This is a genomic window from Microbulbifer epialgicus (assembly GCF_041447265.1).
In the GTDB taxonomy this organism is placed as follows: domain Bacteria; phylum Pseudomonadota; class Gammaproteobacteria; order Pseudomonadales; family Cellvibrionaceae; genus Microbulbifer; species Microbulbifer epialgicus.
Genome location: NZ_JBGMEK010000038.1, coordinates 1 through 47,411, shown reverse-complemented (window position 1 = coordinate 47,411; position 47,411 = coordinate 1). Strand labels below are relative to the sequence as shown.

General features: G+C 45.2%; 33 protein-coding genes. 16 read left to right on the top strand and 17 right to left on the bottom strand.

All coding sequences use genetic code 11. The annotated features are described in order from the left end of the window. Positions 1-211 precede the first annotated feature (211 nt). Complete coding sequence (locus ACCI49_RS15660; protein WP_371840016.1) at positions 212-1,849, top strand: S8 family peptidase; 1,638 nt, start codon at positions 212-214, stop codon at positions 1,847-1,849. Between the two features lie 222 nt (positions 1,850-2,071). On the opposite strand, the gene ACCI49_RS15655 is transcribed toward ACCI49_RS15660, so the two are convergent. Both ACCI49_RS15655 and ACCI49_RS15650 read right to left on the bottom strand, forming a co-directional pair. After that, a complete protein-coding gene (locus tag ACCI49_RS15655; protein ID WP_371840015.1) occupies positions 2,072-2,485 on the bottom strand; it encodes a hypothetical protein in 414 nt (137 codons plus the stop codon). Further along, on the bottom strand, positions 2,478-2,825 hold the full coding sequence (locus ACCI49_RS15650) for a hypothetical protein (protein WP_371840014.1): 348 nt from the start codon (positions 2,823-2,825) through the stop codon (positions 2,478-2,480). The genes ACCI49_RS15655 and ACCI49_RS15650 overlap by 8 nt, the downstream gene beginning before the upstream one ends. A 562-nt stretch (positions 2,826-3,387) precedes the next feature. Between ACCI49_RS15650 and ACCI49_RS15645 the strand changes: the two genes are divergently transcribed. The 3 genes from ACCI49_RS15645 (at position 3,388) to ACCI49_RS15635 (ending at position 5,477) form a co-directional block, all read left to right on the top strand. After that, on the top strand, positions 3,388-4,614 hold the full coding sequence (locus tag ACCI49_RS15645) for a T6SS phospholipase effector Tle1-like catalytic domain-containing protein (RefSeq protein WP_371840013.1): 1,227 nt from the start codon (positions 3,388-3,390) through the stop codon (positions 4,612-4,614). 132 nt (positions 4,615-4,746) lie between these two features. Continuing rightward, positions 4,747-4,884 carry a hypothetical protein gene (locus ACCI49_RS15640; RefSeq protein ID WP_371840012.1) on the top strand — a complete coding sequence of 46 codons (138 nt, stop codon included), beginning with the start codon at positions 4,747-4,749 and terminating at the stop codon, positions 4,882-4,884. A 278-nt stretch (positions 4,885-5,162) separates the two neighbouring features. After that, complete coding sequence (locus ACCI49_RS15635; protein ID WP_371840011.1) at positions 5,163-5,477, top strand: hypothetical protein; 315 nt, start codon at positions 5,163-5,165, stop codon at positions 5,475-5,477. A 418-nt stretch (positions 5,478-5,895) separates the two neighbouring features. On the opposite strand, the gene ACCI49_RS15630 is transcribed toward ACCI49_RS15635, so the two are convergent. Both ACCI49_RS15630 and ACCI49_RS15625 read right to left on the bottom strand, forming a co-directional pair. Further along, positions 5,896-7,404, bottom strand: a complete 1,509-nt coding sequence (locus ACCI49_RS15630; RefSeq protein WP_371840010.1) for a tyrosinase family protein — start codon at positions 7,402-7,404, stop codon at positions 5,896-5,898. Positions 7,405-8,494: 1,090 nt separating this feature from the next. Continuing rightward, positions 8,495-8,953: a tyrosine-type recombinase/integrase gene (locus ACCI49_RS15625; RefSeq protein WP_371840009.1), complete on the bottom strand. Its 459-nt coding sequence runs from the start codon at positions 8,951-8,953 to the stop codon at positions 8,495-8,497. A gap of 1,668 nt (positions 8,954-10,621) precedes the next feature. On the opposite strand from ACCI49_RS15625, the gene tnpA reads away from it, so the two are divergent. After that, complete coding sequence (gene tnpA / locus ACCI49_RS15620) at positions 10,622-11,038, top strand: IS200/IS605 family transposase (protein ID WP_371840008.1); 417 nt, start codon at positions 10,622-10,624, stop codon at positions 11,036-11,038. Positions 11,039-11,328: 290 nt separating this feature from the next. Here tnpA and ACCI49_RS15615 read toward each other — a convergent pair whose 3' ends face one another. The 4 genes from ACCI49_RS15615 to ACCI49_RS15600 all read right to left on the bottom strand — a co-directional run bounded on the left by ACCI49_RS15615 (position 11,329) and on the right by ACCI49_RS15600 (position 16,134). Beyond that, positions 11,329-11,874, bottom strand: coding sequence for a hypothetical protein (locus tag ACCI49_RS15615; protein WP_371840007.1), 546 nt, complete (start codon positions 11,872-11,874; stop codon positions 11,329-11,331). Positions 11,875-11,959: 85 nt separating this feature from the next. Beyond that, positions 11,960-13,954 carry a TonB-dependent receptor gene (locus ACCI49_RS15610; RefSeq protein WP_371840006.1) on the bottom strand — a complete coding sequence of 665 codons (1,995 nt, stop codon included), beginning with the start codon at positions 13,952-13,954 and terminating at the stop codon, positions 11,960-11,962. Between the two features lie 117 nt (positions 13,955-14,071). Then, positions 14,072-15,439, bottom strand: a complete 1,368-nt coding sequence (locus ACCI49_RS15605; RefSeq protein ID WP_371840005.1) for a histidine kinase sensor domain-containing protein — start codon at positions 15,437-15,439, stop codon at positions 14,072-14,074. Further along, positions 15,436-16,134, bottom strand: coding sequence for a response regulator transcription factor (locus tag ACCI49_RS15600; RefSeq protein ID WP_020412749.1), 699 nt, complete (start codon positions 16,132-16,134; stop codon positions 15,436-15,438). Before ACCI49_RS15600 ends, ACCI49_RS15605 begins: the two co-directional genes overlap by 4 nt. 553 nt (positions 16,135-16,687) lie before the next feature. Here ACCI49_RS15600 and ACCI49_RS15595 point away from each other — a divergent pair. The 4 genes from ACCI49_RS15595 to ACCI49_RS15580 all read left to right on the top strand — a co-directional run bounded on the left by ACCI49_RS15595 (position 16,688) and on the right by ACCI49_RS15580 (position 21,167). Further along, positions 16,688-18,928 carry a TonB-dependent receptor gene (locus ACCI49_RS15595; RefSeq protein ID WP_371840004.1) on the top strand — a complete coding sequence of 747 codons (2,241 nt, stop codon included), beginning with the start codon at positions 16,688-16,690 and terminating at the stop codon, positions 18,926-18,928. Positions 18,929-19,039: 111 nt separating this feature from the next. Continuing rightward, positions 19,040-19,285, top strand: coding sequence for a DUF3325 family protein (locus ACCI49_RS15590; RefSeq protein WP_371840003.1), 246 nt, complete (start codon positions 19,040-19,042; stop codon positions 19,283-19,285). Positions 19,286-19,289: 4 nt separating this feature from the next. After that, positions 19,290-19,562: a hypothetical protein gene (locus ACCI49_RS15585; protein ID WP_371840002.1), complete on the top strand. Its 273-nt coding sequence runs from the start codon at positions 19,290-19,292 to the stop codon at positions 19,560-19,562. Between the two features lie 21 nt (positions 19,563-19,583). Continuing rightward, on the top strand, positions 19,584-21,167 hold the full coding sequence (locus tag ACCI49_RS15580) for a PepSY-associated TM helix domain-containing protein (protein ID WP_371840001.1): 1,584 nt from the start codon (positions 19,584-19,586) through the stop codon (positions 21,165-21,167). A 698-nt stretch (positions 21,168-21,865) separates the two neighbouring features. Here ACCI49_RS15580 and ACCI49_RS15575 read toward each other — a convergent pair. From ACCI49_RS15575 to fes, 6 genes are all read right to left on the bottom strand, one after another. Beyond that, complete coding sequence (locus ACCI49_RS15575; protein ID WP_371840000.1) at positions 21,866-22,969, bottom strand: 3-deoxy-7-phosphoheptulonate synthase; 1,104 nt, start codon at positions 22,967-22,969, stop codon at positions 21,866-21,868. Positions 22,970-23,019: 50 nt separating this feature from the next. Next, positions 23,020-23,706: a 4'-phosphopantetheinyl transferase family protein gene (locus ACCI49_RS15570; protein ID WP_371839998.1), complete on the bottom strand. Its 687-nt coding sequence runs from the start codon at positions 23,704-23,706 to the stop codon at positions 23,020-23,022. A 32-nt stretch (positions 23,707-23,738) separates the two neighbouring features. Beyond that, positions 23,739-25,046, bottom strand: coding sequence for an enterobactin transporter EntS (entS, locus tag ACCI49_RS15565; RefSeq protein ID WP_371839997.1), 1,308 nt, complete (start codon positions 25,044-25,046; stop codon positions 23,739-23,741). 17 nt (positions 25,047-25,063) lie between these two features. Continuing rightward, positions 25,064-32,284 (bottom strand): non-ribosomal peptide synthetase, encoded by a 7,221-nt coding sequence (locus ACCI49_RS15560; protein ID WP_371839996.1) that lies wholly within the window; start codon positions 32,282-32,284, stop codon positions 25,064-25,066. 277 nt (positions 32,285-32,561) lie between these two features. Then, a complete protein-coding gene (locus ACCI49_RS15555; protein ID WP_371839995.1) occupies positions 32,562-32,756 on the bottom strand; it encodes an MbtH family protein in 195 nt (64 codons plus the stop codon). 7 nt (positions 32,757-32,763) lie between these two features. Further along, the gene (gene fes / locus ACCI49_RS15550) at positions 32,764-34,056 is read right to left on the bottom strand and encodes an enterochelin esterase (RefSeq protein WP_371839994.1); all 1,293 of its coding nucleotides are present in this window, start codon (positions 34,054-34,056) and stop codon (positions 32,764-32,766) included. Between the two features lie 525 nt (positions 34,057-34,581). On the opposite strand from fes, the gene ACCI49_RS15545 reads away from it, so the two are divergent. The 4 genes from ACCI49_RS15545 to dhbA are packed head-to-tail and all read left to right on the top strand — an operon-like array spanning position 34,582 to position 39,056. Further along, a complete protein-coding gene (locus ACCI49_RS15545; protein WP_371839993.1) occupies positions 34,582-35,775 on the top strand; it encodes an isochorismate synthase in 1,194 nt (397 codons plus the stop codon). Next, positions 35,775-37,382 (top strand): (2,3-dihydroxybenzoyl)adenylate synthase, encoded by a 1,608-nt coding sequence (locus ACCI49_RS15540; RefSeq protein ID WP_371839992.1) that lies wholly within the window; start codon positions 35,775-35,777, stop codon positions 37,380-37,382. The genes ACCI49_RS15545 and ACCI49_RS15540 overlap by 1 nt, the downstream gene beginning before the upstream one ends. Before the next feature lie 31 nt (positions 37,383-37,413). After that, positions 37,414-38,301 (top strand): isochorismatase family protein, encoded by an 888-nt coding sequence (locus ACCI49_RS15535; protein WP_371839991.1) that lies wholly within the window; start codon positions 37,414-37,416, stop codon positions 38,299-38,301. Positions 38,302-38,309: 8 nt separating this feature from the next. Continuing rightward, positions 38,310-39,056, top strand: a complete 747-nt coding sequence (dhbA, locus tag ACCI49_RS15530) for a 2,3-dihydro-2,3-dihydroxybenzoate dehydrogenase (RefSeq protein ID WP_371839990.1) — start codon at positions 38,310-38,312, stop codon at positions 39,054-39,056. Between the two features lie 49 nt (positions 39,057-39,105). On the opposite strand, the gene ACCI49_RS15525 is transcribed toward dhbA, so the two are convergent. Further along, positions 39,106-39,300 (bottom strand): hypothetical protein, encoded by a 195-nt coding sequence (locus ACCI49_RS15525; protein WP_371839989.1) that lies wholly within the window; start codon positions 39,298-39,300, stop codon positions 39,106-39,108. Between the two features lie 173 nt (positions 39,301-39,473). Further along, complete coding sequence (locus ACCI49_RS15520) at positions 39,474-41,522, bottom strand: TonB-dependent receptor (protein ID WP_371839988.1); 2,049 nt, start codon at positions 41,520-41,522, stop codon at positions 39,474-39,476. Positions 41,523-41,743: 221 nt separating this feature from the next. Here ACCI49_RS15520 and ACCI49_RS15515 point away from each other — a divergent pair, with 221 nt between their 5' ends. Together ACCI49_RS15515 and ACCI49_RS15510 are read left to right on the top strand one after the other, a co-directional pair. Further along, positions 41,744-42,334 carry a hypothetical protein gene (locus tag ACCI49_RS15515; RefSeq protein ID WP_371839987.1) on the top strand — a complete coding sequence of 197 codons (591 nt, stop codon included), beginning with the start codon at positions 41,744-41,746 and terminating at the stop codon, positions 42,332-42,334. Between the two features lie 4 nt (positions 42,335-42,338). Further along, entirely contained in the window at positions 42,339-43,973 is a 1,635-nt protein-coding gene (locus ACCI49_RS15510; protein ID WP_371839986.1) for a PepSY-associated TM helix domain-containing protein, read from the top strand. A 317-nt stretch (positions 43,974-44,290) separates the two neighbouring features. Here ACCI49_RS15510 and ACCI49_RS15505 read toward each other — a convergent pair whose 3' ends face one another. After that, positions 44,291-45,544, bottom strand: a complete 1,254-nt coding sequence (locus tag ACCI49_RS15505) for a tyrosine-type recombinase/integrase (RefSeq protein ID WP_371839985.1) — start codon at positions 45,542-45,544, stop codon at positions 44,291-44,293. Positions 45,545-45,949: 405 nt separating this feature from the next. Between ACCI49_RS15505 and ACCI49_RS15500 the strand changes: the two genes are divergently transcribed. Further along, positions 45,950-47,386: a cation:proton antiporter gene (locus tag ACCI49_RS15500; protein ID WP_371839984.1), complete on the top strand. Its 1,437-nt coding sequence runs from the start codon at positions 45,950-45,952 to the stop codon at positions 47,384-47,386. Positions 47,387-47,411: the final 25 nt, after the last annotated feature.

Below are 47,411 nucleotides of genomic sequence, written 5' to 3'. Positions count from 1 at the left end.
CACCAATGACAACTAGAGCGCAGAGCTTACTCTCTTCTGAACGCAGGCCGCTATAGATGCCATATCAGATTATTTTCAGATTGCAAACAAATTTTCAAGTTAAATATAAAAATTAATTCACTAAAAACATTATCAGGAATTTCTAATTTTAAATTCTGCGCAATACTGAATTGCACCCAATGCTGTCGAATTCAAAAATTTGGAGGATTCTATGCCATACACATATCAATATGGTGGCCCATCTGGGAAAGAGCATAAACTTGACGTAGCTGACGATCTGGTTGTGATAAGAACTCAGAAACATAAATCGCTAAAAGATTCAGTTCATGGCGCCCAAAGTCAGAAAATTATGAAAAAATTCACACCTGTAATAAGTTATGACGATGCAGACGTTACTGTCCTGAAGTGCCGTGACGAAAAAAAGAATCTACTTTCGCTTCGTGATGCTGCCAGAAAAGCATTAAAAAAGGAGCCAGATGTTCGGTTCGCCGGTCGTGTATTAAGAGAAGAAGGTAATGGTAGTCCAATCCTCTATACAGAAAATCTATTTATTAAGTTTAGAGATGACATAGATGAAAAAAAATGTGAATCTATTATAGCTGAGTGTCAGTTGACAGTTAAAGAACGCGTTACTTATGCTAATAATAGCTATTTTGTTCAGGCAAAAGAGGGGATTGGTCTAAAAATTTTTGAGTTATCGAAAGACTTACTTAATAAGCCAGAAGTGGAATTGTGCCATCCTGAATTAATTAAGAAAATGGGACGTAGGCAGATAGGTATTAATCAGTGGCATCTTGCGCCAACTAAAATCAATGGTGTTGTAATTGATGCCCATATAAATTTAATGGACGCCTGGAAAGATACAAAAGGTGAGGGAGTTGTAATCGCTATTATTGACGATGGTGTTGATGTAGATCATGAAGAATTTTCAAGTACTGATAAGATTGTTTCTCCATGGGATGCAACGTTGCGTACCAACGATCCTAGACCTAAAGCTGGTGACAATCATGGGACTCCCTGTGCTGGAGTCGCTTGTGCAGATGGGAATTCTGGTGCATCAGGCGTGGCCCCAAAGGCCAAGTTAATGCCGATTAGATTTGTATCAAGCCTTGGTTCTTTAGCTGAAGCAAATGCTTTCGCTTGGGCAGCTGACCATGGTGCAGACGTGATTTCATGTAGTTGGGGGCCAGAAGATGGTAATTGGTGGGATCCAAACGACCCAAAACATCAACTTCAACAAGGATTACCCGATAGCACTCGGCTTGCGCTTGATTACGCAATTAATAGCGGTCGCGAAGGTAAGGGTTGTGTGATTATTTGGGCAGCAGGTAACGGCTATGAAAATATAGAAAATGATGGTTATGCTAGTTATGAAAAAGTGATTGCAGTAGCTGCCTGCAACGATAGAGGTAAACACAGTGTTTACAGTGACTATGGAGAATCTGTATGGTGTGCATTTCCTAGCAATGACAGCGCTTGGCCTCCTTATGACCACCCTGACCCCCTGACCCCCGGAATTTGGACCACTGACAATAGTGGGGGAAGTGGCTATAATCCCGGAAAGCAAAAAACCACCGATTTACCACCAGGAGATACCCTTGGTAATTATACTGGAAGCTTTGGAGGGACTTCTAGTTCTTGTCCTGGGGTTGCAGGAATTGCAGCACTGATTTTATCAGTTAACCCAGACCTTAATTGGCAGCAAGTTAAAATGCTAATCCGGCAATCTTGCGAACGTATTGATGAAAACAATGGTGATTATAACGAGCAAGGCCATAGCCCACTTTATGGCTTTGGAAGGCCTGATAGTGGTCAGGCTGTAAAGTTAGCCATAGCCGCAGTCAAATAAACAAAAGTATTTTATACTTGACCTGATATTCATATGTTCTCTGTCAGGTCAAGATAAATTTATAAGGCCTCCCCTTATTTTATAAAATTGTTTAACTGATTTAAGTGTAAACTACTAATAATTTATAACAAGCCTAACTGCTTGTTATTAGAGTAAGTATCAAACTATATTGATTTAATTATAATTTATGAGCGGATGTATAACTTCATTTACAGAAAATTTTCAACCCTCTGGATTTGATTTTTTGTCAAGCTGTGTTTTTTTTAAATCGATATCACACGGTGTAGATTTTCCTAATATATAGCCAGCAATAGTGCCCAGCAAGCCTATAACAGGGGCTATTTGATCTTCAGAGTATCCAGCAACAATTAAGTAAATTGCAGAAATAACGATCAATATCGTTCCACATGCGCGAAGAACATCTCCGGGGTTTTTTCCCTTATTAATTAAACATGCCATAATTAATACAAAAATTACGCCAAAAGCCAAGATACTAATGCTTGAATAAAAGCTTAAAGCATGTACCGGCGTAATATTTTGAGTCATGTCTGTTACATTCATGGACTCCTCATGCCTTGCGTTAGAAAGATCATCTTCAATACTTGCTTCTAGCGCATTAATATCATCTTCACTCATTCTTTTGCTCTTTCAATTTACTCTTTAAATTCCTTGTGAGTTCTTTATATTTTTTAATAGCATCCTCATAACTCTTAATCCTTTTTTCGAGAGATTCAATTTTTCGGTTTAGTTCATTTACTTTTTGTAAAGCTTTCTCTAGGTTATCCTGTGCTATAATTGCATCTCTTCTGATTGCAATATTGGCTTCTTCATTATTTACTATTCCCGAGATTTCTTTATGAGCTTTCTCTAAATACTGTGAACTTGAATGACTATCTATTTGCACCTCAGAATGTACACAGGTTGAAATAGCAAGGATGACTATTGTAATTAAATATTTTTTGATGCTTAGTGGCATATAGTTAAACCTATCTGCTTAGAATTACCATATTTGTTATTGGCTGAATATAAATTATAGTTGAAAAATTGCTTCTAATTAGTCAATAAGAATGTTTAATACTAATGTAATCGATGTCTTGGATGTAGACGGCTTGCAATGGGCAACTTGAGTTTCAAGCGCTTTTAATCGAATTTTGAAGTTATTTAGGCAATGTCGTAATCAGGCTCTTTGAGCGTCACTAAGATACACAAATATATCAATGTAAGGGTTTTCGCTACAAAGTTCAGTAAGCCGATCCCAGTCCCCCACTTGATTTTTTTGAAAATATCCTTCTTGACCTCCATCCGTAAAACAAGGGAAGATTCCGTCAATACTCCCGAGTACTCTCCCAGATGGTAACAATTTACTGGTTAAGTATCTATCGCATTTAAGATTAACTGAATCTATGTCCTTTTTTACTCTTTACAATTAGTCAACTTTTTTATGCTAATGTAGAAGTGATGCTATAGATATCTGCTCTCAATTTGAATTGATACGAGGGGCATGTCTGAATTAGATGAAAGAGTCGGAAGGAACTACAGTGACTAGTCGCCGTCTGATTTTATTTTTCGATGGAACCTGGAACACACCTGATAATGCAGGCCAGGTTACGAATGTAGTCAAATTACTCCGTGCTATACCAAGTGTGGGCGGCGACATATCCCAGATCACTTTTTACGACAAAGGTGTCGGCACGGGTGGTTTCAGCGACAGGATTATTGGAGGTGTTTCCGGCAAGGGACTTGATGAAAACGTTATTGATGGATATCGCTTTCTCAGTAACAACTATGTAAATGGTGATGAAATCTATATCTTTGGGTTCTCACGGGGTGCGTATACCGCGAGAAGCCTTGCTGGGTTCATTGGTTTGGTAGGCTTGATACAACCAAAGCATCTTGGTCGCAAGCTTATAGAGGTCATCACTATCATGCGCCAAAATATTAAGAAGGAATACAAACAGGCTGCCATTGATAGAATCGACCTTCAATCAATTAAGAAAGTCCCTATCGAATGCGTTGGTGTTTGGGACACTGTCGGTGCCCTAGGTATTCCCGGTGATTTGGGCAGGCGTCTCTACAGGAAGCCATATTCATTCTCTGATGTCAAGATCGGATCGAATATAAAGGTTTCCCTCCACGCTGTTGCAATTGATGAGAAACGCAGCGCATTTGCGCCAACGTTATGGGCATCCCAAAATGGTGCTCCACCGCACGAAAATCAAATTGTCGAGCAGGTTTGGATGCCTGGGGTCCATTCAAATATCGGTGGGTCCTATCCAGATAGTAGACTTTCGGACATCGCGCTCAGCTGGATGGTAGCTCGTGTCACTAAGTATACAGACCTCATTCTTGATAAAAAATGCCTCCCAAACCCAGATAGCTTTGAATCCAACATCGCAGGAACTGGTTACGAGAGTCGATCTATATTGTATCTGACCTCTAGGCTTTATCCCTATCAACGCCTGATGAATCAGACAGTACCGAATAGTAGAGGTATCGGTGAGTGGTTTCGACGCAAATTCGAGAGCACTGACCGACGCAACTTACTGCCTGCGGGTCTTAAAATAATATCTGAGATGCTCCACATATCTGCACTTAAGCGCTGGAAGCTGCCAGAGGTGAGGCACGATGTAGTCTATCAAAATAGTAGTCTGCAGCCGTATAGGCCGGTGACACTGGAAGCGGTAATTCGAGAACGCAACTTACCTGTCGTAGATATGTATGGTGAATTAATCCCGCCCGAAAAAGTACCTTGGCCAGAGATATGATCTACGCCCTAGGTATCGAAAAATTGGTGAGCAAGCGGCTAGACCAATGATAAGTTGGATTAGTTCAGACCAAATCTGATCCAGGGGCCACTCTTTGCCGATTTGGAAAAGGATGACATCTCAGTAGAACGAATGAGAAAGGCTGGAGTCGGTATAGCTTCTACGAATCAAATAACGGCAGAACTCGCAATCGACTGGGCCAATGAAACCGGGCGATCTATGCAGCCAATTATGTATGAAGAGGTATTGAAGCATTTAGTTGAAGGTTAGCCTAACTTTTCGTCGGGCTGACCGGAAGTGTAATTTATAAAACTCCCCCATTCTTGCTTCTTACCAGGGAGAAAAACCTTCACACTATCCATCACCGAGTACATACTATTTTGGGAAGAGCAAGGAGCTTGGTTACAGGCATGGAGAAGATTTCTGGAGCTGTTGGATCAACAGTCTTTGCTTAACTGGGAGGAGGTCTTTTCTGATGGCAGCTTTGCACCAGCAAAAAAAGGGGCTTCGAAATCGAGAAAACCAAGCGGGGCAAGGGTTCAAAGTGGATGGTCGATGGCAAAGGTATTCCACTGGGAGGCACCATTACTTCGGCCTCACCAGCAGAAGTAAAGTTATTACACCCATTGCTTGGTGTTACGTATAAAGATACAAAGATTCATCGCTTAGTTTATGATAAAGCGGCGGACTCTGATCCTCTTCGAGACAGTCTGTTGAGCCGTGGAATCGACCTTATCTGTCCACACAGGATAAATAGAAAAAAGCCTCAAGGCAGGATGGTAGAAAGCTCAGAAGGTATACTCGCCGTTAGAAACTTGAGCGGACTTTTACGTGCCTTGGAAATTACCGCCGTTGGTTGTTAGATGGGAGCGATATTTGTCTACTTATCGTGCTTTTTTCTATATTGCATGCATGTTAATTACGTTAAAGAAGTTATGAAACAGCTTCTAGTACATGCAACACTTGGAAGTATCAAGCGTATTTGACTGCTACTAGGGTAGGGCATACTTTGAGTAACAGATTTAGATACATTGGATGTCTCTAAACGTAAGTGGTACGCAAACCACATACTTTAATGAAAATGTGGCTCATGTACCGCTTACGAAAAAGATACCCCCATACTATGCTCTCCTTGCGTTGATAGATTTTATTTACATATATAATTGGCGGCTTCGTTAAGTAGTATAATTTTTAGAGTTAAGCTGTTGTAAATGTATCGCCTGAAACACATTGCTAATTTTTATGTCCCATTTGATATTCTCACTTTCTCAGCATGAAACACTACATTCCAAGGTCTTCAATTAGTAGGCGGAAGTTCAGCGTGGGGTCTCCACATGTAGACAACGGAATCTTTCGTCTCTTTCCATCTCTAAGTAGTTCGACAGCAATACTTACCTCTCCACGAAGCTCATCCTGTGTTACAAGAAAATCAAAGCTTACGAGCCCCTTTTCCGAACACGCCCTACATTCGGCAGGAGTCGTTGGTTGAAAAAATCCTTTTTTACAAATAGTTTTACCGTCTACAAGTAGGGAAACTGAAAAGGAACCAGGAATTTTCAATCTATCCAAATTTTTTATGCGAACCGACACTCTCTTTGTTTTCTCAACGCTTAACATATGCGTTGCGAATATATTCCCTAGCAATGGGATACGTTCAATTATTTCAGGTTGCGTTGGGTGCTCATATCCAACTCCTAGCGCGTGTGAATCAATGCTTTCATCTGCCTGCCAAAAGTCATTCGTGGCCCCTTTCTTAAAAGGTGATAGGTTTGCGGTAATTGGGTTGGTGAGCCAATCACCGTCATCCGGGAGGCGAGTGCGAAAAGATTCAGATGAGGTAGCATCATGCTGTTGCTGCCACTGCCACCATAATCTATCCCAATTGCAATGGAAGAACCAAAATATAGGATCGAATGCCGCAACGTTCTGGTCCTCCATGGTAGTTCCACATGCTAGATGCCCACTATCGTGAGCTCGGATAATTCCGCTCGTAGAGCGGCTTGCTGAATCCCAGCCGTTGAACTTTTCCCACCATGCACTTCCAAGAGCTTCAAAGATGTCTTCACTAACTGTGAAATCATCCAGGCTCTTTAAAATTTCCACTCGAGAAAGTCGTTCAGTCGGCTTCCCAGCTTCCGCACGAACCTGATTTCTAAGGTCTGTGAGAGTTTCTGGATATATAAATTTATCAAATGGTGGCTCAAATAAAGCTTCTGGAATTTCTCTCTCTTGAATATCCCAGTACGGCATTGTTACATCTTCACAGCCTTCAATACTTCTAAGAGCATCTTCAAATTTCAGCAGGTATATTCGGTGCCAAGGGTTATATCCATTTTCATGGTGCCGGCAATAAGCATTCGGCTTAGGAAGCCAGTGAATTCCGGCTAATTGGTAATAACTTTGTGGGTCATTTGGGCTTTTCGAGAGAATCCCTTGGAATGCCTTTTTGAATTTAAATAGTTCTTTTTCGCTTAATTTAGATATATTGCGTCTAACGCGTAATCCTTGGGGGGGGAGAGGCATTGACGTACCAGGCTTGTCAGTTCCTCTTGGGCATTCGTTTACGATCCAATTTTCAAAAGTTTTGACGCGTTCATCAGACCATCGCGGGCGGCCCTTTGGCATGAATCCATTCTTCGTTGTGATATAAATCTTGGTGGCCGATCGACGTACTCCGACATATGTAGTGAGATCGATGAGTCCACCCATGCATTTTTTGTCTTCAGGAGTAAAAAAATGACGGATATGCTCAATATAGGTCGGCTTCTCTATTATTATATCTTCAGTCATGTTGACTTCCTGCTTATTAAATGTTGAAGATGAAGTCTAGTTTTATCTAACCGTTATTGAATCTAAATTTTATAAATACCTAACAGTTTACTAAAAAACTTCCACTCTATAGGTCTTTCGACGCTTAAACTTTGAGGCCAAACGATGACGATATTTTTTTCTATTTATGTCAGTTGAATAGATAGATTTATACACACTAATACAAGCTCGAGAATGTAGTTGTTACTGTAGTCGAAATCAAATTATCCGTACCAATTACAGCTCAATTTTGTCGACAATCAACGGGTTTATGGCTTTTTTGCTGAATTATAGGGACAACATAGAGTGAAAAATACGTAGTTGAAAGATTGCCTTCCTTTCAAGATGTTGTGTGTGAATGTAGCCAGGCAGACAGCATGGCATTATTTACTTCCAGCGAGCCGAGTAGGGCGAAATCCCCGCAATGGGACGTTTCGTCGTCACCACCCTCACACGGCCACATTAAGCAGAAATATCCGCCGCGCGGTGGCTTCTGCGGGTATTAAAAAATCTGCCAAGTAGCATAATTTTCGTCATAGTTTTGCAGCGTATATTTTGGCGCAGGGCTGTGATTTGAGGACCTCTCGGGTGCTTCTGGGGTACTATGATTTTACAACGATTGAGATACGCATATGATTAGCCGCGGCGGTATAGAGGCATGGAGCCCGGTGGATGGGTTTATTAGATATCTGATTCGTGAGTTGGGTGTTAGCGTACAATTATTGACAGAACTCCAAGGGCCGCCGTTCGCCCCGCCTGAAGAGAAGTCCAGGTGCATAAAACCAATTTCGTCCTCTATTTGAGTGGCGGACGAATTGCGTGAATTACCTTCCTTACCCTCAAGGCATGCAATCCTTCTTGGATGGGCTTCAGAGCTACCTGTCTTAGTTAAATTAAAAGAGCTTCCAGAACATAACAGGCCGCACTCCGATGATCCAGATTACTGGAACGTATGGGTCGGAGCAGTTGAACGAGACGTAAATGAATTGGGAGCCTGTTGTTAAAGACTGGCAAAAAGGTGACGAGGACGAATAAAAACCATATTGTTTGGAGGAAGCACTTACAACTGCCATTATGGCTCGATCCTGTTTAAAGCGTCAGAAATAAGCTCTTCGGGAGGCTCCTCGTAGATTAAAGTAGTCGACGGATTCACATGACCGGCTATCTTCTGCGCAATCTTGACTGATTTCTTCTGTTTATGGATGACATTAGTTATCTGCGAACGTCGGCCGCTATGTGAACTGGCTTTCTCAATACCAGCCCAATCACGAAGCATCAGAGCCATATGTTCTTGCAATGTGCTGGGAGAGTAAGGGCCACCTTTTTGAGTAATGAAAAGAGGGGAGGAGGGCTTCAACTTTTCCCCTTTATCAAGCCGAAGCTGTACATAGTCGATCAGTGCATCTCTGAGATGCTGGTCAACCATGGGTAAGTCCCGCGACTTACCTTTGTGTTGTTTAATCGGAGGGTAAAAGTTCTTTGGGTTAATTTCTGCACCTAACCTGGCTAACGCTTCAATCTGCTTAACCATTTGGTCAAACGCCTGAGAGCATCAAAGCTTATAGTTTTGCGTTGGTATTGGGTTAATGACATTTTAACGGATTATGGCAGGGTATCTAGCTAAAAAGCCAGATCTATAAGTGGCTATTCGAACGAAAGCCATAAGTGTAACTAGCTTGTAGTTGCTTTTTTGATCAGCTTCATCCACGTGAAGTTACCAGTGCATTTCATAGGTAGATTCACTTATAAACCTATTAGCACGATGCTTTTTCGGTTCACTTGTCCAAAGGTTTTTCAGAGTTGCGTGAGTAATTTGGTCTTAGGAAAAGGCTATGATGTGCTCCAATGTTTGTATGCGAAAACACCTGGAACCCTGGAACCCTGGAACCTTAGAACCTTAGAACCTTAGAACCTTAGAACACAGTGGACATCCAAGTAAAGTACTTAATCAGTATTCATACAAAGCCCTTATTAATCAATAAGTTATCATAATTTTGGCCAACTAAAGTACTTAATTGCACAATTATTTATCATTGCGGAATCAAAATTTCACTTTCCCAACTAAAGTACTTAATTGAACGACCAGTTTTAGGCCTTGGATAACGTCTTCAATTCCGCCTTATCTTTCCTGGGTCACTAACATATTGAATAACCTAGATTTTAAAAGAAGGGACGGGCGTAACTTCATGTTAGATAGAGGGCCAAATCAGCAAAATGATAGCCAATTCCAACCCAGCTCAATATTAGAGACCGATAGTTCTAACGCTTTCGAATTGATTATATTAAGTATTTTTCTATAAGATTTTTAAGGGGCCGCCATGGATATCGGTTATTTGATAAAGTCTAGGCAGATTTTTCACGAAGCTTTTTTAACTTTTTGATATATTCTTTTACTTCAATGGCACGGATGGTTGCTAAGTGGCCGGTCGTCCAAAGTATCTGCGATAATTGAGGATATTAGTAAAAATTTTGCCTTGAGATGACGAGTTATACTTTGCTCGTATATTTGTCATAAAGAAATATAAATGGCTTTTGGTTATATTTAATTCGTTTTCTATCGCTTTAATGCAATAAAAAGAAGCGATCTTGAACTAATCAATGTATTAGAAGATAGCCCCGCTGACGATTAAACCCAGTGGACTTTTCAAGATTTTTATTCGAGGATGAATGGCGGGTGACAAAGATATCTTTTAGGGGCGGATGTATTTGCCAAGCCAGCATGCCTGACGAGTTTAATCTACTTGAAATGGAAAGCCTATATTCCGGGTATGGAGTATCGCCGATCTATATCCCCCAATTCGGGGTTGTAACTTGAAGTCACAAGGAAAATCAATGGGATTCTATGATTTACAACCCTCTTTAATATTGTGCAATATTCCCTTCAATTTCGTCAAACAGCCTAAGATCTCCCAACAATCAATCTGGTACCAGCCAACCCATATGATAGTTGGGGTGGTATAAATACAGTGGGGTTTATTAATGATCTCATTTACATAAAATGCAGTCATATGTTACCGCAGGATAGTAAACATGGTTTTCGGAAATGGCGGTTAAATAAATTGGATATCTGTGTTATTTCTTAATTAACACACAGGTAAACCACCGCCTCTGGCGGTGAGACTTGACAAGGCTCAGCCGTTCCGGCGTGCAGAGTAAAAATATGGCCTCCATGAACCGGCAAGTTCTATAAGGAGGCCATATGCGAGATTGGCAATGCCAAGCTCACGTGAAACATTATTGCAGGTACCACGTGGTATTTGTGCCCAAGTATCGAAAGAAAGCGTTATTTGGGACATTGAGGCGGGAGATTGGAGCAATATTCCGAGACTTATGTCGTCAAAAGGGCATTGAGTTAGTCGAGGGGTACGCAATGAGGGATCACATTCATATGCTGTTAATGATTCCTCCGAAGTTTAGTGTTTCCAATACGATTGGGTTTCTGAAAGGGAAATCTGCGATCCAGATATTTCGGAAGTACAAGCATGTACAGAGAAATTTCACAGGAAGACACTTTTGGGCTCGGGGTTACTGCGTGAGTACAGTGGGGCTTGATGAGCAGATGATTCGAGAGTACATCAAGAATCAAGAGGTCGAAGGCAAGAGCAGATTCAACTAGCGGGGTTGTAACTAGCCTCCTCTGGGGGCTTTCACCATACCACCCGCTATGCGGGTGGTTGCTGATTGTCGCTCTAGTTTGTTCTAATTTCAAAAATTAGTGTCTTTATTGATTGCTAAAATTCTTAATTAAATACTGACTTACCCTTTTGATGGCCTAAATAGTAGAGGGCACCATGATAAAGTCGATCAAGGATAATACTATCCATGGTAAGCGAATCAGGTCGATTTTAAATGACAGTTAATCCAGCCGATATGTTATTTTTCCACATCTTAGAACTTCGGATCTAGTTATATTCCGCTCCCTCCCATAAAAAAAGCAATAATCAGGGAGAAAAGGCCAAGCGAGGTAAATTGAATGGCGGCTTTCCTGAACTTAGGTACAGCAAAAGCGACCACCAATCCACTGATCAAACTAAACACCAGGCTTGTCCCCAACATAATTGCAGACAGCCAAAATATCGGCCCTGCATGCCCCTTGTGAATTAACAAAAACTGATGCCAAAGGTCGTGTTCTTTAATGTGGAGAGTAGCACTCTGCGGGTCTTTGCTTGGCTCCAGGTAAACCTCCCGTTTGTACCCATACCAACCGATATATTCATCTTCAAGGTAAAAATCCGGGGGCAGGGTGATTTGTTTTGGCTCGATAAGAGAGGAAACAACGCTGAGGGTTTCTGCCTCGCTTTTAGGTAATCCTTCAGGCAATGAGAGAGTATATTCGTATTCTTCTTCAGCTCCGCCTTTTATATCGAAAAGATAAAGTACACCAGTGGCAATGTACAATATTGCAATCGGTAAAAAAAAGCAGGAAAAATAGGTGTGGAGCTTAATCCACAATAAACGGTATCTGGATTTCATAGGCAACAAAGGTCGCAATGCAAGTGCATTGCGACCTGATAGTAAATAAAACAAATAAAGGAATTTAGAAGCGGTAGTCTACTGAAAGTCGGATGTCCCGGCCTGCCTCATAAATTCCAGCTACCATATCGTAGCCGGAAATATGGCCATAATCGGCTACGCTGGAGTGATCCCTGTAGTGTTCATTGAACAGGTTTTGGACCGCTAAATTAACATTCAGACTGTCATCTGCCAGGGGTTCCCAATGCAAGTAAACATCGAATACTTCATAACCGGGCTTATCGACTTCTGCGACACCATCGGCCCAACCTACCTCGGTAGAGCGACGTAATACCTTAATATTATTTAAATCTTGTACTATGGTAAGGTTCCAGCCCAATTCTAACTTAGATGAAAAAGCGTAATTGGCAGCGAAGTTCCAGGTGTCGCCGCGAGCATTTGCCACGCCGTTGTGTTCATACCCTTCTACAGTCTCTCCATCCAACTCAGAATCATTGTGGCTGAAAGCCGCACTGATAGTTAACTGATCCCACACATATGAGGCGCTGAGCTCAAACCCTTCAGTTACCAGTTCACCAACATTTTCATAGTAAATACCTGGCCCGGCTTGATCGAAAATTATGTCGTCGATAGTGCTGCGGTAGATTGCCGCTTTTAGATCAAGGCCGTCCAAGCTATATTCTAAGCCTAGCTCGGTGTTGTCTACGGTTTCAGCATCTAGGTCAGGGGCAATTGTTGACGCATCTAGGGTAAATCCATCTCCTACTTCCTTGCCACGCATAGCGGTTGCATGGCCCGCAGTAAAGGTAAGTGCATCGGTAAGTGAGTAACTCATGCCAATATTGGGACTGAAACCCTGGCTATCTGTCTCATCATCATGAGTCACGCGTTCCAGTTCGTATTCATCGTAACGCAGCCCAAAACTCAGCAACAGCGCGTCCGTAGCCTGCCAATGGTCCTGGATATAGGCCCCAAGAACCTGGCCTTCTTCAATGTAGGAAATCCCGCCTAAGAAGGAACGACCTTCCACTTCATCCTCACGGGCTTCGATGCCGTAGGTGAGGCTATGCTGGCCGATACTACTGGTATTACGTAAATCAAATCCGGTGGTTTCTACTGAGGCAATGTAGTCATAAAGCTCTCGCCATGCCTCTGATTGTGTGTGGTAAACAGTCGTCTCCAGATTGAATAGTTCATTAGGAGAGAACTGGTGGTTGATGACAGAGGTTTGCCGTTCGGTTTCCATTGGGTAGAGAGTAGCTCCCTGAAGAGCAGGCCAGTTAGGATGCTTACCAAACTCACCTGTCTCTTCCCTTTGTTCAAAGCTGACACTCAGCTTTTGATTTTCAGATAATTCTCCACTCAATTTTATAAAGGCAAGATCTTGGTCGGAAGTTGAGCCATAGATAGTATCGCCATCGCCATCTTTCATATTGTCGCGATTAACGGTGACAAAAGACCCGAGTAGACCCCAGTTGTCAGTAATCTTTCCATATACCGAAGCGCTGGCTTTGTCACCATCGTTACTAAAGTAAGCGCCTTTCACCATTGCGCCAAACTGCTCACCTTCATCAAGTAGGTCATCTACATCCTTGGTCTTAAAGCGGATTGCGCCTCCGATGGCACCAGCCCCGCTGGTAGCTTCACCGGCTCCAGCTTGCACTTCAACCCTCTCTAACAACTCAGGCTCTATTGATACCCGACCAATATGGTGGAAGAGGGTGCTGGTTTGCGGTGCACCATCAACGGTCACATTAAGAAGTGTGTCCTCCATGCCACGGACATAGATTTTTTGAGCAATAGCCAATGACCCACCAACAGATACGGAAGGCACTTGGCGGAAGATATCGCTAAGATCATTTGCCTGCTGCTTATCGAGCTCTTCTGGCGTGATCTCGGTATCACTTGCCACACCGACAACTACTACGGTTTCCATTGGGTTTTCAGCAGTACCCTCTTGATTCTGCACTTCCTGTGCCTGGCTGATGCCAGAGGCCAGCGCACTGGATACCATCAAGGGGAGTAACGCGTATTTATTGTGAGAAATGTTGCGGGCCATTGGCTGTCCTTCACAGAGTCACTTATTTGCAAATGCGAATTATTACCATTGCTTTTTGCGAAGTACAGCAGTGTTGCATTTGTTACATTTAGCGTTAGGCTATTCTAGAGCCCTGGCCTATGCGGGCTCCAAGCACATCGGTGGTTGAGCCGGAAGTATGATCCTCATACACAAGCCCCCGGCAGGGCGGTTGGAGGCCACCACTGTAGCGCCCACACTGTTTAGTTGGCGCCGCGCCAGGGCTAGACCAAGGCCAAAATTCTTGGATTTCGATGTACGCGACTGATCCACCCGGAAAAAGGGTTTAAAAATGCTGTCCAATAATGCTTCTGGCACTCCGGGCCCAGAATCTTCAACATCAATAACAAAGTTTCCATCCCGGTTTCTCTCAAGAAGGACGTGGACGGTCTGCCCCTCCGGGGTATAGCGCATTGCGTTGCGCAGTATATTTTCCAGGGCCTGGCCAACCGCTTGGTGATTGGATTGTTTTATTTCCGCAGAGTCTGGCAAGTAGGTACAGATAGTGCGATCGGGGAATTCAAACCGGGCATCCTCAACAATCACATCGATAAGATCTACCAGATCTAGATTTTCAATGCCTGCGGAAGGCTGCTCGTTGTCCAGCCAGGCAAGGGTAAGCGTATCTTCCACCAAGCGCCGTATATGGGAGGACTCCCGTTGAATGCGCTGGATATTTTTGTTATCTGAATGTGAAGTGCTGGCACTTTCGATAGCAATATCCAAACGAGTGAGAGGGGTTCTCAGTTCATGGGAGAGATCAGCAATCAACAGGCGTTGATTGACAATTTGCTCACCAATACGAGCGGCCATCTGATCAAAGGTTTTTGCCAGTTGGGAAATCTCATCGTCGCGATTGCCCAGTTGGCGATGTACACGTACATCGAAGTTACCGCGGCTGAACTCCCGAGTTGCCTGCTCCAGTTTGCGCAGTGGGTTCATAATGTGGCGGTAGAGCAATAGAGAGACTAAGGCCAAAATCCCCATGGGGAGGAGTATTTGAAGCACCAGCCGGGTAGTTTGCCAATAGCTGCCGGGGCGCATTCTATCGGGAAGGAGTATCAACAGGCTCGTTTGCTTAGTTACAAAAGGGATTTCCATCACCGGATTATCTTCAAAATACAGGTGAACCTTCCATTCAACATCGCGGCCCAGGTTGTATCCGATATAGCGATGCTCGTTACCCCTCTCACCAGCGATATGTGTCACTTCATACTGCGTAACGGTGGCCCAGGTATTCTCCTGTTTCTGCAATGCTTTTAGCCACCGATCTAACTTCGAATTATCGCCAGAGAGAAAAAGTGCTTCGGCCTCCTGACCCCACTGCTTCAACTCCTCCCGATGAGATGGCTCAAGCAGGCTCATCTGCTCCTCAGTACGGATGGTCAGGGAGTTGATCGTGTAAAAGAGGGCGACTATACCTGCGGTAATTAGGAGGCAAAGCTTCCAAAGGAGTTTGCGGCTCATTTTAGACAATACCCCTTGCCGTGTACTGTCTGCAGCCGGTCTCCACGCCAACCTGCACAGGCCAACTTACGTCTGATCCGACTTAAATGCATATCCAAGCTGCGATCATAAGCACCTAAAGTGCGGTTGAGAACCTGTTGAGAAAGGTATGCTTTACTCAGGACCTCCCCCCGATGCACCGCCAGCTCCCACAGCAGCTTGAACTGGATAGCAGTGAATTCAATCGCCAATTCCCCGGCAAAAGCTTGCTGAGCATTTAGGTTGAGATGGAGGTTATCGATTTCCATATGGTTGAGAGTTTCTGCCTGCACAGGCTGGCTCCGGCGCAATAAGGCCTCAATCCTTAATAGCAGTTCAGTCTTATTAAATGGTTTAGCCACATAGTCATCCGCCCCTTGGCGCAGTCCAGTGATCCTTTCCTCCTCGGCCCCCATAGCCGTTAGGATTATGACCGGCACTTGGTTTGTCTTGCGTAATATTTTAAGCAAGGAAATACCGTCCATTTCTGGAAGCATCAAATCGAGCAAAATTAACTGATGTTGTTCCTTCGCAGCTTGCAACAGTGCGCTATTGCCGTCATAGCAGGCATTCACCCGATACCCCGCGCTCTGGATCATTTCACTGAGTTGATTATTGAGCTCACGATCGTCTTCAACGATCAGGATATTGAATTGTGCAGGCGGTTTTTGGCTCATTGTGACATCGGCTGAAAATAAACTCTTTGAACGCCAAATTACCACAATGGGCAATGTCTAAATACAACTACCCGCTCAATGATCTCATCCTCTTGGTTAGAGATACCCCTTAAAGCTTTTCAGTCCTCTCGTGGCTGACTTTGGAATTGGGGAGTGAAGAGTTTTCAGCCACTTTTGCAAAGTGGCTGTGATTTTTAAGCTTTTGCTCGATTTCACTGATATATATGAGTTGATTATGTAGATAGGTACTCGGCCAGGCATTTCTCGTAGATCAAAGTCCTTAAGAACCATAAGCTCTTTTCAATATTCTGGGAATATTGCATGCAGTCTTACTGAGCAATAGGAATAGGGCGGGGCCTTAGGTTTCACTTCGCTGTCCGGTTGCAATCTACCGGTGTTTTAAAGTCAATTGAATGGATTCAAACCTTAGGATAGAATCCGAAGATAATTGATAATCATTACCATTTGCATTTTAGCGCTCAATCTGGTTAGAGGATCTGTTAGAGCGTTAAAACAATCTTAACAACGATGAATTTCTAACTTTTGGTAAATCATGAGCACAATGTTCAAGCGATCCGCGATTTTCAGTGCTATCGCCGCACTGATGTCTACACAAGTACTCGCAGAAGACTCCTCCGACAAGAATAGCCAGATTGAGGAAATCACTGTAACTGGTCAGAAGATCGAACGCTCTCTCCAGGATACAAAGGAGAGTGTTGCTATCTTTACAGGTACCACTATCGAACAGCGCAACTTAGTTACCATCTCAGATATTTACCAACAAACAGCGGGCGTTTCCGGTGATCAGTTCGGTTTCCGTGTTCGCGGTATCAGCAGTGGTACAACCGGTACCGCTCGCTCCGAATTGGCCAGTATTTATGTAGACGGTGTTGGCTTGTCTGGCTGGGTAAAAAATGAAGGCCCCAGCCAACTATGGGATGTGGATCAGGTTGAAGTATTGCGCGGGCCTCAATCCACCAACCTTGGACGAAACGCCCTGGCTGGTGCTCTAGTGGTCAATACAGCCGACCCGATTTACGCAAACGAAGCAAAAGTTCGCGCTGGAGCGGGCAATTATGGTAGCTATGAAGCCAAAGGGGTCGCCAATATTAATCTGGTCGACGGTGTTTCCGCGATTCGTATAGCGGTTGAGGAAAGCTACACCGATGGTTACGTGGATAATATTACCCATGATGAAGACGATTATGGCCGCGATGACAACAAATCCTATCGTTTAAAGTGGCTTCTGGAACCCTCCGACGATCTCCGCGTAATGTTCTCTCTGCAGCACCTGAACAATGAATATGGGGATTCCCGTATCCTGATGCCTGCCGCCGGTTACTCCGTTAAGGACCGTATATCTACCAACGACACTGATGGTAGATATGCACTCGATGCGAATCTGGCTTCATTGACCCTGGACTACCAAATCAATGACAGCTGGTCGTTCCGCTCCATTACCGCCGGTCAAGATGGTGAGAGAGTGAGAACTTCCGACTACGACCGCAGCGCGGCTGACGTGGAGAATGGCGGGGGAGTTATACTGCGTTATGCTGAAGATACAAATATTTCCCAAGAGTTTCGCGTTAATTACGAAAGCGATACCTTGCGCGGTAGTGCCGGCATCTATTACAGCCAGACGGACGCTTATAACACAAATGACACTCAGCTAGCACTAGACCTTGAGTCGATACTCAACGAAAGTTTGGGTGGTGGTTTCGGCACTTATTTAGTGGGCATTGGCTTATATCCTGCGAGTTATGATCTGCTCACCGGCGGCTATAACGATGTTGAAACTACTAACGTAGCGATATTTTCTGAATGGGAGATGGATCTTAGCCAAGATTGGGTTCTTAGTGCAGGCCTGCGTTATGACCGCGAAGAGCAGAAGTTGGACCTTCAAAATCTCGGTTCATCCAGCACTGATTTACCCCAAGCTATTACAGGTGATCCGAATCTGGACCCAGTCATTGAATTGATCAATGCCTCCCTGGTAGCACTATCCAGCAGTGACCCCCTGCAATCTGCAGAAACTGACTTCGAGGCGCTGCTACCTCATATCGGTGTGACTTACCGATTTAATGATGATGTATCCACCAGCTTCTTTATCAAAGAGGGTTATCGCTCTGGTGGTACAGAAATAACAATTGCTGGGGAGCAGAATCCCTACGACCCGGAATACCTTCTTAATTACGAATTCGCCCTTCGCGCATTGGTGTTGGATGGTCAAGGAACACTGAATGCTAACTTGTATTACGGTGATTGGACCGATCAACAAGTGAGCATTCCAGACCCGGATTTCGCAAGCAGTGGCTCCGCCTATTACATTATTGAGAATGCTGGGGAATCTGAAATCTACGGCATCGAAGTTGCTATTGATTACACAGTTAACGAAGCGCTAGCTCTTTACGCGACTGCAGCTCTCAGTAAAACTGAATACAAAGAATTTTCCTTGAACGGTGTATCTCTCGCAGGCAATGAATTCAAATATGCTCCTGAACATACTGCAAGTATTGGAGCAAATTACTTGATAGGTAACGGATTCTTCGTGAATGCCAATGTTACATACCAGGGTGAATCCTATGCGGATGACAGCAACGCTATTGAGTTAGATAGCTTTTACCTGGCAAACTTCACCGCTGGCTACGAACAGGGCGGTTTCAAGACCGAAGTTTTTGTGAACAACCTGTTTGACGAAACATACGCAACCGATGAGTTTGGCTATGGCGACTGGGTGGGAGGTCGTGCTGGTGCACCGCGCACTTTCGGCGCCCGCGCAACAATGACTTTCTAATGAAAGATAATTTGACAGAAACGAAGCTGGAGAGCCTCCATGACTAACCTGGTGGCTTTCTTTCTTACATATTTGGCTTTGTTATGGGTTTTCTTGACAAAGCATAAAGAAATGCAGCTCAAAAATTTCCATCGCTTGGAGAAAGTTACCTGGTGGGTATTTTTGCTAAGCGCAATCCCTTATGGATTTCTCTATGGCTGGGAAGTGGGTATTACCATTTGGCTTTGTGCGGCGATGTTTTGTGCTTTGATACTGGCTCTGCTGGCTCCAATCAAACCCGTTTGGCTGCGGCGGTATATGCCGCTGTCAATATTGGGGCTGGTTATCTTAGAGCAGGCTCTACTGACTATTGGGTAACTCTATGGCTGCTTCAATAAAAATCAGTTGGCAACAAGTTGCCCTGACCATTGTGCTCAGCATTATCCTGATGTTTTCCAGCACGGTCATGCTGTCGATTTACTGGCCGTCCGCAGAGCCAACGGAACGTATGGCGGCGGGCTCAATGTTATCGGCGCTGTTGTGGGTCGGGTATATGAGTATGGGAATTCTCGCCGCCTCCACTTGGCGCGCAGCGGCTTACCTGTTTTCTCTTTTGTTGGTCATGATCGGGCTAAGCGCCCTTTCTTTTTTATAATTTTCCGTCTGGCCATCCTTAATGCAACAGCGTAGCAATATCCTTTTTTACGAAATTCACTCCTGGATTGGGGTGTTATTTTCCATCCTTCTATTCGTAATTTCCTTTTCCGGCGTGGTGGCACTATTTGGCCACGAGTTAACTCAATGGGAACGCCCCGAGCATCGTATTACTTATAATGCTGAAGCGCCGGTGGATGTAGATCGACTGGTTGCTCCGGTACTCGCCGAGGCAAATATCGGTGAAGACAGTTTTTTTATGATCTCAATGCCAGACTACTACCATCCTATGCTGGAGGTGCTCTGGACTGATGCTGGGAGCGAGGAAACCGAAGTACGCCACATAAACCCCAATACCGGCGAAGTGCTGCCGCCCAGTAGTTCTGATTTTGCTGAGCTATTGACGTATATGCACACTGACCTACTGCTTCCCAGGCCTTTTGGGCGCTACCTGATTGGAGTTATGGGCTTGGTGATGCTGCTCTCCATATTAAGTGGCATCATCATCCACAAAAAAATATTCAAGGAGATGTTTAGATTCCGTGTGGATCGCAGCAGGCGGCTCAAGTGGACAGACCTGCACAAAGTACTAGGTGTCTGGCCGTTGCCGTTTCATGTAGTGATTGTTTTTACCGGAGCAATACTTGGCCTGAATGGCATTATGATTCAGGTTGCAGCATTTTCTGCTTTTGAAGGTGATGTGGAAGCAGCGATCGCCTCGGTGGTCGGGGAGCACCCAGAGATCACTGGCGAGCCTTTGGAGTCCAATAGTTACAACCAAATGCTGCTGCGCTATCAGGACCAAGTGCTTAATGCGAAACCACAGGCCATTTATGTGGAGGCCTACGGGGATCGCAACCAGGTTGTCCAAGTCTCGGGCAAAACTGACGAGGCGCTGGTGCGCTTTGTAGATGTCAAATACCGCAGTGAAGACGGCGAAGTAGTAAACATCAATAACCCCGTGCACGACTCAGGTCCGTTTATGCGGGTGTATTTTTCACTGACTCCACTTCACTACGCACTCTACGGTGGCTTCCTGATAAAAGCCCTGTACTTTGTGTTGGGATTGGCATTGTGTTTGATGATGGTAACGGGCACCGTTATCTGGCAGATTCGTAAGGCACAGAGACAAAAGCTCCACTCTGGTGATATTAATACCCGAGGTTCCGGTTGGTTCCTCAGTTTAGTCACGGTAGGGGTTTGCGCCGGCTTGGTTGTGGCCACCTCGGCCACTTTCTATGCCAATAAGCTGTTACCTCCCGGTGGTGGTGGCGATCAGCGCTTTCACTGGATTGAGATGGTGTATCTCTCTGTATGGGGAGTGGCCATAGCCTGGGCGATGTTGCGCCGCCAGATAAAACCTGCATTAGCGGATCTCTCGCTTTGCGCAGGCCTGCTGCTGTGCGGTATCCCGCTGCTGAATGCACTGGTAACGGGGAATGGTTTGCTGGTCCCCTGGGAGTCCGTCACTTTGCCAGTGGTCTTCACTGACTTGGGCGCCCTGGTAATGGGTATCATCTGCCTCTATTCGAGCCGATATATCTATAGACAGGTATCCCAGTCAAAGCTATCTGCAGATATACCCCAAGCTGTTGTCGTTCGATAAGGAGCTCAACGGCTTTGTGGTCAGGTACAAAAGGCTGGACCAGCAGCGCTTTCAGTGGCCGCGGGAGATTGATGTTACCTATCATTAGCGGACCGGTCGCGACCTGAACCAACTCCTCGACGGACACAATATCCGGCGTCAGTCTGGCCGAAGTGATATTGCTGAAGTCAATTTTCAAAACCCAAATGATAGCCGCAATTTTGACTGTTGACTAGGGATGGTGGTAACGGCTGGCTATTTATGCAACTTCTTCTTTTGAATCAGGGTAACCAGGGATTTTTATAAAATTAGTGGCCTATTAAAAATATCCGTGATGCTACTGTTATTGGTGCCGGCCCTATTCGTATTGCTGATGCAACTCAACTCTTAGCCTCAGGCCCGCAACTACTGGTGCTTGAAAGCGATAGAGACTATCGACATGGTCGTAGCATGATTAGAGATGATTGATTGCGAGTTACTGTCGGATTCTGTTGGGGATGCATTTATTTTGAGTTCGAGATGCTTTCTGATTGGATGACGAAATTCCGATCTTACCTGTGATTGTTCAGTGGGCACTCGCGGAATCAAAACCAGTACAGTGCACGAGTTTTATCATAAAATTCATCGATTAGACCACCGTAAGAAGTTTGGTTCCTATAATAAGATTTGGTTTCCTGGGTGGGAGTGGAGGGGACCTCTCCCTGGCATTCTTCTTTTGCTTATACTGCATTAATTTTCAATTCTATTTCCAAATTGTGGGGAGCTGTAAATAGACTACGTCGTCTAACGACTGCTTCAGATAACATATCCAGAGTTTGGCAGGTTTCAGTCCAGCCAATACAGCTATCTGTTATTGATTGTCCATAAACCATATTCTCTTTTGCACCGATCTTTTGACTACCTTCTTCCAGGAAGCTTTCAATCATTACTGCGGAAATATTTTCTTGCCCTGTGCTGATTTGCTCACAAAGTGCCCCGGCGACAACCACTTGGTTACTGTGGATTTTCTGGCTATTGCCATGGCTGCAATCAACCATGATACCTGAGGGCAGTGCGGCTGATTCCAATTGGGATATAGCCTGCTCTATATCCTCAGGGTGATAATTTGGCTTTCGACCACCGCGGAGAATTAGATGGCAACTCTTGTTACCTGTTGACTCAATAGCTTCAAACTTTCCATTACGAATAGTAGTACAGAATATCTGCTGTGATTGAGCTGCCTGAATTGCATTTATCGCAACTTGGATATTGCCATCGGTACTATTCTTAAATCCGATTGGGCAGGGTAGTGCTGAGGCCAGTTCACGATGGGTCTGCGATTCTGTGGTACGGGCACCGATCGCCCCCCAGGAAATTAAATCTGCTATATAAAGTGCATTCAAGGGGCACAGGAATTCTGTAGCCGCACCAAGCCCCAGGGCATTGATGTTTAATAGCAGTTCGCGTGCTTTGGTAAGCCCTTTAAGCATATCAGCACTACCATCGAGATTGGGATCGTAAACAAAGCCCTTCCAGCCAACGGTAGTGCGGGGTTTCTCGAAGTAAGTACGCATTACCAGGCAAAGTGTATCTTCAAACTCTGCCTTAATTTCTGACAGCCTATGTGCATAATCCAGTGCTGCTACCGGATCGTGAATTGAGCAGGGACCAACTATAACGAGTAGACGGTCATCCTCACGAGCAAGTATGCGAGAAACCTCTTCACGGATTCGCTCAATATTCATTGCAGTGGTGGAAGGGCAGGGCATTGTTCGGATCAATTCGTCATTGCCCGGAAGTTGCATATGAGTCCGTGCGCTCAAAATAGCGGGAACGTCAGACATAAAATGGTCCTTTTCTTTTGCTGAGCTACCGTTGTTAATAGAAGAATTTACTAATACTCAACGATACTCAATATACCGTTTTGATGTGGTTGATAAGCACCCGTAAAGGTACTTCCACTGGGGACTCTGGAAGAGAGATCTCGTAGAATTTTAAATTTTACTTTTTGCTGTTCTGGGAGCATTGCAATGATCTCAGCATCCAGGAAGTCAAAATATTTACCTACCGCTGGATATAGTGCTTTGAACAGGCTTTCCTTAGCTGAAAATGCGATAGTCAGCCACTTCTCTAAAGGAAGTCCACTTTTTAAAAGTACACTCGCCTCCCTACTGCTCACCACATTTGGTTTTATTTCGCTGGCCGTTTGATGAGCCATCGTTACCTCGAAATCAATTCCGAGCCCATGTGACTGTTTACTGGCAGCGCAGAGCGCCCGATGAGCAGTGTGGGTGATCGAAGCTTGAATACCATCAGGCCATACTGGGCAGCGATTAGTGCCGATAGGAATTTTAGTTCCTGGCATGCCCAGTTGGCTCAATGCAAAGTGGGCACAACATCTCCCTGCGAGAAACTCGGCACGCCGTGAAATAACCGCCTTTCCGAGCTGGCTGGGAAAGAGAATATTCAGCTGGGAGAATAGTTGATCACTATAGTTCTCCAGATTAAAAGTACTTTCTACCAAACAGCCAGAAAAATGTTCTGACTCGATAAGTTGATACCCCCCGAGAAAAGAGAACACCGGGCTATCAGTAGTGCAAATAGTTGTGTGGATCATGATGTAGTTGCTTCGGTATCTATTTTTTGCTGTTGTGGAGCATTATTCGCTGGGGGCGGCGTAGGCTTCTGTGGTTTACGCCTTATAAACCCTGCGCTTTTCAAACTGGTGAACCCCAGGGACATAGCGACCGTAATGCCAGCCGCTGCTGCAGCAAAATAGAAAGTGCCAGACATTGGAGCAAACAGCTTACCGAGAATGCCAAACCCCATTGCGCCGAAGGTATCCCCGGAAACATTCTGTGCAGCCCAAAGGCTGTTGACTCGCCCTTGTAGCTGGTTGGGAGTATGACTCTGTACCAGGGTAATCTGGATCAGCGAGCTGATTGCCCCCAGATATCCGTATGCTACTAGTGCAAACAGAGCGAAATAGAGATGATTGGCCAGGGTAAGACCAGCAAGGGCAATGAAAGACAGGGTACAGGTGAGCAACAAAACCATACCGGGACGCTGCAGTTGAGGCGCCCAGCCACTTGTTAATGCGCCAAGCATTGCACCGAGGGGCACTGCCGAATACATCAGGCCAATCTCGAAAGCACCGCCTCCAAAGGAGAGGGTGACCATGGCTGGAAACAATACTCGTATACCTTTTCCGAGTGAATCCAACGTGCCCACAGCTACCGCACTGCCAACAATTTTATGCTTGAATAAAAAAGAGATACCTTCGGCAAGCGCCTTTAAGGGTTGCTTGCCAGGCTGCTTACCTGGTGCCATTGAAGGCAAACGGGTGAGCGGAATCAAAGTAGCGAAGGTTCCCGCTGATGCTGCGGTGTAGTTCCAGCTGATATCTGTTGCGGCAATAATCAGACCGCCAATTGCCGGTGAGATAACCGTGCCGATACGAACGGTAAGCATGCCCAGGGCATTGGCTGAGGCAAGATTTTCTTTGCCAACGATTGATGGGATCGAAGCCATCAATGCAGTAATACCAATTGCGCCAAACAAGCCACTCCAAATAGACAATACATACAAGGCTATCAGTGATGGCGTTGCGAAAAAGCAGTTTACAGCCAGAGCGGCAAAACCCAACCCGCAGCCTGAGCGGCCGATTAAAATTAAAGTGCGCCGATTGTGGCGATCAGCGAGAACGCCACCCCAAAGTAGGCCAATAAACATGGCGACACCTTCAAGGGCCATAATGACACCAACCTGTAAGGTTGAGCCGGTCATCGCATGGACCTGCACTGGTACCGCTACTGTTAGCATCCCCAGGGAGATAATCGATATCATCCTGGCAATAAAGATCATACGGAAGCTTGCGTTGCTTTTGAGCAAGTCAAATCTCATAAACAGTGAACGATTCATGGGAGTGTTACAACCTCTTAGGGATCTACTTTTTCAGTTTGTTTGGTTAATGTGGGCACCTTGGCCAAAACGCTGTTAAGTAATGGCCCCAGAACTTTAAGAGAGGAGGGTGAGAGAATATCATCGTGGGCAAAAGGTAAACGGTGTTGATGCATTTCACTGAGGAATGGAGCCCAACTCTTCTCTACATCCCAACCATTCGGCAATGTTTTTTCCGCAACAAAAAGTTGCACCTTACCAGAGTAAGGTTGGGTATAGGCCTTGGAGAGTAGGCGCACTGCATCATCGTAATTTGCGACGATGTCGTTGAACATTTTTGTCTGTTCTTCAAGAGTAGCCTCATCGGCAAACTCCCCCTCAGCAGCACTCAAGAATTGCTGTTTCTCCCTTTCCACCTCTTCTCGGGCCTCGTCTTCGGTGGGTCGTTTCCACTCCTGGCCTTCAGGTGGGTAAGTATCAAACAGGCCCACAAACGCCACTTTGTGGCCGAGTGCTGATAGCTTGGATGCCAGTGCAATAGCGACAGTACCGCCGAAGGAATAACCCATCAGGTGATAGGGGCCTTCGGGCTGCTCGCTGAGGAGAGTTTGTAGATAGTAATCCACCGCTTCCTCCATGCTCTCGCTGATCGCTACCGGGCCATTGGGTCTGGGGGATTGTAAGCCGGTAATCGGCCAGCTGCCTGCAAGGTACTTGGGAAAGCCGGTATATTGCCAAGAGAAACCTGAACCGGGATTAATGCAGAATAGGGGCGTACCACGACCCGCCCTGATTGGCAAAACATTACCAAAACCAGCTTTATCAGGGGCCATACGCAGGCTTTCGTCAGTGAGCACTGAAGCCAAGCCTTCTACGGTGGGTGAAACCATAATTTGGCCCACGCTTACTGGTAGTGCCAGGGCCTGACGCAATTCTACTGCCAGTCTCATTGCTAACAGGGAATGTCCGCCGAGCTCAAAGAAATTACCTTCGGCAGTGACAGATTTTAAATTCAGAAGTTTGCAGAATGCATTTGCAATAATCTGTTCGGCCCCTTCACAGGGAGCGCGTCCTGAATCAGAGTGCTCACTTTCCGGATTTGGAAGTGCTTTTCGGTCGAGTTTGCCGCTTGCGCTGAGCGGGAATGAATCTACCGCGACCAGTGTGGAAGGCACCATGTAGGCTGGTAGGGTTTTTATCAGTTGGTCCAGTAGTGGTCGCAAAGTATTCAGGGTATTTAATGGATTATCCAGGATCACATAGCCCACTAGTTGGCGGTTATCCCCTGTGGTATTGCCTCGATTGAGCGCACGGGCATGGACTGCTGCTTGCCTAACTTGTGGGAGAGCTACTAGGGCTTTTTCAATTTCACCGATTTCAATACGTAGGCCACGAATTTTAACCTGATCGTCGCTGCGCCCTAGGTACTCAACATTGCCGTCGTCAAGCCATCGGACTATGTCTCCGGTGCGATACATTCTTTCACCAATGGCATGGGGATCCGCAACAAAACGTCCAGCGGTCAGGCTGTGTCGATTGAGATAACCCATTGCGAGTTGTTGTCCGCTCAGGTAGAGCTCACCCGGAACACCAATGCCTACAGGTCGCAAAAATTGATCGAGGACTCTCAACTGCGTATTCCATACAGGCTTGCCAATAGGAATCCCCGTGCCTTTACCTAGGCCAGGGTTGGCGGGACAGTAGGTGACATCGACAGCGGCCTCGGTGGGGCCGTATAAATTATGTAACGGCGCCTCGAAGTAATGTGAATACGCAGTAGCCAGTTCTTTTGAAAGGGCCTCACCACTACAAAATACCCGGCGCAGTGAGCTTGCTTTCGATTCTGCAGAGGGATGATTGTGGAGGTAATCCACCATGGCGGCTAGCATTGAAGGAACAAAGTGAATGGTTGTTACCTGGTACCGAGAGATGATCTCGAGTAATTGTTCTGGGTCCCTGTGTGTCTCAGGTGGTGCCATCACCAGTTCGGCCCCATGTATTAAGGGCCAAAAGAATTCCCACACAGAGACATCGAAACTGGATGGCGTTTTTTGTAGTACAACATCACCCGTTTGCAGCTTATATTCTCCCTGCATCCAAAGAAGACGGTTAACGATTGCTTTATGGGAAACCAATACTCCTTTGGGGCGGCCGGTAGATCCTGATGTGTAAATAAGGTAAGCAGGGTCCTCTGGGCAAATCTCTGCAGCAACCACTTTAGTAGAGGGCTCTTCTTCAAGAAGGTTTTCTATGACCAGCACGGGTGAAGAGCAGTGTATGGGGGATTTCTCCCCAAAACGTTGCAGTTGATTAGCCCCTGCGAGAATAAGCTTGGGATTTGCGTCTTCTAGCATCAATGCCAAGCGTTCGTTGGGATAACTGATATCCAGCGGTAGGTAAGCCGCACCGGCTTCAATTACAGCTTGTAAAGAAAGGCTCAGCCCTACACTGCGCTCAATCGCAACCGCCACGATATCACCAGCTCCAACGTGGTTTGTATTGAGATGAGCTGCAATATTACGAACCTGTTGTCGCATATCTTGATAGTTGAAGGAGGTATTTTCATCGCTTAGTGCTTTTTCAGTGGGCGTGCGTTGCACTTGCCTGGCTAAGAGATCACGCAACGTAGAAGGAGCCACGTCCCGTTTTGTATCGTTAACTTTTTCCAGTAGCTTTTGTTCATCACTAGTTTGCAAGGACATAGCAACCAAAGGTTGCTCTGGGGTCTCTGCAAGCTGGGTGAGTAGGTTAATAAATTGATACGCCAGGGATTTGGCGTTAACTACTGCGTCACGGTACTCAAATAGAATTCTGGGGCTTTTATCGGGCAGCACTAAAATAGTTAGGGGATAGTGGGTAAAACCACGGTTTTTAACCGTATTTAGGTGTATACCGCCGTGATTTTGCGCGAGAAGCATCTGATCTGCCGGATAATTTTCAACGACCAACAAGGTATCGAACAGGGTATCGGTACCGGCAATACGCTGAATCTCCCCCAAGCCAATCCCATCGTGATCAAACAGTGCTATTTGTTGGTCCTGTAACGACTGTAACTGCTTTATTAATGGCTGTTGTGGCTCTAATTGGACTCGAACAGGTAGCGTATTACTGAATAGTCCAACGACTTCATCTATGCCTTCGATGGCACTGGAGCGACCGGATACCGGACTGCCAAATACCACATCATTTCGACCTGTTAAAGAACCCAATAAGGCACCCCATACTCCTTGAATAACAGTATTGAAGGTGAGGCCTTCCTGTTGACATAATTTTTTTAATCGTGTGTACAGGTGTTCACACAGAGGGATTTCTATTTCGTGAACGGTTTCTTTGTCACTGCTCTCCGCGAAGGCTAGAGTCGGAGTGACTCCTAGTAGGAGTTTTTGCCAGTGTTCTCGGGTATTTTTCTGATCTCTGCCTATCATCTCCATGACCACAGGGTTATAGAGGTTGGAGACTTCTGAATTTTCCTCATTATCTGTTCGATAGGCCTCAAAAAGATCCTGTAAGAGGATGGGCGTAGACCAGCCGTCAATGATTAGGTGGTGTGCAGTAATTAGGAGCGAGAAATAATCAGCCGCAGTTTTTATCAAGTGTGCATGCAGCAGTGGAGTGCGAGTCTCTGCATGCGTCCCGATATCAAAATGCAGGCTGGCTTGTTGTAGCTCCAGATTCAATATCAATGCTTGTTGTTGTTCCGCGGGGAATTCGCTCAAGTCAACTTCGGTGAGTGGCCAGTGAGGGGGAGTGGCCGTATCGCCAGTGGTGTGGGGAATCAACTGAAGTGGTTTTTCCCAGATTTCACAGTCGAATAAAACGCTCAACTGAGGGTGTTTTAGTAATAATGAGTTCAGAGCCCTGCGCAGCCGTGCGATATCCAGCTTTCCACTGAGCTCAAGCTTGGTGGTAAAACTGTAGGAATTTTCCTCGTTACCCAATTGAGTTTGGAACAGCAAGCCCTCCTGTAGTGGCAGCACGGGTAGAACAGCAGAAAGTGGACCGTATTTCTTTTCGGCCTCGGCCCGCGGTACTTGCATGGTTTTTAGTGGCTGCGACTTTGCTTGAATTGCGGTATTTAGGTTCAGCGCAATCTGTTCCGGTGAGCGATATTGGAATACTTCTTTTGGCCTGAGGTCATACCCAGATTTGCGCATCAGTGTACAGAGACGCATCGCAGATATGCTATCGCCGCCCATTTGAAAAAAATCATCCTCGACGCCAACGCTGTGTAAATCTAGCGTTATGGCTACAGCGTTGCAGACAACTTGTTCCTTAGAATTTTTTGCCGGCCTAGAATTTTTATGCGCCGGTATAGTCGGTATAGGAAGCGCTTTTTTATTGAGTTTACCGCTAACAGTTAGGGGGAATTTTTCGAGGATAGTCAGGCTAGTAGGCACCATATAATCAGGAAGTTGGTCCCTCAATTGGTGCAGCAGTCTTGACTGAATCTCCTGCTGATTACCTTGGGCGGGTATTTTTAAAGTGCAATAAGCCAGTAACTGGTTACCTGTAGCAATTGGCTTGGCAATAACCGCCACTTCTTTTGTTTCAGCTAGTGATGAGAAGGCCGCTTCAACATCACCTAGCTCCACCCTGAATCCACGGACTTTAACCTGGTTATCACATCGACCAATAAATTCTAGTTCCCCATGGGTACCCCAGCGGACTAAGTCACCTGTTAGGTACATCACTTCACCACGGCGATAGGGGTTGGCTACAAATCGGCAGGCAGTAGTTTCTGGACGGCGCAGGTAACCGATGGCCATGTTGCCACCAGCGAGATAGAGCTCGCCAGCTACACCTATAGGTACTGGGCGCAAAAGCTTATCCAAAACGTAAACCTCGGTATTAGCGAGGGGGCGACCAATAACGGGTTCAGCTGATCCAGGTGAGGCCTGTGCACTGGTCGCATAGACTGTGAATTCTGTTGGCCCATAGATATTGTGGGCCTGCAGTTTGGGATAGCGTTGTAGTTCTGACCATAAAGCTGGAGACACTGCTTCACCACAAATATCCATTAAGATTGGGTGATGATGACCCTCATCCATTAACCCGGCTTCCATTAGTTGAGTAGCCAAGGAAGGCGCGACAGCGAGAGTATCAATCTCCAGTGAGCGGATGGAATCGATTAACCCATATACATCCCGCTTGGCATCATCGTCAAACAAGTGTAACTCGTGGCCTAGGAGTAATAGCAATATGGGATCCCATGAAGTATCAAATGAAAATGATCCAGTTAAGGCTACTTTTAAGCGCTTACTCAAAGTGCAATTAATCGCATTCTGGAAAATTTCTTGCTGTAACGCTAGGGCCAAGTTCAGAAGTGCTCCGTGAGGCACCATGACGCCTTTGGGTTTACCCGTGGACCCTGAGGTATAAAAAATATAGGCGCGCTGCTCTTCGGTTAGAATCGCCGGTTTGAAATTTAATTGTTGAACAGAGGGCATGGTAGCCGTATCTAGTTGCAGCTTCGAAACCCACGCAGGCAGTCGATGGGCCTGGTTGGAAAGAGTAATCACCTGAGTAGGTTGCGCATCTTCGCACATAACGGCAATGCGATCGTCAGGATGGGTTAGATCCAAGGGTAGATAAGTGGCACCAACGTAGAAAGCGGCGAGAATCGAAGTAATAGAGTCAATAGATCTCGGCAAGGCTACTGCGACAATATCACCAGCAACAACGTTAGCTTCCTGTAAGATGAGGCAAATTTGAATTGCTTTTTGTGACAGTTCTTCAAATGAAATGGTTTGCCCCTTAAAAGCAATGGCCGTATCCCCACCATGAGATTGGACTTGCTGAGAAAATATATCCAACACACTTGCATACTGTTCGGTATTGGCAATTTCAGTTCCCTTTGCCCACCTTTCAATTAAGTTTTGTTCTTTTGTGGGAGTCAGGGAAAAATCACGGGCGAATAATTCGTTTTTGTAGTGAATCTGGGCAAATAGATCGTTAATTCTGTGCTCGTGAAGTTCTAACTCTTTCTTACTGTAACGATGAGCATTGGCAGCCAGCTCTATGATAATGGTCTCTTGGTGAAAATAGAGAGAAAACTCAATATCTTCGATCGGACCGGTGGCGATTTGATGGGTGACCCCTGGAACCCCATTAAAATTCAAAGAATAATCGAAGATTTTACAGTTAATGGTTGGACCATACAGGCGGCCATGAGACCCCACCAAACCTAGATCGCGCTGTAGCTGTTCTGCCTCATAGCGTTGATGCCTTCGAATTTTACGTAATTCCTTGGATAGACTGCGGGCTATATCGAATAGGCTCTGTTCCTGGCTGATTTCAAGCTGTAGAGGCAATACATTAGCTACCGGTCCAGTAGCGCTAAGGGCTGTAGAACCCATGCGACGCATAAACGGATAGCCAACGGCAACTTTTTCACTATCACACATCCTGTACAAGTAAATAAAAATCATAGCCGTGGACAAATCGACTAAGGAAAGCTTCTCTGCTTTCGGATGGTGAAGGAGCTCTTCCAGTATATTGCGGTCGACCGAGAAATTTTTACGGTGTACCAGGTTATTTGTATCTGCCAGAGCTCCAGTAGTCTTATTGGAAAGAGTTAAGGGAGTTCTTAAATCCTTGGTATAGTTTTTCCAAAACTCACGATCTTGCTGATATTTGTTAGATTCAGCATAACCGAGGTATTCGTCGATGACATCGGCGAATGGTGTGAACGGCGACTTTGATACAGGCTCCGCTTTACATAAGGTATTGTAGATTGCTGTAATTCTTTTCGTCAGGGCAGTAAAACTAAATCCGTCCACCATCAGGTGATGGTAACGCTGGTACCAAAGGAATTGAACACTTTTGTTATTTTGTGGAAGCTGAAAAATAATATGCTTGTATAAACGTGTACTACTATCTGCTCTTAGGTCACCCTGGAGATCATTGAGCATAATGCTTTTTGCGGACTCAATAGGGTCATCTGTATCTTTGATCTGAATAATATCCACAGCACATAGGGACTCAGGGGCAGGTGTTGGTTTTAGCTGTTGGACTGGCCCAAACTCCTCTTGCCGATATTTACTATGAATAGTATCCGCTTCACTTAGGCCTACATGTATCGCTTGAGCCAGCAGATCCATATTAATAGGACCCTTTATTTCTACAAATTGTGCAACAGCAAAAACGTTGCTGCTCGAAGCTAATTGATCAGCCAGCCAGATTCCAACTTGGGGACCCACCAATGGGTATGTGTTATTACTAATTTTACTTGCAGAAATCGAGGAGCTTTCTTCTTGCACAGTAACAATCCTTTTTAAACCTATTGAGTTTGCACATTGCCGAGGTGGGAAAAAGATGTGGCCATATAGCTCGTCCTTAACTATTTGGCCAGGGCCCACTGTATTATGAAAACAGAATGGCTATATACTTTTACATTATTTTCAAGTGGGTTTCGCTAGAGTTTACCCAGCAGCGGTTAATCCTTTAGCCGCCGAAAAAAGGGGATTAAGAGAACGTTGCTTTGTTTATTCAGGGTAGCTTTCAAATGAAAGTTATCTGCTCACTAGGTAGCTAATACTAGTGATCCAAGCTTTTCCAGTTCTTTTCGACATACTCCACGCATAATCCCCGTGCATGGGGGCCATAAACTGACTTCCATCCCTCAGGGATGCTTGCGAACGCCGGCCACAAGCTATGCTGGTTGAGCTCATTAGTTAATACAAAGAACTGATGGCTCTCATCATCAAAGGGGTTTTGATATTCTGATTGCATGATAACTCTAATCCTGATAGCTAAAATTTTTCAATAAGTATGATATGCCTTTGATCAACCCGTCTCGCCAACAAAGGGTGTCATGGCCACCAATAAAGTTTTGATATTCGACATCAAAATGCTTGCTTATAAGAATATCCTTAAGCTGAGCATTGACTGCGCTTAGCTTATTTTCCCTGGTGCCAACCTGCTGGAAAATCCTCAAGCCAGATGGGGAAAATTTATCCTGGATTACACATTTAGTAAGCCATCCCGTTGCATTACTCTGATTCCCTTTTCGTATCAATCCAATGTTGGGCCACCAAAATGAGCCCGACTGGCTGAGAATACAGCCAAATCTTGTAGGCCAATTCAGGCCTGCATACAATGCTGCCAAACCACCATAACTTTGCCCTGCAATAACTGTATGTGCTGGATTAGTAGTGTGGGGCATCTCTTTTTTAACCTGGGGGATAAGCTCTTGCTGAACAGCCAACCAGAATTTTTCGCTACAAGTCAGGTCCCGTTCCCGTTGATGTCCATTAATAGGGTCGATTAAAAGGTAAAGTGCCGGAGGTAGATTTCCAGAATGTGTCTGTTCTTCCAAAACAGAAAAAATAGGCATTTCTTTTGCCCACCTGTCACCATCCAGAAGAATTATAAGTGGGCGCTGCTCGGGGTTAGGCGCTTCGCCACTGGTATAGGTCCAGATTCGGCGACTCACTTTCAATGATGTACTTTGCCAGATGGACTCCTTTAATTTACCTGAAAAGCTGCCCTCAGATTCTTGTGACTTAAGTTTTAGATCGTATTTTTGCCACGAGCTTTGCATTGGAGCGTCTGGTAAGTGGACTGCTGAAAATTTTCTACCCCATTGCCCGATATTAGGAGCTTGCCGATTCAAAGGGTCTGGTATGGCTGCCTTAAGCAGGCTGCGCCACCAGTGACGCTGCATCAGATGTTTGTCTTCATTGGGACTGAGTTCCTTTTCCCTTTGAGTGCCTACCCATTCTCCCGTCGTGGGGATCAGTCGATAACTGCCTCTCCAGTTTTTTTCTACTTCCATCTGCCAGTGCCAAACGTCGGTACCGGGAAGTCTTTTCAGTGATGGAGGTGAAAAAGTGTGGTGATCAGTTACACAATTAATATCGATATAGACTCGCTTGATGGGCGAGTGAAATTCACTACCATTCGGATCTCTCCACAAAAATGTGAGATTAATACTTGTCTCATCTGAAGGGCATTCACTGAGTAATGGCAGTCCAAGTCTCTTCACCTCCGACCACCATGATGCACTGCCCACCTCACATAGCTTGGGCATGTGAAGAGGAATTATCTTTGAGTGCATGACAGGGGTCATGACGTTCCTTGTTTTTTACACCGGAACATGGCTGCGGACTTTGTACCGGGTCGTGTTCCAGATTCTATTTTTTCAAGAAGCAGTAATATCTTGCCGATAGGCTACCCCAAGGGGATATCAGATGTAAATAAAAATTATTATCATTTGCGTCTTGTGAGGGTTGATTCAAAAAATAGTAAAAAAGTTCTTATTCTTTAGATGTGTCTTATTAGAGTGAGGTCGCCTTGGTGGTAAGCGATGTGTAGTCAGTCGGTTACAAAAATATTTTTAATTATTGGTTGAAGCTTAAGAGGTTATAAAATTATTTTTTAATTTCACATGAAGTGCATGTGGCGCCCAAAATTAAATTGGAATTGGATCTGTCACCTATCTTTCTAAAAATATTGAGAAAGTCTCTCAAATTTTGATTGCACCAATTGACAAACTCTCTTTTTTTGAATTATAATGATAGTCATTCTCATTTGCATGCTCAATGGAGTGACAGTTATGCTCTTCCCGAACCCGGATTTCGAATCTGGCCGTTTATCTGTTCCCGATTCTGCTGATTTCCTATTCACATCCTCTTATAGAAGCTTAAGAGGTAAGGGGGTCTTTACCGAGATAAATCAACCAGTGGCGCCGGACTCAAGTGACAGAAGAAAATTATTTCTCGACTCGGTGCAGTTGGCTTTTTCCAAAGCAAAGGATAGAGGAATTCAAAATCCCGTTGTAGTCGGCGCTGTGCCTTTTGACCTGACTCAGCCATCAAGATTATTTATTCCTCTCGAGTGCGAATTTTTTTATCGTAGTGATATGGTCTCGTCCTTGGTTAGTCAAAGTGCTTGTGCCTCCCGTGTTGAAAGGATACAGAGTGTTCCTGATGAGTGGCGCTTCAAACAGTCTGTGGCCCAAGCTATCGCAAATTTTCAGCATAGTGAGTTACAAAAAGCCGTTCTTTCCCGCGTTCTCAATATAGAGCTCGCCGAGCAAGTTTCTGTTGATGAAATTTTATCCAGATTGATTATTCAAAACCCAGCAGGGTATCATTTTCGTATTCCCATTCAGGGAACGCAGGAATTAATTGGGTCCAGCCCGGAATTATTAATAAGAAAAATAGGCGTGGAGCTTGTCTCGAACCCTTTAGCTGGCTCAGCCAAACGTCAAAATAATGCAGACCTTGATAGAGCTGTCGGTGAGTCTCTGCTCACCTCATCCAAGGATAGCTATGAGCATCGTGTGGTTGTTGATGAGATTCGTCAGGTTCTCACACCCTACTGTGAAACCCTTAGTATTCCTTCAACACCTGACTTGATCAGTACGCCAGCAATGTGGCATCTATCTACTCTAATCAATGGTCAGTTGAAAAATCCGAAAATGTCAGCTTTGGAACTTGCCTGCCAGCTCCATCCAACACCCGCTGTGTGTGGATTTCCCACCAAGGACGCTCGTAATTTAATTCGCTTAGTGGAGTCTTTTGATCGGGGTTTATTCACAGGGATGGTCGGTTGGTGTGACGCTGAGGGCAACGGTGAATGGGTAGTAACCATACGCTGTGGAACCGTAAGTGGAAATCAAATTCAATTATTTGCAGGAGCGGGAATCGTTAAGGATTCCTGTCCTGAGTCAGAGTGGTTGGAGACTGGTGCAAAACTTGGAACCATGCTCAAAGCATTGGGAATAGAGCAGCAGGAAGCACTATAATGCCTATCGAATTCACGCCCTGGCCAGAATCGGAGGCCATCCGCTATAGGAATCTCGGCTATTGGGAAGACAAGCCTCTAACCGATATATTAAAAAGGTCTTGTGAGAAGTCTCCAAATGCAACGGCGATAATTTGCGGTGAAAGAAATTTCACCTACGCAGACATGGACAGATTGTCTGATAATCTAGCGCGATCGCTGCAGGCTAAGGGATTGAAACCCTATGATACTGCTCTGGTACAGTTGCCAAATATTGCTGAGTTTTATATTGTATTTTTTGCGCTGCTGAAAGCTGGTGTGGTGTCTGTTAACGCCTTATTCAGCCATCAGCGTTTGGAGTTGATTTCCTATGCTGAGCAGCTGCATCCATCTTTGATTATCGCCTCAGCTTCACACCCACTGTTTGCCAGCGATGACTTCCTTGAAGATTTAAACCGGAAAGTCCCCAATCTGGAATATGTTTTAATCTCTGGCGACTGCGATTATGCAGATTCACTGGCTGAGTACCTAGACTCGCAGGGGCACTCCGATGAATTGCAACCAACTCCACCGGGAGAAGTGGCTTTCTTTCAGCTATCGGGTGGTAGTACGGCTACCCCAAAATTGATTCCACGTACCCATAATGACTATCTGTATAGTGTGCGCCGGAGTGCAGAAATATGTGGATTAGGTCCGCACACCCGTTTTTTGTGTGCACTTCCTGCAGCACATAATTTTTCTTTGAGTTCACCAGGTGCACTTGGTGTGTTCGATAGCGCCGGGACCGTTATTACTGCTCCAGAACCCGAGCCAATGAATTGCTTTAACTTGGTTGCTCAGCATGAAGTCAATATGGTTGCATTGGTTCCGCCTGCGGTATCTCTTTGGCTAAAAGCGGCTCCAGATCATAGAGAAAAGCTTTCTACATTGTCATTAATGCAGGTTGGTGGTGCTAGCTTTGCGGAAAGCGTAGCTAGACGAGTACCCGGAGAGTTGGGCTGTCAGTTACAACAGGTTTTTGGTATGGCAGAGGGATTAGTTAATTTCACTCGCCTTGATGACGAGGACTCTTTGGTTTTTTGCACCCAGGGTTACCCCATGTGCCCTGATGACGAAGTAAGGGTTGTCGATGATACTGAAAACCCAGTTGCAGCTGGGGAAACCGGTCTGCTTCTAACGCGGGGCCCTTACACTACAAGAGGTTATTACAAAAGCCCTGAACACAACGAGTTGGCATTCGATAAGGATGGCTTCTATATTACTGGAGATTTAGTACAGTTGGGTAGTAACGGTTATCTTCGTGTAGTTGGAAGGCAGAAAGATCAAATTAATCGAGGTGGTGAAAAAATAGCGGCTGAAGAAATAGAAAGCTTACTATTAAACCATGAGGCGATCTCTCAGGCGGCTCTGGTTGCTATGCCAGATGATTTAATGGGTGAGAAGAGTTGTGCTTTCCTTGTGTCTTGTGATGAGAATTTACGTCCAGTGCTGCTGAGAAAATACCTGCGAAATCTAGGTGTGGCGCAATTCAAACTTCCAGATAAATTCAAGTTTGTAAAAAAGCTGCCGCTGACATCCGTAGGCAAAATAGATAAAAGAGCTCTCCGTAACGAGCTGTTAAAAAAATAGCCGTCACTAAGATTTGAAGGTTTTAGAGTTTATGACGATTCCATCTTTGGATAATTATACCCTCCCATTGGATAACTCCCTGCCGGTGAACAAGGTAGACTGGCAGATTGATCCATCCAGAAGTGCGCTGCTGATCCACGATATGCAGCAGTACTTTGTTCGCTTCTTTGGTGAGAATAGCAGTTTGGTCAATGGTATTGAAAAAAATATCGTTGCGTTGAGGAATTGGGCTAAGCAAAATAAAGTACCGGTTATTTATACTGCACAGCCCACTGAACAAAGTGCTGAGGATAGGGCGCTGTTAAATGATATGTGGGGGCCGGGGCTTACCAAGGCGCACCCAACCCTACAAAATGTAGTCCCTGCATTAACACCAGATAGTGACGATATCGTATTGGTTAAATGGCGTTATAGTGCATTTTACCGCTCTGAGTTGCAGGAAATTCTGAAAAACAGCAATCGCGACCAGCTGGTAATTTGCGGGATATATGCCCATATCGGTTGTTTAACCACAGCGCTGGATGCATTTATGCGAGATATACAGCCCTTCATGGTCGCAGATGCCGTAGCTGACTTTTCTAGGGAAGAGCACCATATGGCGCTTAAGTATGTGGCTACTCGCTGTGGCAGTGTAACGGTTACCAACAACGTCATTTCGATAGGCTCTAAGTCCGAGGAAATTTTTACCAAAGCACTTTTACACGGGCAGTTGCTGGAATTGATCGATGAAGATCCACAGTTCTTTGATGCCGATGAGAACCTTATTGATTATGGATTAGACTCTGCTCAACTGATGGGGTTAATCTCGAAGTGGCAGAAACTCGGTGTTCACATGACCTTTGAAGACCTGGCTGTTTCACCATCACTTAACGGTTGGTGGCAGTTAATCCTGCAAAAATATCCGCATTTAAAGGGGTGAACCATTCAGTGAGTTTTTCACAAAAGCGTGTTTGGGTTACGGGTGCCGGTCGTGGAATAGGGGCGTCTACTGCGGAGCTATTTCATCAATATGGTGCTACCGTTATTGGTTTGGATATTAATTTCCCAAATAGTGATTATAGTTATCAGACCGTTTCTTTGGATATTACAAACTCAGACCAGGTCATCCAAGTCTGCGACGGTTTAATTAGTGATAATCTTGGGCCAGATGTGCTGGTTAATGCTGCGGGTATACTCCGCCTTGGAGGTATCTCCGACCTAACTTTTGCAGATTGGCATGAATGTTTGTCTGTGAATGTGACTGGTCCATTTAACCTGCTGAAACAATTGACCCCCCATTTTAAGAGCCTGAGTCGAGGTGCTATCGTGAATATCGCCTCAAATGCGGCCCATGTTCCAAGACTAGGAATGACAGCATACTGTGCTTCAAAATCTGCGCTGGTTGGACTTAGTCATTGCGTTGCCTTAGAGTTGGCCGAATACGGCGTTCGTTGTAATTTGGTCTCGCCGGGGTCTACTGATACCAATATGCTACGTGAACTTTGGGGTGATAAAGGTTGTCAGCAGGCTACTGTTGCTGGAAGCCCCGACGAGTACAAGCTGGGCATCCCACTTAAGAAAATTGCGTCAACAAATGATGTGGCCAATGCTGTTCTGTTTTTAGCTTCTGATATGGCTGCACATATCACTATGCAGGATATTGTTGTTGATGGTGGTGCAACACTAGGAAGTTAACTAATAATTAGGTAACTGCCAGACTAGGGCTAAAGTACTACACCTTACTTCACGGTCGGAAGGGGAGCGGAATCGGCGACAAGGTGTTCTTGACGTGGTTCTTTTGCCAGAGTGCCTCTGGAATATCGGTTTCCAAAGCCTCCATTTCTTCTTTGATTCTGCTGGGTTTGCTGGCGTCAGGTATAACTGCGGCGACCGCTGGATAGGTTAGGTCAAATTGCAGCCCTATGGCCTTGTTACTCACTCCGTACTTCTCGCCAATCGCTTTGATCTTGGCGACTTTTTACAATACAGATTCTGGTGCAATTGCAAGTACGAACTACGAAGTGGAAATGAGTGGGTTTTTTGGAAGTGTTTGAGAAAAGCCCCTCTGTGGTAGGGGCTCAAACTAATTAAGATCGGATTTAGAAGTTGGATTTAGAAATTGTAAGTGACTGACATACCAACATTATGGGGGTCAACAATCGCAGCGTAGCCTTCTGGGTTTCTTATGCTGACTGGCTCAAGTGTTAGATAGGCCTCTTCATCAAGCGCGTTATTTACAAACGCTGAAACAGTCCAATTTTCTACTTCGTAGTTGATATTGAGGCGAACCAGAGTGTAGTCGCCAGCAACTCTCTCTTCAGTGTTGGTGAAATCTCCATAGTATTCACCCACATAGTTAGCAGAGAAGCCGACATTCAGTGCATCACTAAACCAGTATTTTGTGCCCAGGCTCGCATTGACATTGGGAGCAGAATTGAGTTCATTACCGTCGGCGTCTTCATAATCAGCGCCGGCATGAGTGATTTCAGTTTTCAATAGACCCAGACCAGCACGTAACTCTAACTGAGGGGTCAGCATGGCAATAGCTTCCAGTTCTGTACCGTAGCTCTCTACTTCGTCCATGTTAACAATTCTACGTGACGAGCTTAGAGCCTGGTACCCGGAATAATCATTGAAAAATATGTTACCACTGAGGCTGATGGTGCCATTTGCAAGGGAACTACGTACTGCGAGCTCGTAAGTATTAACTGTTTCTTCATCGTAGTAATAGTAATCTCGAGCACTAAAGTTTAGTGCGCCTCCGGCGGCGTTGTAGCCTTTGCGGGCACTGGCAGAGACTGCTGTGTCTTCGGTTAAGTCATACTGCAGGACAAGTTTAGGAAGGGTGATGGTCTCGTCAGTTTCCAAACCTGCGATAAGCGTATCATTAGAGAGATTAAAGTTGCGGTTCTGCTCCTCGTTCTCTACTCGCAAACCGCCGATCAAGTTCAGACGTTCAGTTAGCGCGTAGGTAACTTCACCGTAAATAGAAGTTGATGTACTTTCGTCATCACCAAAATAAATGGTGCTGCCATTGCTGTTAAAGTCCTGTTCCCTTTCAAAATGAGCAAAGCCAATAAAGCCGTGAAGTGTTTCACTGGTTTGGCCGAAGCTTAGCTTTGCATCGAGCGTGGTGTTTTGCTCATCCATTCGGACATATTGCTGACTACTCCTACTTTCCTCATAGGTGTCGAAGCCCCACTTGTAATTCATGTAGGCAGCCAGAACTTCGATAGAGAGATTATCGTTAATTTGGTAATCCACTTTAACACTGGTGGTTGTGGATTCTGTATCCATGTCACGATAGAAATTGGGTTCGTAGTCTTCAACTCCAGTCAAGGTATAGTACATACGTCCAGTGTTCCCTTCTTCGCTGTTAGTGGAAACGCTAAAAAGCGTCTTCAGCCTTTCAGTAGGGGTCCACAGCAGCTTGCCTTTAAGACGCTGGGTTTCTAGCTCATTCAGATCGAAGTCTGCGGGGTTGTCTGCATACTCTTCGGCATTGGTGATGGTGTCACCGGTAAGTTGCTGAGCAGTAATACGAAAAGCAAGAGTATCTTCGACAAGCGGTCCGGACAGCATGCCAGCCGTGTCAATGTAACCGTCCTGATTGCGGTAACCGGCGCGTGCAGCACCTTCCCAGTCAAAGCTGGGATCCTTGGTTTTGATATAGATAGAGCCGGCAATACTGTTGCGGCCATTACTGGTGGATTGAGGGCCGCGGAAAACTTCAATTTGCTCCAGGTCCCAAATGCCGGTATCTCCGGTGAGATCAGCCACAAAAGGTTCCGCCACGCCGTCAATCAAAGTGGATACGCGGGTCTTGGCCCCACCCGAGAACGAGTTAAAGCCAGTTGCAGAACCGTTACCGGATACGCCGCGTATGTCGGGTACAGCACCTGATAGCACCACTACGTTCGCTATGTTGGATACTGCATCAGTGACACTTAAGTGCTGCATCGTGTTAAGAGTTTCTTCTGTGATGACGGATACCGAAGAAGTGGTGTCCTTCAGCGATCGCTCTGCTTTTTCACCAATAACAATCACTGTTTCCATTGTTTGGGGGGCGTTGTTACTTTCTCCTTGTGCAAATGCGGCAGCACTTAGAGTGGTAAGAGCAGCGAGTGAAGCGGCGCTGCAGAGCGGACGGCGTATATACATGATGTAATCCCTAGCGACATTAGATTTGTCAGAGCGACCCAGGAAAGGTGCGCGATGAATATAATGCTAATCATTCTTATTTGCAAAGGTGGAATTATCACAATAAACTTCCAGCATAGATTGAGCTATGTGAGGCTGGGATCGCTTGCTTGGCTCCACAGCCAGTTGATCAATTGCTCGCTGTGATTCCGTTCTCATTATCTAATTGAAATGTTTGTGAAATGTATTCCACTCTGATTACTGGGCTAGCCTTGCTTGCCGCTTTTGTAGCATCGTCAGTATTTTATCTGGGCTGCCCTAATCAACAATGGCGTCAGCAAAGGCCCCTGACTTTTTACACTGCTCTACTGGTAAGTTTGATTTTGGTAGTAACTTCCTGGTTCCTATTCCGTCTTACCTTGTCTACGCTTTCTGCCTCTTTTTCTGTTATCTGCTTTCTAATGTTGGCTCTGGGTATTTTGCCGTTTACTAGTGTGTTGGATAAGCCAGGGAAGGTGATTGCGAGAAAGAAGAAGCGGATAGAAAAAGGGTTGGAAGACTATACCCCTCACTGGTGGGTAAAAAGTTTATGTGCTTTGTTGCTCGGCTTCCCACTGGCCTTGGCTTTGGCTGGATTGGTTGCTTGGTGGGGTCCCGGGAATGTCTTGGTCAATGATAAAACGCAGTTGGTTATGTGGCTTATAACGCCTGTATGGCTAACTTGTCTAAGTCTAGTTTACCTGTTTACTAGTGTGAAACGAATGTTAGCGATCTACCTTGGACTTAATCTGTTGATGTATAGCTTGTTGCTGATAGCAAGAACTGGGGGATAGAAATATGCGCGTGGAATTGATCAAGACTTATAAAAGCGTGCATACCTGGACCGGCATTATTGCTGGTTTATTTCTTTATATTGCTTTTGTAGCTGGCGCTTTGACAATGTTCAAAGGACCTCTGAATGAGTGGGCGCTTCAGAGTGAAACTACGTTGCCCGGTGTGCCAATAGAGGATTACAACGCTCTTATCCAGCGGGTACTACAGGAGCACCCGGAAGCGGCGAAGCGAATGTTGGTCGAATTCCCTGCTGCAGGCCCTCAGGCTGCACCACTGAGCTGGGAAATCGAAAATCATGAGACCCATGAATCTACTTATTGGTATGCCAGCTTCGATGAAAACGGTGAGCTGATTACAGAAAGTTTTTCACTATCTACGATCGGTGAGTTTGTTGATCACCTGCACCGGACAGCTGGAATCCCAGGCGGTGATGGGCATGACGCTATTGGTACTTATGTGCTAGGTGTAGTGTCTGCACTCTATTTTGTGGCGCTGATATCGGGTCTGATTATCTTTTTGCCAACGTGGTTCAAGGATTTTTTAGTTCTACGCAAAGGAAAAAATCGGAAACGTTACTGGCTCGATTTCCACAATGTTCTCGGTATTTCATCTCTGCCGTTTCATTTGATTATTGCTTTTACAGCGTTTGTTTTTGCCTTCCACGACCCCCTGTACGATGCGCTGAGAACGGTAGTCTATGGGGACTCACCTATGTTCACACGTCCTCCGCCCCAAGAGCTCCGGGGATTTTCTGAGCTGGTTCCTGTGGATGAGTTGGAGAATTTGGTACGGGTGCAGGAGTCGGAGTTCAGAATGGCAGAAGTGCTATATATGAATCTGGATACGGTCTCCCCGAGTATGCGAATCGGCGGCTATGTAGATGGTCACTTAGTGAGAGGAGCAGAGTATGCTTACGCAATGGGAAATCCGTATATTAACGAGATTCCTTACAGCAGTATCCTGCCAAGTCAGTTGAATGGATACAGTGGTACTGTGATTAGTATATTCTCGTTGCATTTTGGGAGTTTTGGCGGGGAGCTTGTCCGATGGATGTACTTCGTCTTTGGGATTATGGGGGCGCTGATATTTTTTAGCGGAAATTTGCTTTGGGTTGAAACCCGACGAAAAAAGCAAAGAGCGCAAGGAATGTTGCCCCAGCAGACCAAGTCTTCCATCAATATGGCCAAGCTAACGATAGGAGTAGGATTAGGTACGATTTTAGGCATTGCTGCAAGTATGTTGGCGGTGAAGTGGTTGCCACATGCGCAAATAGATATCGTCTTTTGGCAGAAGGCTACCTATTACACGGGCTTCCTCTTCGGGGTGGGGTGGGCATTTGTGCGCCGCCCTGCCGATGCGGCAAAACAGTTGCTCTTGCTCTCCAGCTTGGCGGTAATCCTGATTCCGTTGAGTTCATTAATGAGAGGGAATTTGTGGGATGCCTCTATTGCTGTGTGGGCAGTTGATCTCAGTGCGTTACTGATTGGCCTAATCCTTGCCTTGATTCTTGTGCGTCTTAGGAAACGGCATGCTCAGATAGAGCAAGACAGTGTTTGGGCTGAAGCGCAACAAAGTTTGGAGGCCGATCAGAAATTCCATGACTCCTTCCCCTCCAGCCGCCCTCAGACTTCTGGTTAATTTCAAAAAGGGACTCGATAAAGAGTCCCTTTTTTATACATTTTTATATTTCAATAGTCATTTTTGGTGATTTCTAGAGGGAATGTATTTAATAAAGCAGCTAGTAGCAGCTACAGCATATCAGGCGTATGCACAGCTAATTGGGGCCAAAACTTTTCGTACCATTCAATCAAAGAAGAAACAGAAATACTTTGGAGCACTGGGAAAACCTTCCCGATGAGAAGCGTGAGTCTATTGAGAGACCACAAAGAACTCTGGAAAACCTAGCAAGGCCGGCTAAGGACTCCCGAGCCTCATTATAGGGCAGGGCGGTAGTATTACCGCTCCTCCTTTACCCGCTTACTCCGTCCACTTTCATGTCGTTCCCGCATGTCGGAATCAATGTAGCGATCGGTCGTAGCCATACTTGCATGTCCCGCATCATCGCGCACATGCTCGCGGGGGCGGTACTTCACATCTTCAGAAATACCCGTATGGCGGAGCCAGTGCACAGTGGCAGCCTTGAGATCTTCAGCATCTTCCCCTAAGCCTTCTTCAACCATCCGTTGGTGGGCAGCATCAAAGCAGTTTTGAACAATCAGGCGCACCTGTCGGGTACTGGTAACTGGTCCCTTGCCACGGGACTTGTGCACCAGAGGTGTCTGCTCATTGATGCTGGGCAGAGCAGGGAGCTGCAAATAATTTCTGTAGCGCTTCAAGGCCTTCAGCATTTGGTCGCAAACAGTGATTGCCCGGCCCTTGTTTCCTTTACCCGTAACGTGAAACCACCAGTTTCCGTCGCGATCTTTCTTGAAATCACCCATAACTGGTGCCGATCTTTCACCCGCAACCAACTCAGAGATTCGCAAATACATAGCGAATAGGGCGTTCATAATGAATAAAGTTCGCTCGTGATCAGTAGGTGATGTCTCGGCCATGATCTCAGCAGTTTCCAGAACATAGTCCCACTGCAAGTTGCTGATTCGACGTACAACCTGGCTTTGTTGCTCACGTCGAACATACTTACTTTTCTGGCGAATCAGTGCCACAGGATTGGCTGGAACCAAGCCTTCTTGATAGAGAAAATCGAAGAAGGACGACAATGCAGTAAAGATGCATTTGATCGCTGCCTGGGATGGCCGGAACTCCTTGGGAGAAGCCGTCTTGCCAGCACGAAACTCAACTTTGGACACACTGACTACGAATGGCCGCCAATCGGCAATCACAACGCGCTCGCCATTTTGTGTTTTTAATCTGGCAACATTCTTAGTTCCTATCCAAGCAATTGACGGCTCAATGCAAAACTGCACAAACTCCTCAATGTGTTCGCGCTTCAGAGTCATTATTGAAGCTTCTTCAATGCGCCAAGCCCATTGCAGCAAGCGCTCAAGTTCACGGCGGTAGCTGTTAAACGTTGCCTGGCTGCCGTTATAGCTGTAAAGAAACTTAAGCGTGAACTCCAGATCGGTATCAGCACCAGGAATCTGCTTACTGAGATAACGGCTAGCTGAAAAGCTGATGCAGCGGAATGGATTCTCAAGATTGCTCAGGTTATCAGTGATTGGTGCTGGTGGCTGGTTGGAAGCAGACATAGATATATGGAGTTGTTGTTGGAATGCGGCTGAACTGCCATATAAAGTACTTAATCAGAATTCATAAAAATCCGTTATTAATCAATTGGTTATCATAATTTTTGCCAGCTAAAGTACTTAATTTAACGGCCAGTATTAGGCCTTCAATTCCGACTTATCTTTCCTAGATCACTAATATATTGAATAACCTAGACTTTAAAAGAAGGGACGCGCGCAACTTAAAATTAGATAGAGGGCCAAATCAGCAAAACGATAGCCAATTCCAACCCAGCTCAATATTAGAGACCGATAGTTCTAACGCTTTAAAAGTCAAGCACCGAGAACTAGGTGTTAGGCAGTTAAGAAAAAAATAAGTCACCTACAATCAAGAATAAGCTATTTAGAAGAGTAGTCGGACTGAAATTTATGGAAGAAGTAGATGCCCTTACTCCTGTCATCACAGTCCTTCTTCTTGGCATATTATCAATCGTAATATCCAGGTCTATTCGATTTAGTCCAATTGTTGGTTATCTAATAGCAGGTATTATCGCTGGTCCGCACGCTTTAGGTCTTATTCCAGAAAGTGATACTACGCATTTACTAGCTGAGCTCGGTATCGTTTTCCTTTTATTTGACATTGGCATACACTTTTCCCTTTCAAATATTTGGGATGTTCGCAAGGATATTTTTATTCTGGGGCCTCTACAAATTTTATTGTGCGGAAGCGCCTTTGCTGTAATTGCAATATCTTTTCAAACACCGCCTATCTATTCAATATTACTTGGTGGTGCACTTGCATTATCATCAACTGCTGTTGTAGCACAAAGCCTAGCCGAGCGAAGACAAAGGAACTGCCCGGTTGGAAGGACGGCTACGGCAGTACTTATATTTCAAGATATATGTGCAATTTTTCTTCTGGTTTTTGCCAGCACAATCCAGAATCAAGGTCAATCTTCAACAGACATTGGCTTACTATCAGAGATTTCATCTGCCTTTCTCAAAGGTTTAATAGGATTTTTAACTGCAATCATTCTTGGTAGATACTTTATTAAACCTCTATTTAACATAGTATCTAAGACAAAGAATGAGGAAATCTTTACTGCAATAGCATTATTAATTGTAATCGCTACTGCAGCAAGTACTGGAGCTATAGGGCTTTCACTTACATTGGGCGCATTTCTTGGTGGGATGATGATCAGTGAGTCACCCCATCGGCATGTTATTCAGACCGAGGCAAAACCTTTCCGTAATTTACTCCTTGCCTTTTTCTTTATATCTGTTGGCATGTCATTAGATTGGAGAATCTTAATTGAATATTGGCTCCATATAATAATATTTATAATTTTTCTTCTTCTAATTAAAGCTATTTTGATATCAATCTCTGCTCAAGCTCTTGGTTGGTCGTTGCCGGGATCAATACAGCTTGGCTCTCTTTTAGCACAGGGAAGCGAATTCGTTTTTGTTATTCTGGCTGTACCGCAAATGCGCGTGGCTTTAGGGGAGCAAACTTCAGGGGTTGTTATTACAGGAGTTGCTGCGAGCTTAGCTTTAACTCCAGCACTTGCCAAAATTGGAAATAAGTTTGCAAGATTTCTTTGGAGTAGATCTTCTGCTAGCGCACCAAAATCAGAAATCACACCAGTGGCTGACACACCTCCAGTAGTCATCTTCGGGATGGATGAAGTCGGCCGTATGGTCGCAGACGCACTTGAGGCTAACAATATAGCTTATGATGCTATTGAAATGGATTATGATCGCTTTGTAACAGTAGGGCATCTCTATAAATTCGGAGATAAATTTACGAATTATTGGAGTGCTATTTTATGGTTGAGTTTTAGTTGTAAAACTGAGCTTATTCGATAAATATTGATAGTTAGTGTGTTTTATA

Coding starts and splice junctions, on each gene's coding strand:
- ACCI49_RS15660 (WP_371840016.1), top strand. CDS start 212: ATGCCATACACATATCAATATGGTGGCCCATCTGGGAAAGAGCATAAA.
- ACCI49_RS15655 (WP_371840015.1), bottom strand. CDS start 2,485: ATGAGTGAAGATGATATTAATGCGCTAGAAGCAAGTATTGAAGATGAT.
- ACCI49_RS15650 (WP_371840014.1), bottom strand. CDS start 2,825: ATGCCACTAAGCATCAAAAAATATTTAATTACAATAGTCATCCTTGCT.
- ACCI49_RS15640 (WP_371840012.1), top strand. CDS start 4,747: ATGAGAAAGGCTGGAGTCGGTATAGCTTCTACGAATCAAATAACGGCA.
- ACCI49_RS15635 (WP_371840011.1), top strand. CDS start 5,163: ATGGTCGATGGCAAAGGTATTCCACTGGGAGGCACCATTACTTCGGCC.
- ACCI49_RS15630 (WP_371840010.1), bottom strand. CDS start 7,404: ATGACTGAAGATATAATAATAGAGAAGCCGACCTATATTGAGCATATC.
- ACCI49_RS15625 (WP_371840009.1), bottom strand. CDS start 8,953: ATGGTTAAGCAGATTGAAGCGTTAGCCAGGTTAGGTGCAGAAATTAAC.
- tnpA (WP_371840008.1), top strand. CDS start 10,622: ATGCGAGATTGGCAATGCCAAGCTCACGTGAAACATTATTGCAGGTAC.
- ACCI49_RS15610 (WP_371840006.1), bottom strand. CDS start 13,954: ATGGCCCGCAACATTTCTCACAATAAATACGCGTTACTCCCCTTGATG.
- ACCI49_RS15605 (WP_371840005.1), bottom strand. CDS start 15,439: ATGAGCCGCAAACTCCTTTGGAAGCTTTGCCTCCTAATTACCGCAGGT.
- ACCI49_RS15600 (WP_020412749.1), bottom strand. CDS start 16,134: ATGAGCCAAAAACCGCCTGCACAATTCAATATCCTGATCGTTGAAGAC.
- ACCI49_RS15595 (WP_371840004.1), top strand. CDS start 16,688: ATGAGCACAATGTTCAAGCGATCCGCGATTTTCAGTGCTATCGCCGCA.
- ACCI49_RS15590 (WP_371840003.1), top strand. CDS start 19,040: ATGCAGCTCAAAAATTTCCATCGCTTGGAGAAAGTTACCTGGTGGGTA.
- ACCI49_RS15585 (WP_371840002.1), top strand. CDS start 19,290: ATGGCTGCTTCAATAAAAATCAGTTGGCAACAAGTTGCCCTGACCATT.
- ACCI49_RS15580 (WP_371840001.1), top strand. CDS start 19,584: ATGCAACAGCGTAGCAATATCCTTTTTTACGAAATTCACTCCTGGATT.
- ACCI49_RS15575 (WP_371840000.1), bottom strand. CDS start 22,969: ATGTCTGACGTTCCCGCTATTTTGAGCGCACGGACTCATATGCAACTT.
- entS (WP_371839997.1), bottom strand. CDS start 25,046: ATGAATCGTTCACTGTTTATGAGATTTGACTTGCTCAAAAGCAACGCA.
- ACCI49_RS15555 (WP_371839995.1), bottom strand. CDS start 32,756: ATGCAATCAGAATATCAAAACCCCTTTGATGATGAGAGCCATCAGTTC.
- fes (WP_371839994.1), bottom strand. CDS start 34,056: ATGCCCAAGCTATGTGAGGTGGGCAGTGCATCATGGTGGTCGGAGGTG.
- ACCI49_RS15545 (WP_371839993.1), top strand. CDS start 34,582: ATGCTCTTCCCGAACCCGGATTTCGAATCTGGCCGTTTATCTGTTCCC.
- ACCI49_RS15540 (WP_371839992.1), top strand. CDS start 35,775: ATGCCTATCGAATTCACGCCCTGGCCAGAATCGGAGGCCATCCGCTAT.
- ACCI49_RS15535 (WP_371839991.1), top strand. CDS start 37,414: ATGACGATTCCATCTTTGGATAATTATACCCTCCCATTGGATAACTCC.
- ACCI49_RS15520 (WP_371839988.1), bottom strand. CDS start 41,522: ATGTATATACGCCGTCCGCTCTGCAGCGCCGCTTCACTCGCTGCTCTT.
- ACCI49_RS15515 (WP_371839987.1), top strand. CDS start 41,744: ATGTATTCCACTCTGATTACTGGGCTAGCCTTGCTTGCCGCTTTTGTA.
- ACCI49_RS15510 (WP_371839986.1), top strand. CDS start 42,339: ATGCGCGTGGAATTGATCAAGACTTATAAAAGCGTGCATACCTGGACC.
- ACCI49_RS15505 (WP_371839985.1), bottom strand. CDS start 45,544: ATGTCTGCTTCCAACCAGCCACCAGCACCAATCACTGATAACCTGAGC.
- ACCI49_RS15500 (WP_371839984.1), top strand. CDS start 45,950: ATGGAAGAAGTAGATGCCCTTACTCCTGTCATCACAGTCCTTCTTCTT.